General features: G+C 61.2%; 50 protein-coding genes, 11 pseudogenes and 1 other annotated feature. Of the genes and pseudogenes, 36 read left to right on the top strand and 25 right to left on the bottom strand.

Annotation, left to right across the window (positions count from 1 at the left end; all coding sequences use genetic code 11):
* The first annotated feature begins 678 nt into the window (after positions 1 to 678).
* Complete coding sequence (locus AC0L23_RS21085) at positions 679 to 1,608, top strand: TauD/TfdA dioxygenase family protein (protein ID WP_473357397.1); 930 nt, start codon at positions 679 to 681, stop codon at positions 1,606 to 1,608.
* A 733-nt stretch (positions 1,609 to 2,341) separates the two neighbouring features.
* Here AC0L23_RS21085 and AC0L23_RS21080 read toward each other — a convergent pair.
* The 3 genes from AC0L23_RS21080 to hemN all read right to left on the bottom strand — a co-directional run bounded on the left by AC0L23_RS21080 (position 2,342) and on the right by hemN (position 6,672).
* Positions 2,342 to 3,643 (bottom strand): carbohydrate porin, encoded by a 1,302-nt coding sequence (locus AC0L23_RS21080; RefSeq protein WP_473357396.1) that lies wholly within the window; start codon positions 3,641 to 3,643, stop codon positions 2,342 to 2,344.
* 1,342 nt (positions 3,644 to 4,985) lie between these two features.
* The gene (locus AC0L23_RS21075) at positions 4,986 to 5,216 is read right to left on the bottom strand and encodes a hypothetical protein (RefSeq protein ID WP_157158633.1); all 231 of its coding nucleotides are present in this window, start codon (positions 5,214 to 5,216) and stop codon (positions 4,986 to 4,988) included.
* 91 nt (positions 5,217 to 5,307) lie between these two features.
* The gene (gene hemN / locus AC0L23_RS21070; protein WP_473357395.1) at positions 5,308 to 6,672 is read right to left on the bottom strand and encodes an oxygen-independent coproporphyrinogen III oxidase; all 1,365 of its coding nucleotides are present in this window, start codon (positions 6,670 to 6,672) and stop codon (positions 5,308 to 5,310) included.
* Between the two features lie 623 nt (positions 6,673 to 7,295).
* Here hemN and AC0L23_RS21065 point away from each other — a divergent pair.
* Entirely contained in the window at positions 7,296 to 8,642 is a 1,347-nt protein-coding gene (locus AC0L23_RS21065) for an IS5 family transposase (protein WP_473357394.1), read from the top strand.
* 1,067 nt (positions 8,643 to 9,709) lie between these two features.
* Here the strand turns inward: AC0L23_RS21065 and AC0L23_RS21060 are convergent.
* Positions 9,710 to 9,958 carry a GcrA family cell cycle regulator gene (locus tag AC0L23_RS21060; RefSeq protein ID WP_473357424.1) on the bottom strand — a complete coding sequence of 83 codons (249 nt, stop codon included), beginning with the start codon at positions 9,956 to 9,958 and terminating at the stop codon, positions 9,710 to 9,712.
* Positions 9,959 to 10,366: 408 nt separating this feature from the next.
* Here AC0L23_RS21060 and AC0L23_RS21055 point away from each other — a divergent pair, with 408 nt between their 5' ends.
* The 4 genes and pseudogenes from AC0L23_RS21055 (at position 10,367) to AC0L23_RS21040 (ending at position 13,500) form a co-directional block, all read left to right on the top strand.
* Positions 10,367 to 11,605, top strand: coding sequence for a cytochrome P450 (locus AC0L23_RS21055; protein ID WP_473357393.1), 1,239 nt, complete (start codon positions 10,367 to 10,369; stop codon positions 11,603 to 11,605).
* Positions 11,606 to 12,330: 725 nt separating this feature from the next.
* A pseudogene (locus tag AC0L23_RS21050) lies at positions 12,331 to 12,750 on the top strand (IS3 family transposase); the annotation flags it as partial.
* Positions 12,628 to 12,741, top strand: a sequence feature (AL1L pseudoknot). It overlaps the preceding pseudogene by 114 nt.
* A gap of 3 nt (positions 12,751 to 12,753) precedes the next feature.
* Positions 12,754 to 12,966: pseudogene (locus tag AC0L23_RS21045) on the top strand (helix-turn-helix domain-containing protein); the annotation flags it as partial.
* 318 nt (positions 12,967 to 13,284) lie between these two features.
* On the top strand, positions 13,285 to 13,500 hold the full coding sequence (locus AC0L23_RS21040; RefSeq protein WP_085348737.1) for a hypothetical protein: 216 nt from the start codon (positions 13,285 to 13,287) through the stop codon (positions 13,498 to 13,500).
* Between the two features lie 648 nt (positions 13,501 to 14,148).
* Here AC0L23_RS21040 and AC0L23_RS21035 read toward each other — a convergent pair.
* The 3 genes from AC0L23_RS21035 to AC0L23_RS21025 form a co-directional block, all read right to left on the bottom strand.
* Entirely contained in the window at positions 14,149 to 14,490 is a 342-nt protein-coding gene (locus AC0L23_RS21035; RefSeq protein ID WP_473254494.1) for a pyridoxal-phosphate dependent enzyme, read from the bottom strand.
* Positions 14,491 to 14,654: 164 nt separating this feature from the next.
* Complete coding sequence (locus AC0L23_RS21030; RefSeq protein ID WP_473357392.1) at positions 14,655 to 15,047, bottom strand: hypothetical protein; 393 nt, start codon at positions 15,045 to 15,047, stop codon at positions 14,655 to 14,657.
* 856 nt (positions 15,048 to 15,903) lie between these two features.
* A complete protein-coding gene (locus AC0L23_RS21025; protein ID WP_473357391.1) occupies positions 15,904 to 16,269 on the bottom strand; it encodes a LysE family translocator in 366 nt (121 codons plus the stop codon).
* Positions 16,270 to 16,365: 96 nt separating this feature from the next.
* Between AC0L23_RS21025 and AC0L23_RS21020 the strand changes: the two genes are divergently transcribed.
* From AC0L23_RS21020 to AC0L23_RS21010, 3 genes are all read left to right on the top strand, one after another.
* Positions 16,366 to 16,584 (top strand): rubredoxin, encoded by a 219-nt coding sequence (locus AC0L23_RS21020; RefSeq protein ID WP_007600162.1) that lies wholly within the window; start codon positions 16,366 to 16,368, stop codon positions 16,582 to 16,584.
* 62 nt (positions 16,585 to 16,646) lie between these two features.
* Entirely contained in the window at positions 16,647 to 17,291 is a 645-nt protein-coding gene (locus tag AC0L23_RS21015; protein ID WP_473357390.1) for an FMN-binding negative transcriptional regulator, read from the top strand.
* 217 nt (positions 17,292 to 17,508) lie between these two features.
* Positions 17,509 to 17,712: a hypothetical protein gene (locus AC0L23_RS21010; protein WP_473357389.1), complete on the top strand. Its 204-nt coding sequence runs from the start codon at positions 17,509 to 17,511 to the stop codon at positions 17,710 to 17,712.
* 152 nt (positions 17,713 to 17,864) lie between these two features.
* Here AC0L23_RS21010 and istB read toward each other — a convergent pair whose 3' ends face one another.
* The 4 genes from istB to AC0L23_RS20990 all read right to left on the bottom strand — a co-directional run bounded on the left by istB (position 17,865) and on the right by AC0L23_RS20990 (position 23,443).
* A complete protein-coding gene (istB, locus tag AC0L23_RS21005) occupies positions 17,865 to 18,626 on the bottom strand; it encodes an IS21-like element helper ATPase IstB (protein ID WP_473357388.1) in 762 nt (253 codons plus the stop codon).
* A gap of 19 nt (positions 18,627 to 18,645) precedes the next feature.
* Entirely contained in the window at positions 18,646 to 20,187 is a 1,542-nt protein-coding gene (gene istA / locus AC0L23_RS21000) for an IS21 family transposase (RefSeq protein WP_007599102.1), read from the bottom strand.
* 80 nt (positions 20,188 to 20,267) lie between these two features.
* Positions 20,268 to 21,737, bottom strand: coding sequence for a MocR-like pyridoxine biosynthesis transcription factor PdxR (gene pdxR, locus AC0L23_RS20995; protein ID WP_473357387.1), 1,470 nt, complete (start codon positions 21,735 to 21,737; stop codon positions 20,268 to 20,270).
* 809 nt (positions 21,738 to 22,546) lie between these two features.
* Positions 22,547 to 23,443, bottom strand: coding sequence for a LysR substrate-binding domain-containing protein (locus tag AC0L23_RS20990; protein WP_473357386.1), 897 nt, complete (start codon positions 23,441 to 23,443; stop codon positions 22,547 to 22,549).
* Between the two features lie 110 nt (positions 23,444 to 23,553).
* Here AC0L23_RS20990 and AC0L23_RS20985 point away from each other — a divergent pair, with 110 nt between their 5' ends.
* From AC0L23_RS20985 to AC0L23_RS20965, 5 genes and pseudogenes are all read left to right on the top strand, one after another.
* Positions 23,554 to 24,303, top strand: coding sequence for an SDR family NAD(P)-dependent oxidoreductase (locus tag AC0L23_RS20985; protein ID WP_473357385.1), 750 nt, complete (start codon positions 23,554 to 23,556; stop codon positions 24,301 to 24,303).
* A 25-nt stretch (positions 24,304 to 24,328) separates the two neighbouring features.
* Positions 24,329 to 25,180 carry a transketolase gene (locus AC0L23_RS20980; RefSeq protein ID WP_473357384.1) on the top strand — a complete coding sequence of 284 codons (852 nt, stop codon included), beginning with the start codon at positions 24,329 to 24,331 and terminating at the stop codon, positions 25,178 to 25,180.
* Positions 25,177 to 26,187, top strand: a complete 1,011-nt coding sequence (locus tag AC0L23_RS20975) for a transketolase family protein (protein WP_473357383.1) — start codon at positions 25,177 to 25,179, stop codon at positions 26,185 to 26,187. Before AC0L23_RS20980 ends, AC0L23_RS20975 begins: the two co-directional genes overlap by 4 nt.
* Positions 26,188 to 26,372: 185 nt before the next feature.
* A pseudogene (locus AC0L23_RS20970) lies at positions 26,373 to 26,774 on the top strand (TRAP transporter substrate-binding protein); the annotation flags it as partial.
* The gene (locus tag AC0L23_RS20965) at positions 26,751 to 27,038 is read left to right on the top strand and encodes a hypothetical protein (RefSeq protein WP_473357423.1); all 288 of its coding nucleotides are present in this window, start codon (positions 26,751 to 26,753) and stop codon (positions 27,036 to 27,038) included. The pseudogene AC0L23_RS20970 and the gene AC0L23_RS20965, both read left to right, overlap by 24 nt.
* Here the strand turns inward: AC0L23_RS20965 and AC0L23_RS20960 are convergent.
* Positions 27,035 to 27,430 (bottom strand): hypothetical protein, encoded by a 396-nt coding sequence (locus tag AC0L23_RS20960; RefSeq protein ID WP_473357382.1) that lies wholly within the window; start codon positions 27,428 to 27,430, stop codon positions 27,035 to 27,037. The two genes, AC0L23_RS20965 and AC0L23_RS20960, sit on opposite strands and share 4 nt — an antisense overlap.
* Positions 27,431 to 27,445: 15 nt before the next feature.
* Positions 27,446 to 27,646, bottom strand: coding sequence for a hypothetical protein (locus AC0L23_RS20955; RefSeq protein ID WP_473357381.1), 201 nt, complete (start codon positions 27,644 to 27,646; stop codon positions 27,446 to 27,448).
* Positions 27,647 to 28,263: 617 nt separating this feature from the next.
* On the opposite strand from AC0L23_RS20955, the pseudogene AC0L23_RS20950 reads away from it, so the two are divergent.
* Positions 28,264 to 28,524, top strand: a pseudogene (locus tag AC0L23_RS20950) (cytochrome P450); the annotation flags it as partial.
* 135 nt (positions 28,525 to 28,659) lie between these two features.
* Here the strand turns inward: AC0L23_RS20950 and AC0L23_RS20945 are convergent.
* Positions 28,660 to 29,001 carry a recombinase family protein gene (locus tag AC0L23_RS20945; RefSeq protein WP_446479881.1) on the bottom strand — a complete coding sequence of 114 codons (342 nt, stop codon included), beginning with the start codon at positions 28,999 to 29,001 and terminating at the stop codon, positions 28,660 to 28,662.
* A 203-nt stretch (positions 29,002 to 29,204) separates the two neighbouring features.
* Between AC0L23_RS20945 and AC0L23_RS20940 the strand changes: the two genes are divergently transcribed.
* The 9 genes and pseudogenes from AC0L23_RS20940 to AC0L23_RS20900 all read left to right on the top strand — a co-directional run.
* Positions 29,205 to 30,407 (top strand): cytochrome P450, encoded by a 1,203-nt coding sequence (locus AC0L23_RS20940; protein ID WP_219682273.1) that lies wholly within the window; start codon positions 29,205 to 29,207, stop codon positions 30,405 to 30,407.
* A gap of 94 nt (positions 30,408 to 30,501) precedes the next feature.
* Complete coding sequence (locus AC0L23_RS20935) at positions 30,502 to 31,791, top strand: cytochrome P450 (RefSeq protein ID WP_219682274.1); 1,290 nt, start codon at positions 30,502 to 30,504, stop codon at positions 31,789 to 31,791.
* A gap of 1 nt (position 31,792) precedes the next feature.
* Positions 31,793 to 32,100 (top strand): annotated as a pseudogene (locus tag AC0L23_RS20930) (ferredoxin).
* Positions 32,087 to 32,932, top strand: a complete 846-nt coding sequence (locus tag AC0L23_RS20925) for an SDR family oxidoreductase (RefSeq protein WP_310473303.1) — start codon at positions 32,087 to 32,089, stop codon at positions 32,930 to 32,932. Before AC0L23_RS20930 ends, AC0L23_RS20925 begins: the two are co-directional and overlap by 14 nt.
* Positions 32,932 to 34,275 (top strand): cytochrome P450, encoded by a 1,344-nt coding sequence (locus tag AC0L23_RS20920; RefSeq protein ID WP_219682276.1) that lies wholly within the window; start codon positions 32,932 to 32,934, stop codon positions 34,273 to 34,275. Before AC0L23_RS20925 ends, AC0L23_RS20920 begins: the two co-directional genes overlap by 1 nt.
* A 106-nt stretch (positions 34,276 to 34,381) precedes the next feature.
* Positions 34,382 to 35,380, top strand: coding sequence for a polyprenyl synthetase family protein (locus AC0L23_RS20915; RefSeq protein WP_473357422.1), 999 nt, complete (start codon positions 34,382 to 34,384; stop codon positions 35,378 to 35,380).
* A gap of 215 nt (positions 35,381 to 35,595) precedes the next feature.
* Complete coding sequence (locus AC0L23_RS20910) at positions 35,596 to 37,146, top strand: hypothetical protein (protein ID WP_473357380.1); 1,551 nt, start codon at positions 35,596 to 35,598, stop codon at positions 37,144 to 37,146.
* On the top strand, positions 37,143 to 38,045 hold the full coding sequence (locus tag AC0L23_RS20905) for a terpene synthase family protein (protein ID WP_473357379.1): 903 nt from the start codon (positions 37,143 to 37,145) through the stop codon (positions 38,043 to 38,045). Before AC0L23_RS20910 ends, AC0L23_RS20905 begins: the two co-directional genes overlap by 4 nt.
* Before the next feature lie 19 nt (positions 38,046 to 38,064).
* Positions 38,065 to 38,295 (top strand): annotated as a pseudogene (locus AC0L23_RS20900) (type 2 isopentenyl-diphosphate Delta-isomerase); the annotation flags it as partial.
* Positions 38,296 to 38,623: 328 nt separating this feature from the next.
* Here AC0L23_RS20900 and AC0L23_RS20895 read toward each other — a convergent pair.
* Positions 38,624 to 38,911 (bottom strand): annotated as a pseudogene (locus tag AC0L23_RS20895) (aldehyde dehydrogenase family protein); the annotation flags it as partial.
* 434 nt (positions 38,912 to 39,345) lie between these two features.
* On the opposite strand from AC0L23_RS20895, the gene AC0L23_RS20890 reads away from it, so the two are divergent.
* Positions 39,346 to 39,933 (top strand): GNAT family N-acetyltransferase, encoded by a 588-nt coding sequence (locus tag AC0L23_RS20890; protein WP_219682280.1) that lies wholly within the window; start codon positions 39,346 to 39,348, stop codon positions 39,931 to 39,933.
* 464 nt (positions 39,934 to 40,397) lie between these two features.
* Here AC0L23_RS20890 and sbmA read toward each other — a convergent pair whose 3' ends face one another.
* Positions 40,398 to 41,612, bottom strand: coding sequence for a peptide antibiotic transporter SbmA (gene sbmA, locus AC0L23_RS20885; RefSeq protein WP_473357378.1), 1,215 nt, complete (start codon positions 41,610 to 41,612; stop codon positions 40,398 to 40,400).
* A gap of 630 nt (positions 41,613 to 42,242) precedes the next feature.
* Here sbmA and AC0L23_RS20880 point away from each other — a divergent pair.
* A pseudogene (locus tag AC0L23_RS20880) lies at positions 42,243 to 42,976 on the top strand (outer membrane protein).
* Between the two features lie 212 nt (positions 42,977 to 43,188).
* Complete coding sequence (locus tag AC0L23_RS20875) at positions 43,189 to 43,530, top strand: transposase DNA-binding-containing protein (protein ID WP_374762392.1); 342 nt, start codon at positions 43,189 to 43,191, stop codon at positions 43,528 to 43,530.
* A gap of 206 nt (positions 43,531 to 43,736) precedes the next feature.
* Here AC0L23_RS20875 and AC0L23_RS20870 read toward each other — a convergent pair.
* Positions 43,737 to 44,329, bottom strand: a pseudogene (locus AC0L23_RS20870) (IS5 family transposase); the annotation flags it as partial.
* Positions 44,330 to 45,029: 700 nt separating this feature from the next.
* Here AC0L23_RS20870 and AC0L23_RS20865 point away from each other — a divergent pair.
* The 3 genes from AC0L23_RS20865 (at position 45,030) to panC (ending at position 47,462) form a co-directional block, all read left to right on the top strand.
* Positions 45,030 to 45,302 (top strand): phosphoribosyl-dephospho-CoA transferase MdcG domain-containing protein, encoded by a 273-nt coding sequence (locus tag AC0L23_RS20865; RefSeq protein ID WP_374762394.1) that lies wholly within the window; start codon positions 45,030 to 45,032, stop codon positions 45,300 to 45,302.
* Positions 45,303 to 45,723: 421 nt separating this feature from the next.
* On the top strand, positions 45,724 to 46,596 hold the full coding sequence (panB, locus tag AC0L23_RS20860) for a 3-methyl-2-oxobutanoate hydroxymethyltransferase (protein ID WP_259219193.1): 873 nt from the start codon (positions 45,724 to 45,726) through the stop codon (positions 46,594 to 46,596).
* Between the two features lie 14 nt (positions 46,597 to 46,610).
* The gene (panC, locus tag AC0L23_RS20855) at positions 46,611 to 47,462 is read left to right on the top strand and encodes a pantoate--beta-alanine ligase (protein WP_473266262.1); all 852 of its coding nucleotides are present in this window, start codon (positions 46,611 to 46,613) and stop codon (positions 47,460 to 47,462) included.
* 71 nt (positions 47,463 to 47,533) lie between these two features.
* On the opposite strand, the gene AC0L23_RS20850 is transcribed toward panC, so the two are convergent.
* From AC0L23_RS20850 to AC0L23_RS20835, 4 genes are read right to left on the bottom strand one after another with little or no spacing between them, the layout of a single operon-like run.
* Positions 47,534 to 48,226 (bottom strand): hypothetical protein, encoded by a 693-nt coding sequence (locus AC0L23_RS20850; protein ID WP_473357377.1) that lies wholly within the window; start codon positions 48,224 to 48,226, stop codon positions 47,534 to 47,536.
* A 29-nt stretch (positions 48,227 to 48,255) separates the two neighbouring features.
* On the bottom strand, positions 48,256 to 48,600 hold the full coding sequence (locus AC0L23_RS20845; protein ID WP_473357421.1) for a recombinase family protein: 345 nt from the start codon (positions 48,598 to 48,600) through the stop codon (positions 48,256 to 48,258).
* Positions 48,597 to 48,839 carry a hypothetical protein gene (locus tag AC0L23_RS20840; RefSeq protein WP_473357376.1) on the bottom strand — a complete coding sequence of 81 codons (243 nt, stop codon included), beginning with the start codon at positions 48,837 to 48,839 and terminating at the stop codon, positions 48,597 to 48,599. The genes AC0L23_RS20845 and AC0L23_RS20840 overlap by 4 nt, the downstream gene beginning before the upstream one ends.
* Positions 48,840 to 48,847: 8 nt before the next feature.
* Positions 48,848 to 49,192, bottom strand: a complete 345-nt coding sequence (locus tag AC0L23_RS20835) for a recombinase family protein (protein WP_473357375.1) — start codon at positions 49,190 to 49,192, stop codon at positions 48,848 to 48,850.
* A gap of 520 nt (positions 49,193 to 49,712) precedes the next feature.
* Here AC0L23_RS20835 and AC0L23_RS20830 point away from each other — a divergent pair.
* The 4 genes and pseudogenes from AC0L23_RS20830 (at position 49,713) to AC0L23_RS20815 (ending at position 52,431) form a co-directional block, all read left to right on the top strand.
* Complete coding sequence (locus AC0L23_RS20830) at positions 49,713 to 50,015, top strand: hypothetical protein (protein WP_219682286.1); 303 nt, start codon at positions 49,713 to 49,715, stop codon at positions 50,013 to 50,015.
* Positions 50,012 to 50,443: a type II toxin-antitoxin system VapC family toxin gene (locus AC0L23_RS20825; protein WP_219682287.1), complete on the top strand. Its 432-nt coding sequence runs from the start codon at positions 50,012 to 50,014 to the stop codon at positions 50,441 to 50,443. The genes AC0L23_RS20830 and AC0L23_RS20825 overlap by 4 nt, the downstream gene beginning before the upstream one ends.
* A gap of 5 nt (positions 50,444 to 50,448) precedes the next feature.
* Positions 50,449 to 51,171, top strand: a pseudogene (locus AC0L23_RS20820) (DUF7146 domain-containing protein); the annotation flags it as partial.
* 330 nt (positions 51,172 to 51,501) lie between these two features.
* On the top strand, positions 51,502 to 52,431 hold the full coding sequence (locus AC0L23_RS20815) for a DUF2493 domain-containing protein (RefSeq protein ID WP_473357374.1): 930 nt from the start codon (positions 51,502 to 51,504) through the stop codon (positions 52,429 to 52,431).
* A 126-nt stretch (positions 52,432 to 52,557) separates the two neighbouring features.
* Here the strand turns inward: AC0L23_RS20815 and AC0L23_RS20810 are convergent, their stop codons facing one another.
* Complete coding sequence (locus AC0L23_RS20810; protein WP_259219199.1) at positions 52,558 to 52,731, bottom strand: hypothetical protein; 174 nt, start codon at positions 52,729 to 52,731, stop codon at positions 52,558 to 52,560.
* Complete coding sequence (locus AC0L23_RS20805; protein WP_473357373.1) at positions 52,731 to 53,237, bottom strand: RNA polymerase sigma factor; 507 nt, start codon at positions 53,235 to 53,237, stop codon at positions 52,731 to 52,733. Before AC0L23_RS20805 ends, AC0L23_RS20810 begins: the two co-directional genes overlap by 1 nt.
* Positions 53,238 to 53,351: 114 nt before the next feature.
* Here AC0L23_RS20805 and AC0L23_RS20800 point away from each other — a divergent pair, with 114 nt between their 5' ends.
* On the top strand, positions 53,352 to 54,230 hold the full coding sequence (locus AC0L23_RS20800) for a protein-L-isoaspartate O-methyltransferase family protein (protein ID WP_473357372.1): 879 nt from the start codon (positions 53,352 to 53,354) through the stop codon (positions 54,228 to 54,230).
* A gap of 111 nt (positions 54,231 to 54,341) precedes the next feature.
* Here the strand turns inward: AC0L23_RS20800 and AC0L23_RS20795 are convergent, their stop codons facing one another.
* Entirely contained in the window at positions 54,342 to 54,680 is a 339-nt protein-coding gene (locus tag AC0L23_RS20795) for a hypothetical protein (RefSeq protein ID WP_473357371.1), read from the bottom strand.
* A gap of 408 nt (positions 54,681 to 55,088) precedes the next feature.
* Here AC0L23_RS20795 and AC0L23_RS20790 point away from each other — a divergent pair.
* Positions 55,089 to 55,526 (top strand): annotated as a pseudogene (locus AC0L23_RS20790) (transposase); the annotation flags it as partial.
* Positions 55,527 to 55,625: 99 nt separating this feature from the next.
* Here AC0L23_RS20790 and AC0L23_RS20785 read toward each other — a convergent pair.
* A partial coding sequence (locus AC0L23_RS20785) for a TCP-1/cpn60 chaperonin family protein (protein WP_473357370.1) occupies positions 55,626 to 56,126 on the bottom strand: 501 nt, incomplete at its 5' end.

The raw sequence follows: 56,126 nt of genomic DNA, 5'->3' as shown, positions 1-56,126 counted from the left end.
AGTGGACATATCTTTGCCGTCTTAGGCAAAGCCACGGGGACAATGCCGAGCATCTGCCTCACCGCCCTCGGACGTCGGTGCATCGAGAACATCGCGATCCCAGTGCCGCGGGTCAATGGCTTTCGCCTGGATGAAACCGTAGTTCAATCGTTTGGGTCTCTTCCAAGGTCATCTATTCCTCTTCCATTTCCAGCGGATGAAGCCGGTAGTGATCGCGGCCAGGGCAGGTCCCGGACACCTTCAGAGCCGGTGATGGCTCGTTCGCAGACGCGGCCCGTATTTGGCCGATTGCTGCAAACAGTTGGGCAGGTGCCATACTGGACGAGAACGGCACGCACGGCTCGCTGCTCAAAGTTGCACGAAGGCCGTATGGCGCGTTTCTGTTCGGGTACCGACCGGTACAATTCCTCTCGGTGTTGCGTGCCTTTCGCCCCGGACCGGGGCGCTAGCCTCAGAGTTTTCACCTCTGGTGTATTTGCGGGTTCGGATTGCAAGAGGATTGGAGGTGCCATCGAGCTCCTGGCAAGCTGTTCGGATCATCAACCTGACGTTCACAGCTCGTGTCCGACTGGCATGGTGCTTGCTCAAGAGTACCCGCAGCGCGAGGTTCGTCATCGAAAGCGAGTGAGATGCACCCTCGTCTGCTTGAACAATCCGCAAAACTTGGAAAAAATTGCAATGAAAGAAACGGCTTCGACCGAGCGTGTCATTCCAGCGACCGACATCGTCAAGCGCGCCGCGCGCATCGGTGTTGAAATCAGAGATATCAAACTTTCGGGTGATTTGCCGAGCCAAACCGTCGCTGCAATCAATAGCCTGCTGCTCGAACATAAAGTGATCTTCTTCCGCGATCAGCGGCATCTTGATGACGCGGAGCAGGAGCGCTTTGCCGCTTGTTTGGGAAAGCTGGTGCCGCATCCCACACTCGGTACGATCAATGGAACGACCTCGATCCTCGAGCTTGATTCCGCGCGTGGAGGTAGCCGAGCCGATGTATGGCACACCGATGGAACCTTTCTAGCGGCTTATCCCAAAGCTGCGGTGCTGCGAGCTATTGTGATCCCATCGTCCGGCGGCGATACGATTTGGTCGAATACTGTGGCGGCCTACCTCGATCTGCCGCGGCCGCTCCAACGGCTTGCCGACGAACTCTGGACCGTTCACAGCAACGCCTTCGACTACGCCGGGACCTGCCGTGTTCGCGACATCGATCAGAAGCATTTTGATGAGGTCTTTACCAAAACAATCTATGAGACGGAGCATCCGGTGGTCCGTGTACATCCCGAGACCGGCGAGCGCGCGCTGGTGCTCGGCGATCTGGTGCAAAGGTTTATTGATATCCCAAAACGCGACAGCCAGAAGCTGTTTCAACTATTCCAGTCCTATATCACGGCGCCCGAAAATACCGTGCGCTGGACCTGGAAAGAAGGCGATGTCGCGATTTGGGACAATCGCGCAACACAGCATTATGCCCTTAACGATTACGGTGACCAGCATCGCGTCGTTCATCGTGCCACACTCGATGGTGACGCGCCCGTCAGTGTCGATGGTCGATGCAGTGTGACGCGCCTCAAGATGACGAAGCACCCGTCCACGAAAGTTGCCTAGCAGTGCGCGGCAAATTCACATAATTGCACTGGCCTTGTCGCATGTTCGCGCGAATAGATGTTTGCGAAGAGAAGTTAAGCCGAGCAGAACGCCACGCGCAATTGGATGGGAGGAGCTAACCCGCGCGCAGACCCGGGAGGCGACCTACTTGCTGAAGTAAGATGCTCAAGCTCATCTCGTCCGGCCGAAAATGATTCAGCGCCGAGTGGCGCGAGTCATCCGGCCGCGTCCGGTTGACTTTCCCACGGAAGGGGGTGCGTTTCCGCCGACCTTGCGCATCGCCTTTCGGACGACGGCACGACCGTCGGACAGACAGAGCGCGATTGCCGGAGCTGGCTGAATTTTGGCATCTGTGTCGCGGTTCCACTTACCAAGTCTCGTCGCGGGAATCTCCGAGGGCACGATTTCGGCGTTGTCATGGCAGAGTAAGAGCTCGGACGCGAGTCTGACGAGCTGCAGGAGCAGCTAACGTGAAACAATGTCGCTCCGCAAGAGGATACGACTTTTGCGCGATACGGCGCCAGTCTATCGCTCGTAGACCGAGTCAGCAAAGGCTCCAAGCTACCATTCCCAACAGCAGGCTACCTTGGACATGCCTAAATTCACGCGGTACCCGGCCTCGCGCCAGGAGCACAGAGATAGCAAAACGCCGCGATGACCGGCCCAAGCCGTTGAAAGGGAACGATTGTGATTTCGACTACATGCCGGTGAATTCACGCCCAGTCCTGAGCCCTTAGAAGAATACCGACGTAGATACTAACATATTCAGGGCGTGTCCGGTTTGCGGTGTGTAGGTAATGCTTGTCGGGTGATTGATGTAGGTCAGTCCTACGGTTGTATATATCCCCGGCGCCAGATGCGCCGTGTACAGTCCTGAAATAGCAGTACTGTCACGGTGCGCCAGCTGTTCTTTTGCCAGTGCAGCGTCCACCGCGACATGGCTCCAGATGGTATTGCTGACAACAAGACTCATCTGATCTGTGGGCCGGCTGTCCAATAGGCCCTTCGCATAAAGGCGAATCTCGTAGTATTGACTAGCTCTATTTAGGTCAGCCGGAGCATACATTGCAGAGAGCCCGCCATAGACTCCGCGAGATGCCGAGCCGTGGACGGCAGACTGCCAGAATTGCCTGTCCGCACCTACATAGTAGACGCTGTTGGCCTTGGTCGTCGCTTCTGTCGGATGCTGCAGGTCCGTGTAGCGGCTGTTGTTGAAGCCCGCGCCAGCCCGCAGCCAAGTCTCCATTACACCCGGAGTAGGCTTGTTCCTGTAGGAAAGCTCATCAAGCAAAAGAATGCCTGCGTCGCGCGTGCTCCAGTTCAAGCCAGTGGGATTCTCGCTTACATGCGCATATTGTCCTGCTGGACTGACCGAGCGCTGGATTGAGAGCTTGTTATATAGGCGATCATCAAAATTGTACTTCAGATTAAGAGCCGGCGTTGGCGCCCAATTGTTGCTCATGCCAGCTTGGAACAGCATTTTCGATGAGGGTCCGAACACTTTGTCTCCAGCGCCCGCAAACTCATGTTGGTTCCTGAGGTAGCCCACTTTGAGTTCGATCCTTCTGTCGAATAACGTTTGATAGTAAGAAACTGCATTGAGGCCCAGCCGATCTGGCCCAGCGCTCTGCCATGTCCAGTGTTGATGCTCGGCTCCGACCACGATCTGACCATCGGGAATTCCAAGCCGAGCGAGGTCATAAGTAACGATCATAGAGTTGACCGTACTAAATGTCGGATTCTGGCCGACATATTGCTGATTGGCGATGGTGCTTCTGGCGGCATTGCCGAGTTCATTGTCGACAAACGTGTTTAGCGTCCAGCCAGCAAATCCAATCCCGAGATCCGAAAATTGGGATCTGAGAGAAGCTGTATCCTGATCTATCGTGTCCGCAGGACCAGGAGCAGTGAAAGCGCCACCTCTTTCGCGAAGCTTCTCGAATTTTGCGAATGGGTCGATCGGCTTTTCAATTCTGCTCTTGGCCGTCTCCATGGCAACGTCGCGCTTAATTGTGGTCGAAGCTGTTTTTGGCAAGGAGCTCCTAGAAAGGCGCGCTGCTCCCTTGGGCCGCCCGCTTCGGAATGTGATGGCCGGATCCGAAATTGTTCTGCTTGTTGCCTCATCGAGCTCATCGGGGCTGGGGCTTCTTGGGCCAGAGATCTCGCGACTCGGCGCCGCCGAACTGCTGGCGAGACTAGCTATCAGACAAAGGACAATACGACCTCCTGGCTTCGCAGTTGGTCCAGACATGAAAGCAACGACGCCAGCCAGGTATGCTTGCGTGGATAGCGGCGTTATAACGCAACGATGCATGGTGAGTTTCGCGCTCATCGATTTGAATAAAGTGCACTTCCACCTGACGGCCTTAGAGCGGATGTCAAATCTTGTCCCTCAATGTGGTGGGAGACGCTTGACACCGGGCGGCCTCTCTATGTCAGCGAGACCCACCTTGCGCGCTATCACCGCAGCGGCGCCGCTTGGCCTACGTGTGGGTACACAGCGCAAAACAACCCAGTCGCTCGATCGCTAATCAAGGCGAGCTTCTGCTGGAGGGTGTCGAGACATTAACGGGCTGCTCCGTGTGCGCGTTCGCTAGCAAGAGATTGGTGGCCGATACACGGAGCCCAGGAACCTTGCGACAAACCCGCTGCCAAAACGAAGGAGAATAGTTTTCAACAGAGAGCAGCGGCAATAGCGGGGCTCGCAGAACAACACGCCCGATCCAAGAAACGCCGCTCGCTGCTCGGTCGATGGGATGAAGCACGGGCAGGCAGAAGGGGCTAACATCCTTGGCGGCCCGTAAGCTCGCCGCCACAAACCCTCGAGTGGCTCTTAGAGGAAAATGGAGGGCACGATTGGAGACAGTTTGATACCTGGGGACGACGAGGCAAGACATTCATCAGCTCCATTGATCGATGAAACCGCGCGGCGACTTCTTATGTGGCCCGAGCGAATTTCACCGCCACTGACTGGCATGTGTCCGTCGTCTCCATCAATTGCTAGGTTTGGTAGTTGACTGAGCGGGAGGTCGGCTGTCGCTGCGTGAATCGTAGCTAATGTGTCGCTCGACTCCACAGCCCCGGCGTTCCCGGCCGATCGGTATCGCAGCGTCGGCGGGTGAATTCTAGGCGTTTGCTTCGATCCACGTCGCGCGAAGCTCTTACAGGGAACGATCTTTTCGAAGACCGTGATCCCGCCGGATCTGGTTGTAGTTGTGGCGCTCGAATATCCTTTGCGCCGTATCACGCATGATTTCGGCTGCCACCGCCGGAGCCAAGGGTCAGATGTCCTTGTCCATCCGGACGAGCTCGATCAGGGTTTTCGATCCGGAAGTCCCTAAACGTCGAGATGTCATCATCTCGACGACATAAGATGATCAGTTCTCGATCTCCAGTTGGTTGGCGGCGTCGCGCAACCAGTCGTCGTCCCCATCGAGATCCTTGGCTACACGGCTAATGGCGGTGATGGGATGAAACTTGTCGAGATGTAGGGTCACGCTGCTTGAGCGAGGAGCGTTGTTGTCGGGGCGTCCAATTCCCGGCAGCAGTGCGTCCAGCTTGTCTTCGCGGCGCGGGTCAGGGCGACTCTCCGCCGCACAGCTTCGCACGGCGTCGTTGATCGATTTGGAGCTGGTTGTGAGTGTGCCAGATGAGCGAACGCATTCCTCAGGCTTCCTGCCGCGTGCAGCAAAACGTGATTCATTTCATCCAATCATTGCGTTGGCTGGTCTGAACAGAGGGGGCGCGAAAGTAACAATCGAATGCGGCTGCCACAGCCCGGGTGAGAAAACGATGCTCCGGCCTCACGCGAAGGAATCCCTTTTCCATTTCGACGATCCCATCCTCAGCGAGCATTGCCAAGCGTTCGCCTGAACCGAGCAAGCCGATCGGGTCAAATCCATGAGCAGCGCAAATTGCCGGCACGTCCACCTCGAAATCGCACATTAGCCGCTCAATGATCGCGGCCCGGACGCGGTCTTCAAGGCTGAGACAGTAGCCCTTTGACGTCGCCAGACGGCCGGCGTTGATTTGGCCGCTGTAGGAACCCGCTGTAACTTCGTTCTGGACGTAACCCTCGCCAAGCCGGCCGATCGCCGACGGTCCGAAGCCGATCACTTTATTGCAGGTGTCGGCGGAGTAACCGAGTGAATTCCGCCGCAGGCGACCGGCTTTCTGCGCCAGCGCGAGCTCATCGTGCGGCAAGGCGAAATGGTCGAGTCCGATCTGGCGGTAGCCCGCTGCAGTCAGTGTATTGGCCATCGCGGCTGCTTGTTCTGCACGGGCATGGCTGTCTGGCAGCGCTGCCTCGTCGATCAGGCGCTGATTCTTCTTGAAGGAAGGAACGTGCGCGTAGCCGAATACCGCAAGCCGGTCTGGTCGCATGGCCAGCGCCGTTGTCGCGGTCTGAACGCAGGACTGCACCGTCTGACTTGGCAGCCCGTAGATGAGGTCGAAGTTGACGCGCATGATTCCATGCTGCCGCAGCGCCTGGACAACGCGCTCTGTTTGTGCCTCACTCTGGACCCGGTTGATGGCTTTTTGGACAATTGGATCGAAGCTCTGGACGCCGAGGCTCGCGCGGTTCACGCCGGCAGCCGCCAATCCTTCGCATGTGGCGAGCGTGAACGTGCGCGGGTCGATCTCAACAGCAATGGCGGCCGTGTTCGAAATCGCAAAGCGTCGGCGCAGAAGCCCCATCAACCGGCAGAATTCCGTTGGCTCGATGAGGGTCGGCGTTCCACCGCCGAAGTGGACGTCGCTCACAGGCAGCGGTTGCGCAACCTGCGCCGCGACCAAATCGATCTCCTTACGAAGAACCCCCAAAAAGTCGAGGATAGGAGAATGCCGGCGAGTGATGCTTCGAGCGAAGCCACAATACCAGCAAATCGATCGACAGAACGGAATGTGGAAATAGAGCGACACCGATTGGTCAAGCGGCAGCTGCTGCAGCCATCTCTCACAGGCGTCGCCGCCGACTGCTTTGGAGAACTGGGCTACAGTTGGATAGATGGTGTACCAAGGAAGGCGAGCATCGTAATACGTGCTTAAGATCGAGGTCTGCAAGGATTGTTATCCCATGTTTACGAAGTTTTACGTCGCAAGCGAATTGTCCTGCATCCCTTTGCTTGCCAAGGGCGATCGGGACTGTCGCTAGGCAATTGGGAGCTTGCGTGACGGCCGATCTGCGGAAGAAGCGCGCTGTCGGATGACGATCCGCTCCCCTCGGACACAGAGAACAAGTTCTGCAAGCGAGATACTCGAATCAACACAGCCACGGCGGGGTCCCCAGTTCGTCCGCCTTGATAATCTTTGATCTTCGGCAACGAGACACCCACCAGGGCCGTTTAAGCTGCTAGACCTCGAACTGCTCCACGATTTGACTCGTGCGAGGTTCAATGACCAACATTGATGCGGTCCCGTATTCTCCGTCAACTGACAAGGTTGGTAGTTGATTCTGCGTGGCGTATTCCCCATCGGTCCAGGAATAATGGGTCCGCTTGGCTCCGTCCCGGTATGTAGTCGTCCGTGAACAAGGCTCTAAGCGATTGAGCAGGAGTCAGTTTTCCGGTTGCGGCGGCATTTGAGATTGCAGGGATTGGGGGCTTGAGGCCCCCAAACCTTGCAATTGTCGTTTGTGGATTCCCTTTCGCTGCGGACCATGATTCTGTGGTGCATCGGAGGGGCCGATGCGACCGAAGAAGCACAGGACGACGGGATCGAACGATCTGTTCCGGGCGCGGCTGGACCAGATCATCAACATGAAGCACGAGCTGGTTCAGCTCGCCGGCAAGATCGATTGGGACTGGATCGACGGCGAGGTCGCGCCGCTCTACAGCGAGAATGGCCGGCCCGGGATCGAGACCCGGTTCATGATCGGGCTGCTGTTGCTCAAGCACACTTACGGGCTGTCCGATGAGGGCGTTTGCGAGCGCTGGGTTCACGACCCGTATTTCCAGTTCTTCACCGGGCAAGAGTTCTTTCAGCATGCCTTCCCGCACGAGCGCTCGGACCTGAGCCATTGGCGCAAGCGGCTCGGCGACAAGTTGGAGCTGCTGCTGGCGGAGAGCCTGCGGGTGGCGCACGAGGCCGGCGCGTTACGCGGCCAGGACCTCAAGCGCGTCACCGTCGACACCACGGTGCAGCCGAAGGCCATCACCTTTCCGACCGATGCCAAGCTGCTCCATGCGGCTATCAAGGGGCTCAACCGCCTGGCGAGAAGGCACGCCGTCAGGCTGCGGCAATCCTATTCTCGTGTGGCCAAGGCCGCCGCGATGATGGCGGGCCGCTACGCCCATGCCAAACAGTTCAGCCGGCATCAGCGGCAGTTGCGCATTCTGCGCAGCCGGCTCGGCCGCATCATCCGCGACATCCGCCGCAAGATCGAGGGCCAGCCGGCACTGGAGGAGGCATTCGCCCTCCCGCTTGGCCGGGCCGTGCAAATCCGCTCGCAGCAGCAGCGCCAGCGCGGCTGGAAGCTTTATTCCTTCCATGCCCCGGAGGTGGAATGCATCGGCAAAGGCAAGGCCGCCGCGCCTTACGAGTTCGGCGTGAAGGCCTCCATCGTCACCAACAACCGCCGGGCGCCCGGTGGCCTGTTCGTACTGCACGCCAGGTCGCTGCCCGATAATCCCTACGACGGTCATACCCTGCGGGACGTCATCGACCGCACCGAGGCGCTCACTGGCTGTCCGATCGAGCGGGCCTATGTCGACAAGGGATATCGCGGCCACGACACGCAAAATCCCCGTCGCGTCTTCATTTCGGGCCAGAAGCGCGGCGTGTTCGGCGCCATCAAGCGCGAGCTCCGGCGCCGCTCCGCCATCGAGCCCATCATCGGACATCTGAAGACCGAAGGTCACCTTGGCCGCTGCTATCTCAAAGGCCGCGCCGGCGACGCCGCCAACGTCGTGCTCTCAGCAGTCGGCCACAACTTCCGCCGTATCCTCGCCTGGCTCAGAGAACTCTTGTGCCTCTTCCTGATCCAGCTATCGCATACGCTTGCCTGTCCGCTCCCGCTCAATTCGGCTTCTTAACGGACGACTATGTAGTGAAATTCGCCAATGAAGGGATTGTCGGTGGGCGTCTTCATGGATCCCTCGCAGAAGAAGTCCTTTCATGCGTCCGTTACTCGGCGGCAATATCGCTACGAGCGAAACTCTCCTATCGGCGGCTCTCGCGCAGCTGGCGTGACGAAATGAGCCGGGTAGGTGAGCGAGAACGGATGGGTGCAATTGAACAGCCGGCCGCCTCAGAGGCGCCGCCGGTTTTGCGCAGACGTCAAGGCACCTACGTTGGTGGTAGCCGTTTTCGTGTGTCTGCGCACCGCAGGAGCCGACCTTTTAAACGACGTCAGGCAATATCCCGCGAGGGCAGCTCGTCAAGCCGCTCCAACGCTAAGCATAGCGCCGCCCGACGACAGGCGATTCTATCGGAGGTTCTTTCGGGAGAACAGGCGAAGATCGAATAGTGGAGCTATCTGGTACTCACCGCTTCACCTTCTTCCGTTTCATCTCCGCCGTCAGCTCAAACCTATCGAAGCCGGCGAGGAAACTCGCGCCTTCGTCTAAACCCAGAAGGTCCGATCACAGTCGGAGGGCCACCGGGCTCACCCCCGGAAACGTCGTACCTCGATGATTTGCCGAGTGTTCAGTCCCAGTCCAGCTCTCCACACGCCTGTCGCAGATATCGAAAGTGGTTGAGGATCAAGCGGCTTCACCCGGTCTCGTGTAGTTCGTTGGGCGCGGTGTGCCGAAAGTTCCGAACACCGCGCAAACTAGGACGGCGGGCGCTTCCCCAAAACGCATACCCGGAAAACTCAATAAGCAGAACGCTCTCTTCTCTCCAATTCAGCGCATCCGGCCTCTTGAGATTGGATGACTTGATGTACGATCGAGCCCTCCTGCCGCGAACGTTCTACTGGACGCCACTGTTCGTCGGATAGGCACAAATCGCGAAACCAAATAGCCCGAATGAACCGACTACGGCGGCCTAGACCCGGGAGATCGCGGCGCCGATAGCTCTAGACGGTATTCCTGACCGCCTCAGCTAGGATTCCGTAAAGCTGCCGCTTGCTCATTTCCTGAGGCCGCGTTTTTAGCGCCTATTGCAGCAGCTTCTTTCGGACGCGATCGCGGCGGGCAGCCATCAACGTCGGCCCTCCGCTTGGGCACCGATCTAATCTTGGCTTTTGTGCTGTTGGTGGCTTGTGACCTCGAGTGAGACCCAACAGAGTCGGCCTGCCGCAAACGGCGTTGCGACTGCACTCGAGATGACCCGCGATCTGCGCGGCACTCTGTCCCTCAGACCAGAGCTGTTTCAGCTGTGCCAATTCTCTTCTATTCCAGCGCATGGAAGATACTTTGTTGCCAGTTCGGACGTCCGTCGCCTCGGCAATGTAAGTGGTCGAGTGGCAAAGGGCCTGCCTGCCCGAGAAAATGACGATAACCGGCTGGGTGCCACAGCTGCGAGTGCTTGCGGCTTGATGTTGACTACCACAAAGGGCGCGTTCGCGCGCCTCCCAATCCTGATAGGGGAGCTTCGCTCGCCTTTCCATTATTCTTCGTTGACGGGGACCAAACCAAAGTCCGTAACATGATTTCAGATTTCGGACCTCGCGCGAAGTCCAGCCATGATCATGCGTGACACATCGTTAGTGCACCGCCCAAGCTCGTCGTGTTTCGAGCGCGCTTCCCCCGAACTCTAGACAGCGCACTCAGCTGATCCAGCAAAAGTGCAAGCCAATGTCAGCGAGACAATCATGACAGCGTTATCGACAGAAAGCGCCTGCGAGAGCACTGATATCCCGCTGAGCCGCCTTGATGTAAGCGAACCCAAGCGCTTCGAGGATGATACCGTTTGGCCTTATTTCGAGCGGCTGCGAAGGGAAGATCCCGTTCATTATTGCGAAAACAGCCCATACGGACCATATTGGTCGATAACAAAATACCGCGACATCATAGCCGTGGACTCAAATCACACAACATTCTCATCAGAGCGAAGCGTCACAATAGTCGACCCGCCGGAGGAGTATTGGACCCCCAGTTTTATCAAAATGAATCCTCCTCTCCATGCTCCGCAACGTAAGACTATCAGTCCGATAGCGGCATCGGAGAACTTGGCAAATCTTGAAGGCTTGATCCGCTCGCGGGTTCAGAAGATTTTGGACGGTTTGCCGCGCAACGATACCTTCAACTGGGTCGACAGGGTCTCGATCGAGTTGACGACTCAAATGCTGGCCACGCTGTTCGATTTTCCATTTCAGGATCGGTGGTTGCTGACCTACTGGTCGGACGTAGCTGCCTTGACTCCACAAATGGGCGACCAGATCGACAGCTGGGAAAAGCGAAAGGTGGTGCTGTCGGAGTGCCTGGACTATTTTACGCGGCTTTGGAGCGAACGGGTCAATTGCGAGCCGCGCGGTGACCTGATCTCGATGATGGCGCATTCACCGGCGACCCGAAACATGGAGCCCCGCGAGTTCCTGGGCAACCTCATTCTGCTGATTGTTGGAGGTAACGATACTACGCGCAACTCAATTACCGGGGGCGTCTTGTTCATGAGTCAAAATCCATCCGAAATGCGAAAACTCCGGGATGATGCTTCGCTGGTGTCCGGCGCGGTATCCGAGATTATACGATACCAAACCCCCATTGCACACATGCGCCGGACCGCTGTGGACGATTTCATGATAGGCCACAAGCGAATCAGGCGAGGCGACAAAGTTGTGATGTGGTACATCTCTGGCAACCGAGATGACGAGGTCATTGCGAGAGCCAACAGCTTCATCATCGATCGGGAAAATGTACGGCAACATCTCTCTTTCGGATTTGGGATTCATCGCTGCGTGGGTAGGCGCCTTGCCGAGCTGCAGCTGAAAATCCTGTGGGAGGAGATGCTGAATCGATGTTTGGAGGTAAATGTGGTCGGCGAACCGGAGCGAGTTCAATCGAATTTTGTGCACGGTTATTCCGCACTGCCGGTGCAGATCCCAGGTTAGTCTCGGCTGCGGCCGACCTTCAACACTGTCATGCCGTTCAGAGCCGGCGGTTAGGACAATGACTTTCTGGAGACCAGTTTTCTGGGTAAGTTCACCGGCGTTGCGTGACGGGCTTACGGTTGTTTCGAAGGTTGCGGGCAGGGGCCGCTATCGCGTCGAGGATTTTGGCCGGGCGGCTACGATACTCATCACGGCCTGCTGGAGCCGTGCCAGCGTTCAAAGTCTAGGGAAGCAGTCCGTCCAGTCGATGAACTGAATGACCAGAGACTGGCCATACGAGGGGGCTTACTTCATGTGAAGACGAGGACAAGCAGGCTCGAGCAGAGTAGCGCAAATCCGGCTGCGGTCAGCCCGAGGAAACTGCTGGAGACAAGATCATGACTGCCCATGAACGACCTCTGCGGCGAGGAATAGAGATCGGCAATCGCCGCTCCGCTTCCCTTTCTGGCCAATCTCGGCATTGCTATTCAAATGAGCCGCGTAATTCCTGCCGGTCTCGTGGCAGAGCGCACTTTTCCAGCAAGATCGAGCGACAGTTCGCCGCGTTCCGGCGGGCATCCTCGTTAGTGCTCTCGTGGTTGCAAACGGATCGCTCCGCCAGAAGCTGAGTAGACCAGAGCATCTTGACAGCAAAACTCACTCAATCGTGCCGTCCGCGTTTGAGCGCTTGCAGGATTGAGCGCCCATCTGAACCGCCGCCGCGGATTTGGCGGAGGCTCCAAGTCTTGAGAAGGTGGAGCCATGACAAGCAAGACGACGAGAAATGTTCACCCGAGGCCCGAGCCCGAGGGGGTCGTATAGCTCTGTATCAGGCCAACGAGCACAGGTCGCGCTGGACGACGGTGACTTCCATTGCGGCCAAGATTGGCTGCACGCGCAGACCTTGCATGACTGAGTCAAGTAGGTCGAGATCGACAGTGGGCAGCGGGCCGGCGTTCCGACCGAGCTGGCCGAGAAGCCCAAGGCTCTGGAACGGAAGAACCGCGAGCTTCGCCAGCCAACGAGATCCTGCGCAAGGCAAGCGCTTATTTTGCGACGGCGGAAGCTCGACCGCCGGTCCAAGCCATGATCGCATCGACGATGATCGTGCGGCGCGTGGGGTTGAGCCGATCTGCAAGATGTTGCCGATCGCCCCCTCGACCTACCGCGGAAGCAGATTATTCCCAAAGGCGGGCGACATGCCACCAGCGATGTTCAGATCTTCGGCAAAGGCGATCTCGGGGCAATAGCTCTCATTGGTAGAGCACGAAGAGATCGCGCCTCTCAAGGTGCAGGGCCAATCGATCCAACAGATTGGACGTCGCCTGGGGCGGGCTGATTCGACAGTCTCGCGTGAACTGCGGCGCAACGGCCGCCCGCGCCGAACCAGAGGGCCATGGCCGCCCATGTGAGGACCATAGCGCCCGCATGAGGCCGGCCCGGCGCTCAGGGAAATGCGAGAGCCCGGAAATCCGAGCCGTACGGGACGATTCCGTCCTCCTCGCAACGAGACGTTTCGAACGCGGCGCGATCGTTTCAAACGCAAGCGCCGCGCGAATTGCGAGGATACCAAGCCGCGTCAAACCATGAATTCACTTCTGCACGCGAGAGGCTTTTAACCGCTCGGCAAATGTGCGCTATACCGAGTGCAAAGAGGGCACTAGCCTTATCGCATTATCCCTCGAAAGGAGAGATGGAGCGTGAGCGAATTTACGGGAGAGGTTCAAGCGAACATGGGCCTGGTCTTGGATCAGGTCTGTGCGGGGCTGCCGAATGGCGGTGACCACGAGAGCCGCCGGTATGTCGCTGAGCAACTGATCCAAGCGGTACGGGCGGGAAAAACGACTCTGGGGGAGCTGACCTCTGCGGGACGTCGCGCTGTCGTCTATCTGAAGAATGCGCCGAAATCAGCCTAGCAGTCCCTTGTTGCCGGCCCGATCTGCCCTGCGTTCGCTCGCAGGCAACCGCGTACCCGACAGACCTCGTGGTGTTAGGGCACATTGACGGGTGGCATGGGCTCCGTCGGGCGCGGCATGAACGCGCTTTGGTGGTGGCCGCGTGCCGCCAATATGATCGCGAAAGCCGTGAGAACGATCAGGAGTCCACGCATATCGACAGATTACTCGGAGAGCTGTATCGCAATTATGAAACGGCTCATAGCCGGTGTGCCGAATCAACAAGAAAACGAAGCTGTTGTATCATTCGATGAGGCGAACGCGGTTGGACTGCAAAGCGCCAAAGTCATAACGCTTGGTCTTGCGGCAAGACGGCAAAGTCATGCCTTTTGTGCCGAAAACGTGCGTACGGGCCTCGTTGGAAGCAGAAATCTGCGGCGGATTTCAATCGTAGGATCAATCGCTGGATGCCTTCGTTCTTGGCCTTCTCTTGGGCTTTCGTCCCCGTCACGAGTTCACCGAACGGGCCGCGGATCATGAGCGTCTAGGCCTCCAAGCTTCTCCTGACCACTTGCGACAGAGACTGACCCACGAGCTGTTCGTAAGCGCCAGGATCCGTCGCGCCCTCGGTATTGATGAGGAAGACCCGTGCGTCAGGTTCAAGACCAGTCAAGCGCGCGAGGTCGAATCGGCCGCAACTTTCAGCAACCCTGCCAGACCAACCCCGCCACTTTCGCCTGCAACGATAGCCGGATCACCGTCCCGGGGATTGGCCAAACGGTTCATAACCCCGACGGCCTCCTCGTCATCGACAATCATAAAAGCGTCGGCTGCGCGCGAAAGGATGCGCCAAGCGACGAGCGAAGGTTCGTAGCACTCTAGCATCGCCATCACTGTCGGCTGCCCATGAGCTACCTTGACGCAATGCCCGGTTCGAGCGCTTTCAAACAGGCACGCTGCGCGCGATGGATCGACAACCGTGAAGGACGGGCGACTATCACCTAACGACACCGAAAAATGTCCAAGACCGCTGCGGCAAGTCCACCGACTCCTGACTGGACGAAGACGTGGGTCGGAGGTTCGGGCAACTGTCGTAGTGCTTCAGTCAGGAGCGCGGAGATCCCTGCATTACCAGACCAGGGATAGCCCGGCCAGGACCTGTCAGACACCGTGATTCAGCCGTTCTCTGCGGCAACTCGGGATGCTTCGGCAACGGAGTCATCGTAGTTGCCGCTGACGCGGATCATCTGCGCGCCATGTGGGACGATTGCTGCGCTACGCTGATCGCTGACGCCCGAGTGAATGGATATAGCGCAGTTCGCCCCCACGAGCTGAGCGCGTGCGCTACGGACCTGCCATGATTGCCGTCCGTTGGCGCAGGATACCGTCATCCCCCGTGCTACGGCCTTCACCTCAGGTGCGTGAAGCTCCGAGATGTCAACAGCCCTGCCGAGGCGCGGAGTTGCTGCTTCTAAGACGAGCCGGATGACGGCATAGGAGCCGCCCAAAGCCTTGAAACTGCCAAGCCCGAGCCGGTGACCCTCGTCGTTGACTTGGACCGAGCCCACGCCAATCTCGTGGGCGAGGCCCGGCAAGGAAATCAGCGCTGTTTCCTTGTGGCCATTGCGATATCAAGAAACCGTTCCACCTCGCACGCAGCTTCGCGACTCAGCATGTTGGCATCCGCACTATCCAAAGGCGCCCGGTGGTCAGTGCGATGGTTAGGAAGCAACATGGTTCGAGTTGGCGCCGATCTAAGCATCGCGGCGATGCGCTTGCCGAAACACTAGCGGCAATCCCAGCGATGTCACGCCTTCTCGCTAATCCGCAAGAAATGGGAGGCCGCTCTCGATGACGACCCCGACGGTGCTCAGGCTCGGGCGGGTGATGCTGATGTTTGAAGATCCGGCAGGAGGGCGTTGCGGCCATCGCTCACCCGTTCCCGGCTGCACTCCTCGTTTTGAGCACGAGGAAGGATGACGATTTCTGGGCCGTGGACACGAACTCGGTCCTCATCACGTACCCAGATCCAGCAGCACGAGAGCAAAAGGCAGCAGAGGCAAGCGCGTTGGATTGCAGTGGCGGGCCTTGCTCCCAGCCGGTTGATGCGCGCCTTCATGTTCTGCCGGCCCGGACGGCCAAAGCGCGGCCGAAGTCGAACCAGCATCGACGCTGGTCGTGATCCCGTTGCACGGTGAAGCAAGGACCTCCGATGGCAAGGCGTTCTTCGTAGCCGAATGGAGACTCTGCGCGCTATTCGAGCGCGGAAATTCGGCAGCGTGAACTCGTGCGCCGTGCGAAGAGTAGCGTTGGCCCCAGCCCGCAGATGATGGCGCCTGATGCCTGTCGCGCCTGAACGAAGAATGAGGGCCTTTTTTGCAAAGCCATCCCTCGTCTTCTGTCCCCAATAGGTCACAATCAGGTCTACGCTCGTGTTGAGTGCGAGCGAAATGAGCCCAGGACGATGAACTGCATGCTGACACTCCCAGATGGGTCGACGAGTTGCGGGATGAACACGAGAAAGCATGCGGCTGTCTTGGGGTTGAGCGCCTCTATGACGATGCCCTGGCGAAAAGCAGAATGCGCATCTGTTGTCTGCAATTCTATCGGATCGACGCTTGTCTCGCGCCACGCCTTAATCCCGAGCCAGATGAGATATAGGCCTCTGGCGATCTTTAGGAAGGTGAACGCTTCTGCGCTTGCGACAACACGGGCAGACAGAACGTGGACACTCTGAGAGATATTCCTACTGCCGGGTTGACGGCCTTGACCAGAACCAGAGGACGTCAATCTGGTACAGCAAGAATGCCGCAGACTGGCTCTATGGAAGGAACCAGTTCTAGCCTACATCGGTGTCATGAATGCTCCACAGCATAGGCCACCGAGATGAGCAATGAAAGCGCTCACCTGCACTCTGACACAGCGATCGGCGCACCGGTTTACAAGACCTGGATGTGCGCGCTCTGCGGGGTTGTTTACAGCGAGCGGGAGGGATGGCCGGACGAGGGCATTCCGCCGGGCACTCGCTGGGAAGACGTCCCCGACGAGTGGATCTGCCCCGATTGCGGCGCAGACAAGAGTGAATTCCAGATGACCGAGGTCTGAACGAAATCCCGTTGATGCTGCGAGCAGCGTGCGCGGCATTCATCAATTGCCAGGGAGCTAGCATGTACGTCCCCCCACATTTCGCCGAGTCGCGCCCTGAGGCGCTTCACGATCTCATCAACAAAAATCCTCTCGGCATCCTCTTTACTAACGGGAAGAGCGGGCTCGACGCAAATCACCTGCCTTTCGAGTTGCATGCGAAGGAAGGGCAGCAGGGCGTGCTTCATTCACATGTGGCTCGCGCAAATCCCATTTGGCAGGATATCGCGACGGGAAACGAGGTGCTGATCGTATTCCGCGCCGGGGATGCCTACATCGCGCCGAACTGGTATCCGAGCAAGGTCGAGTTCAAGAAGCAGGTCCCGTCCTGGAACTATATGGTGGCTCATGTGTACGGACGCGTGACAATCCGCGACGATGAGCGTTACGTTCGTGGCATGGTCGCGCGGCTGACGCGCATCCATGAGGCGAAGCAGGCCGATCCTTGGAAGATGACTGACAGCCCCAAGGACTACATCGATATGATGCTCAAGATGATCGTCGGAATCGAGATCGAGATCACACGAATCGTTGGCAAGTCGAAGCTTAGTCAGAATAAAGAGGTCCGGGACATTCTCGGTGCAGGGAACGCGCTCAAGGCCCAGGGAAAGGATGTGATCGGCGATGCAATGCTGGCCGCCGCTGTGGCCAAAGCGGAGCAGGCCTGACTCATATCCGACGGAGCGACATGCTCGGAGAAATCGTGGCGCAACGACCTACTTGTGATCCTCGGGTATGACGGGGCCAAACCCATCGGCGGCCCTGCGCAAGCATGGATAATCTCATTCGCCCTACGATCGTCTGCCGCTGGCGAAAGCTGTAGTTGGACTCAAAAACTGGAGATCAGTGCGCGTCTTCCCGGCGCGCTGCGGAGCACCCAACCCAATGTTCAAGTTCGCGGCGAGCGCCGATTGCCGCGAAAGAGACCTGAGCGCGGCCATCCAGATATTATCTGGCAGTTTCCATCCGTGGGCGCTTGGACAGTTTGGCCTTTCTGTTCGCGCGGACCGATGCCTCAAGGACACCTTTCAGGCGGACTGCGGCCGCCTGCAATTCCGCGACGGAAAAGCCGCCGAAGCCGAGCATTAGACCGAACCGAGCAGGCGCATCTTGGTACATGTGCGGATTCCGGGGATTGCGGCCAGGGATTCCGATTGAACGCGACCATGCATTCCGATCGAAGGCGGCCACCTGTTCCGACGAAGGCGGCCGGAGTGTCGTTGCCGGCATGAGGAGTTGGGTCAGGTTTTCCTGGCTGCGTCAAGATTGGCGCGCTGCGCAGTGATCTTTCGCATGCTGTCTCCCTTGAGTGTGAGGCGGTGAGCATTGTGGACGAGCCGATCCAGGACGGCGTCGGCGATGGTCGGGTCGGCGATGACCTCATGCCAATTTTCGATCGGCACCTGGCTGGTGATGATGGTCGATCCGCGCTGGTGTCGATCGTCGACGACTTCGAGGAGATCGCGACGCTGCTCGCCGGTAAGCGGTGCGAGGCCCCAATCATCGAGGATGAGCAAATCGACCCTCGATAGTGTCTTGAGGAGCCGCGCATAGCGTCCGTCCCCGCGGGCGAGCGCAAGAGCTTCGAACAGCCTTGGCAGGCGATGATATAAGACGGATCGATTATCGCGGCATGCCTTGTGGCCGAGTGCGCAGGCGATCCAGCTCTTGCCGACGCCGGTCGGCCCGGTGATGAGCAAATTTTGCTTGCGGCTGATCCAATCGCCATCGACGAGCTTGGCAAAGAAGGCGCGGTCGATGCCGCGCGGAGCGCGCAGATCGACATCTTCGACGATTGCGGCCTGCCGTAGCGAGGCGAACTTCAGGCGCACGATGAGCCTTTTGTTCTCTCGCTCGGTTGCTTCGCGATCGATCATCAGGCCGAGGTGCTGCTCGAAGGTCAGCGCGGTAACGTCCGGTTGGCGTTGCTGATCGTCGAAGGCCTTGGCCATGCCGGCGAGCCCGAGAGCAGCGAGACGTTCGTGGGTGTGGTTGCTGAGCATAAGGTCTCCTTGTTGGTGGTCAGTGGTAGTAGCCGCGGCCACGGATGTTGCCGTGCTGGATGGGATCGGCCTCGGGGGCGGTGTCGGGAAGGAAGGCTTTGTCCAGGCCGGTCTTGAGGATCGAGGCGATCGACCGATAGCTCGCTGAGCCGATGCTGATCCCACGGCGGCACGCGGCTTCCAGACGTTGCGTCCCATAGGTCTTTTCCAACCGCAGGATGCCGAGACAGGATCGGAAGCCCTGCTCGGGATGGGGCTTTGTCCGCATGATCGCCTGGCACAGCGCGATCGTGGACGGACCGATCTTCTCGGCGGCGGCCAGCAGACGTGCCGGCGTCCAGAAGGCGTATCGGCGATGTGCGCTCGGCATGTGCTCGGGGATCGTGGTGTGGCGGCGCCTGACGCCTGAGCGTGCGTGGCTGGCGATCCGGGTGCCGCGATGGAACACCTCGATGGTTGCCTCGGTGGCCCGCACCTCGACGACCTGGCGGATCAGGCGGGATGGCACCGAGTAGAAGTGCCCCTGAACCTCGACATGGTAATCCGGCGCTACACGGGCACGACGCCATTCGGCGTACTGATAGGGTTCGGCCGGCAGCGGCATCAGGGCCGGACGATCGATGGTGTCGAAGAACTCGCGGCGGCTGGCACCGAGCTTGCGCATCAGGCGGGCGTTGAGTTCGTCGACCAGGATGCGGATCGCAACGTTCAACTCGGCGAGCGAGAAGAAGCGCCGGTTGCGCAGCCGCGCCAAAATCCATCGCTGGACGATAAGAACCGCCGCCTCCACCTTGGCTTTGTCGCGCGGCTTGCGGGGCCGCGCCGGCATAATGGTGGTGCCGTAATGGGTGGCAAGATCCTGGTAAGTCCGGTTGACGCCTGGCTCGTAGCGGCTCACCACCGTCACCCCGGCCTTCAGATTGTCGCAGACGAGCGCCTTCGGCACTCCGCCCAGGAAGGTGAGCGCATCCACATGGGCGCCGATCCAGTCGGGCAGCGCCTCGCTGAACCGGGCTTGGACGAATGTGTAGTTCGACGCTCCCATGACCGCGACGAAGATCTTGGCGGCGCGCACCTCCCCGGTAAGCCCGTCGAACACCGGCACGGTATCGCCGGCGAAGTCCACGAACAGCTTTTCGCCGGCCGCGTGGGTCTGCCGCATGGTCGCCGTGATGCCGTGGCGCCATTCGACGTAGAGGTCGCAGAACCGGCTGTAGCCGTAGCCGTCGGGATGATGGCCGCGGTATTCCTCCCACAGCAGCGCCAGCGTTACGCTGCGGCGGCGCAACTCGGCATGGACATGCCCCCAATCCGGAAGCGGCTTCGATCGCGGCGGGTTGTAGCCGGCTGGCGCAAACAGCTTGCGCTCCAGTGCTGTGTCGTCGAGCTCCTCCGGTATCGGCCAGGTGATGCCGATCACCGCGGCGCGGCGGACATACTCCGCGATCGCCGTGCGACCGATCCCGACCGATCGGGAGATCACCCGATCGCTCACCCCACAGGCATACTTCAGGCGTAGAACTTCTCGAATCTTCCGCATCGGCAATCTCTCGGCGGGCATCGGACCTCCCATTGCGTGAACCGCAAAAGGAGGGACCTTGCCCCGTTCAGATTGCCGACAACGCCCCCCGTCTCACCCTATCAACAGGGTGGCCGCCTTCGTTCGGATTGGGTGGCCGCTTTCGATCGGAATCGCTGGCCGCCTTCCGTCGGAATCGGTGGCCGCTTTGCCTCGGATTCCGCATACATGGGCGAGATCGGTCGCACAACCAGCCCGGCCTTCTGTGCTTGCTCGGCTAGCTTGACGTCGTCGAGGCCGGCAGGAAGCCAAAGCACCAGGTGCATACCTTGGTCGCTTGGTTGGAGCGCTGTCCAGGACGGCAGCTCTGCCTTAATGGCGGAGATCAGGGCCGCGCGCCGTTCTGCGTAAGCGCCCCGGATGCGCCGTATGTGAGCTTCGAAATAGCCCTCGCGCATATATTGCGCGAGCACATATTGATCGGCTGTCGGAGAATGGCGGTCAATAAGAGCACGGGCGCCTGCGAACGCCTCCACCAGCGGAAGGGGAACGATGGCGTATCCGATCCGCATGGAGGAAAAGAGCACTTTGCTCATCGTCCCGAGATAGACGACACGTGTAGGATCGAATCCCTGCAGGGACGGAAATGGATGTCCCGCGTAGCGAAGTTCGCTGTCGTAATCGTCCTCGACAATCCAGGCATTGTTTTGACGGGCCCAGGACAGCAGAGCCGTGCGTCTCGCCATGCTCATCGGCATGCCGAGCGGATATTGATGCGATGGCGTAACGAACGCGACCCGAGCCTTCGAGCATCGGACGAGGCCTTCGTGGACGTCGATGCCCTGCGCGTCGACGGGAATCCGAGAGGTCTGGACGTTGAAGTTTCCGAGAACCGCGACAATACCGGGATAGGCGGGGTCTTCCGCCCATACTGCGTCTCCGTCCGCAAGAAGAACGGTTGCAGCCAGAAAAAGACCCTGCTGCGTACCCGCCGTGATCACGACCTGGCCGGCCTCGCATTTCACTCCACGGGCTTTACGAACGTAATCAGTAATCGCGAGCCGCAAATCAGGCAATCCTTTCGGATCGATGTATCCCGACGGGGCAGCCACGCGCAGCGCTCGGACGCGATTACCGAGACGGCGCCACTTGTCATCCGGGGCGACCGCGCCTGCCGGATGAGCGATTGCAAATGGCATCGTCCCTTGGGGCCGAAGAGTTTGCACGACCTCTGCAAGACGGGCGACGTTCTCCCGCAACACAAGGCCGATCCGCGGCGGCTCGATGAATGCCTGCGGTGGGCTCACGAGTTCGCTGTCGCCATTGACGTTCGCCACGATCGTGCCGCCTCTGGCGCGCGCTTCGAGGTAGCCTTCCGCATGTAGCTGACCAAACGCCTCGATGACCGTACCCCTCGCGAGTTGGAGCGATGCAGCGAGGGTGCGGGTGGACGGCAGCCGTTCGCCCGGCTTCAAGATCCCGTTTGATATCGCCTCGCGAAGTGCCTGCGTGAGTTGTTGTCCGACCCGGCCTGCGGTCTTGTCGAGAGAACCCAGCGAGGGAATTGCGATGATGTTTCGGCGCCTTGCCATTGCCGTTCTGGTCTACCTATCCGCTCGTACTTTGAAGTCCAGAATAGACCAACTCTGTGAGTCATTGAAAGAAATCGTCACATACCGCTCTACCGCTCGGCTTTGACATCCCAACCCCCGACCAGTGATGGCCTTGCGGGTCAGCTACCATCTCCCCATGACGTAGGTAGGCCGGCCCGAGGGCCGTGGAAGATCGCCTCGTTGAATCAAGGGGCTGAGCATCTTCGTTGTTGAGAGGCTATCCAGTTTCGAAGCCCATCGAAAGTGTGAAATCCATCGGCCGCGTAGCAACGGACGTCCGGAAGGAAGGCCTGCGTCAATTCGGCGAGCGCATGTCCCGGATCGAGGTCCAGCACCCCTGCTGACCCCCAGCTCTGCCAGGGCCTCCAGGGTCGCCGACCAGTCGATGAGGCGCGCGACCTGGCAAGCGAGCTTCACTGTTGCATCGCTTGGGTAGAGATGCGCTCGCCGTCGCCTCCTGCGAGCAGAATCCGCTGGCTTGCGATCGGCTCGCGCCTGCTGGCGTCGAGCGCCTCTTGGAACGGTTTGCAGGCGCGCGCGAGCCGTGACGTGTGGGAAGTGATCTCAATGCTGTCTATATGTTGAACGCGGCTGCGGCGCTCAGGCGCTACATCGATGATCGCCTTGTAGAGATGGATCGGCGAGCATCAACGATAGCTCGCTGCCAGACCAATGAAGAATGCATGATTTGAGGTTCTCCGCAGGCGCGGGACGCCCCGGCGGCGAAGGTTGCTGTTCGGCGCCAAGCAGAGGTTTGCCCTGAACCAAGCTCCAGCCAGACCTGCAGTTCATCGCGAGGAGCGGGCGTGTTCGCCGTCGAGTTGCGCGAGCAGCCAGTCTGCAAACGCGCGTACGGCCGATCTTTGTCGGCTGGCGCGCGGATAGATGAGACGGTGACCGACGTAACTGATATCGTTCGCGCGTCCCGCCAATGGGGCAACCAATCGCCCATTGGCCAGTTCACGCTCGGCCAGGAGGGTTGATTCCAACGCCACTCCCAATCCCTCCGCAGCGGTCGCAATTGCAAGAAAGCTCCGATCGAACCTCATGCCGTGGAGGGCGGGGGCTTCTAATCCGTTCGCGGCGAACCATTGATGCCACTGCACCTGCTTCACGTCTGAGCGGATGAGCGTCTGATCGAGCAGATCAGCGGCCTTCCCTATCGATTTTGCGAGCGAGGGAGAGCAGAGCGGGGTAACCGTCTCTTCCGGTAGAGGAACAATCTCGACGCCTTCTGCGCGCGGCGGACCGTAGACGATATCGATATCGAAATCATCGTTGCTGAAGCGCGCATAATCCGTGCTTGCGGCCAATCGAACCTCGAGCTTCGGGTAAGCAGCGAGAAACTGCGCAAGCCGTGGCGCCAGCCATTGCGCAGCAAAGCTTGGGGCGGAGTGGACGCGCACCAGTTGCGGTCCGCGCGCAGCGACTTCCTCAAGGCCGCGGCGGAGCTGATCGAACGCCGCCCCGGTGTGACGCATCAGATTTTCGCCGGCAGGCGTGAGCCGCACAGACCGCGCGCTGCGCTCGAACAGAACGGTCCGAAGCGTGGCCTCCAGCTTGCGGATCGCGTGACTGACGGCGCTCGGCGTCAGGTGAAGCTCATTCGCCGCATCGCGAAACGATCCGGTCCGGGCTGCGGCTTCAAAGGCACGAATTGAGGATATCGGGATCTTCGAGAGCATCCGATAAGTGAACCAGATTCATCGATCCATGACAACTGTGCGTTAGTACAGCCGGCCTCCGCGCGTCATTCCTAAATCCAGCAAGGAAGAACAATTTGCGGGAGGAATTGATGCTGCTCAGCGGTAAGACGGCAATCATTTCGGGCGCGGCCTCGCCGCGCGGGATCGGGCTTGCCACCGCCCGGCGATTCGCCGCCGAGGGCGCTCGGGTGGCCATTCTGGATATCGACGCGGGCGCCGCGGCGGACGCTGCGGCATCGCTTGGAAAGTCCCACATTGGACTGGCGTGCAACGTCGCCGACAAATCGTTCTGCGAACAGGGAGTCGCCCGCGTGATCGAAACCTTCGCACGCATCGATATCCTGATCAACAATGCCGGGATCACCCAGCCGGTCAAGTTCCTGGACATTTCGCCGGCCGATTGGGATCGAATTCAGGACGTCAACCTCAAGGGTATCCTGTTTCTGTCGCAGGCGGTGATCCCGCATATGCGCGCACGAAAGTCCGGGTCGATCGCGTGCATGTCGTCCGTCTCGGCCCAGCGCGGTGGTGGCATTTTCGGCGGCCCACACTACTCGGCTGCGAAAGCGGGGGTCCTTGGCCTCGCCAAGGCGATGGCGCGGGAGTTCGGCCCTGACGGGATTCGCGTCAACTGCGTCACGCCCGGCCTGATCGGCACGGATATTACGGCAGGCAAGCTGAACGATGAAATGAGAGCGAAAATTCTGGAAGGCATTCCGCTCAATCGCCTCGGCACGGCAGAAGACGTTGCCAGTATCTACACTTTCCTAGCCTCCGATCTATCTGCCTACGTCACGGGTGCCGTGATCGACGTCAACGGCGGCATGCTTATCCACTGAGCCCAGCGAGATAAGGTCCAGATCGATGGAAACGCCCACCAATACGCTTATCAACGCGCCCAAGCTAGCGGACCGCGCCTACAATATCCGCCGCAATGCGCTGCGCATGGGCGAAGTCCAGGGGCAGGGTTATATCGCGCAGGCGCTGGACATATCCGATGTTCTCGCCGTGGCCTACTTCCACGCCATGCGTTACCGGCCTGAAGATCCGTCATGGGACCGCCGGGACCGCTTTCTGCTCTCCAACGGACATTATGCCATCGCACTTTACGCAGCTTTGATCGAAGCGGGAATTGTCCCGGAGGAAGAACTCGAAACCCATGGCAGCGACGAGAGCCGCCTGCCGATGTCGGGCATGGCCTCCTACACGCCCGGAATGGAAATGTCGGGCGGATCGCTTGGCCTCGGGCTGAGCATTGCCGTTGGCATGGGCCTAGGACTTAAGCGCAAGAGATCCGAGGCGCGGGTATACACGTTGTTTTCCGATGGCGAACTCGACGAAGGCTCCGTCTGGGAAGCGATCCAGTCGGCAGGCCACTACAAGCTCGACAATCTGATCGGCATCGTCGACGTCAACAATCAGCAGGCGGATGGTCCTTCCACGCAGGTCATGGCCTTCGAGCCGCTGGTCGACAAGCTTCAGGCCTTCGGCTGGTTCGTGCAGCGGATCGACGGCAACGATCTCGATGCCGTGGTTGCAGCGTTCGACGCCGCCAAATCCCATCCCGAGCCCAAGCCGAGGATGATCGTCGCCGACACTCTGATGGGGAAGGGCGTTCCTTTCCTGGAACAGCGCGAGAAGAGCCATTTCATCCGCGTCGAGCAGTACGAATGGCAGCTCGCGCTTGCCGCGCTCGAAGCCGGGAGGCAGGCATGAAAACCGTCAGATCAGCACCTCAGCCTGGCAAGCCGCGCCTGACCACCTCCGCCATGATCGCGTCGATCGCGTCCGAGGGACAGAAGACGAAGCCTGCGCCCTTTGGACACGCGCTCGTCGAGCTCGCACGCCACCGCCCTGAGGTGGTCGGCATGACGGCCGATCTCGGCAAGTACACCGACCTGCACATCTTTGCGAAGGAATTTCCGGACCGTTATTATCAGATGGGCATGGCCGAGCAGCTTCTGTTCGGCGCAGCGTCGGGCCTTGCCGCCGAAGGCTTCATGCCGTTCGCGACCACTTACGCCGTGTTCGCATCGCGACGGGCTTACGACTTCATACACCAGACGATCGCGGAGGAAGATCGCAACGTGAAGATCGTCTGCGCGCTGCCGGGGCTGACCTCGGGCTATGGCCCGAGCCATCAGGCCACAGAAGATGTCGCCCTGTTTCGCGCGATGCCAAACATGACCGTCATCGATCCCTGCGATGCCCATGAGATCGAGCAAATGGTGCCCGCCATCGCCGCGCACCGCGGGCCGGTCTACATGCGCTTGCTGCGCGGCCAAGTACCGGTCGTGCTCGACGAATATGACTACAAATTCGAACTCGGCAAGGCCAAACTGATCCGTGACGGGAAGGACGCCCTGGTCATCTCATCCGGCATCATGACAATGCGTGCACTCGAGGCCACGCAAACTTTGATGCGCGACAACGTCGATACCGCGGTGCTGCATGTTCCGACGATTAAGCCGCTCGACACTGAGACGATCTTGCGTGAAGCCGGCAAGCCGGGCCGCCTTGTCGTTGTTGCCGAAAACCACACCACAGTTGGCGGACTTGGCGAGGCGGTTGCTGCACTTCTGATGCGTTCAGGCGTTCATCGGCGTTTCCGCCAGATCGCATTGCCGGACGAATTCCTTGACGCTGGCGCACTTCCGACACTGCACGACCGCTACGGGATTTCCACCGCAGAGGTCGCAAGCCAGATCAAGCAGTGGCTTTAGTGCACCGGCGCTAAGCGCCAATCAAGGGAAGCCCCTTGAGGAGCTACGCCCGCCGTATATTGCGGCGGCGAGCGATGGCTCTTGCCCAAATGCCGGCGATCGAAAGCCGGTGAAGAGCCCGGAAGGCTGCACGCCAGCGCAGCTTGCAGTCGGCAGCAACGTCAATGCAGGATCAGGAGTAAAACATGATTGTCTCGAAGCCCGGAATCATCAGCCGCCGTTCGCTGTTGAGGGCGGCTACGGCCGTACCTCTCTGCAGGATTCTGACCCGTCCGGCGTCTGCCGCCGAGTTCGTCTAGAAGTTCGCGACCGGACAGGATCCGACCCATCCGGTGAATATCGGCGCAAGAGGCGATCGACCGATCCGCGAAGCGACGAGCGGCCGGCTGGAGATCAGGCTGTTTCCGGCCAATCAGCTCGGCTCCGACACCGAAGGCCCCAGGTACGCAGCGGCGGCGTGAGTTCTTCAACCAATCGTCATCGATCCTTGCCACCTGGTGCCGAGCGCGGGCATCGTGAACACCGGCTTCGCATTCGCCGATTACGATAGCGTATGGAAGGCGATGCACGGCAAACTGGGCACCTATGGAATTGCGGTCATTGCCCGTCAGGACGACTGTCAGACCTGCTTCCTTTGCGAGCTTTATTGTCCCGAGGATGCGCTCTGGGTCTCCCCCTTCGCCGATGAGAACAAGCCCGTCGACGTCAGGGCACTCAAGCGAACGGCGCGATGGGCAGCTATCGCCGAGCTGTCGGCTGGACCGGCGAGACGCGGGATCGCCGCGGCATCGACCGGAGCTATCTACTCTTTGGTCAATGAGTTGGGCTGCCGCCGCGCCCTGTCCACTTAAGATGCATGCGCTCGCGCGGGTTCGCGGGCTTCGCGGCGACGCTGGCGCCGTCGCTTCGCTCGCTCTGCCGGGAGCGGCAAGGATGGCACTGGTGGCCCGGCCGTTTCCACTAGCACCTTCTCGACCGGTTCGTGTTCGGTCCGGCGCGCCTCCATGGATTCGAGCACGGCTCGTCCCTTCACAGTAATCCTCCAGCCGCCGTTTTGACGCTCAACGAGACCGTCCGAAAAAATGTCGAGCCCGGGCACGCGCGCGGCCAGCCGCTTGGTGCGTTCGGCCCATTCCGGGCCGCTGGTGGCGAGGATTGCCATGTCGCGCTTGAGGTCCGCCATCACGGCGAATCCTTCCGGATAACTCACCAGGATTTTCAAGACTGTGACCTGGAAATTCACCCCGGACCCGCCCGATCAACGCCACATCGTCGGCGCTTCTGTCAGCGCTATCCGGCCGATCTGCTGCAGCTCGTCCGGGGTCGTTTCGCCGGTCTTTGCGGCTTCCAGGATCTTGCAGGCCACGTGGGTGCGAGCGCCGGACTCGTCGCGTGGTAGCTTTTCGCAGACCTCGTCGAGCACCGCTCGCAATAGAGCGGTAGTCGCTTGTTCAAACATGGGTGCGGCCCTCGGAAAAACCTGATCCTACCGCAAGTCTTTCGATTTGGGGATTCACGAATGTTAACCAATGAGCTCTGCCGCGCTGCACACGACCCGCGCCTGCGCCCCTTCCTGAAATCCTGCTCGAAACTGCGCCTCTCAAATCGGCAGGCCGAGTTGCGGCTCAGCCTGCCCCTCACCATGGCGCGAGGACAACGATACTCCCAAGAAGCCGAACGGCTTTGAAGCGGGCATCTCGCTTTCAAGCAGCGATCGAGAAGTGTTCGAGCTCGCTGTGGTTCGAAATCGCGATCGGCATGGACCTGCTGCGCGTGATGATGTCCAAATCGTTGACTTGAGCGTTCAGCGTGACGGTCCGGGCCCGCGCAGTCCTTGTCCTCCCAGTGCCGCCAGACCTTCTCGATCAGCGGGCCCAACTCGGTGGCCATTGCGTCGAAAGCGCTAAAGATCGGTTGAGAACGTGTTCTCCGCACCAACCGACTTCCGGATCCGGTTCGCGCGGACCTCGGGTGATCAATGCCCTCGATATCCAGTAGTATTACGCGCCGGCCTTGCCGAAATTGGCTTGCAGAAGTCGAGCGACTGATTGCGGACCTCGAGGCAGTGTACAGGCCGGTTCGGCGAATCGCGACGAAACGCGGTGGGAACGGCCCGACCAGTTCGACATCGCCCGGCGCGTTTCGGGACATATCGGCTTCAGCACCGGGATCCACGGCTGCGTGGGGCAGATGGTCGCGCGGCTCGAAGGCGAAGCCGTGCTGGCCGCCTTGGCGGCGAGCGTCGCATCAATCGAGATAACGGGCGAGCCGGTATACCGCGACAGCAGTGGATTGCGGGCCCTCAGCTCACCGCCGGTACGCGTTACGACGAAATAGCGCCAGCCCGGGCTCTTTGCAGCGGCTGTCATTGCCCTCCAGGACGGCTGACGGACCTGCTTCCTTTGCGAGCTTATTGTCCCGAAAGGTGTTGTCGTGCAAGCCCCGCTGCTTCCTCGACGTAGTTGCTATAGTTCAGCACGCCTTTCGCATGGAAGTTCGTTGAGCCGAGAAGGGATCTTGTTCTTGAAAATGAGCTTCCCAAGGGCCCGAAGGATCAACGATCGCGTTGATAACGTTTGCATCGAAAATCAACGCGGGCCCTCTATCAGCCTTGCGAAATACCATCGTCGTCGTCGTGGCGAACCCCAGGCCGGTCACCAGATCAACGCCGGCGGCGAGCAGCGCATCGCGCTGCGAGTCCGTGCTCTGGCGGTCGGAGTCCGACGACACGCGCATGTAGCCAACCAACATAGGCGGATACGCATCGGAAATAGGTTTCCGTATTGCAGCGCGTGGCGACAGAGTTTTCCGCATGTTTTTTGCGCCGCCAGGCGTTTAGTTTAGGACGCCACTACAAGATTCGGTAGTTGGCTAAAGCCACTTTGAGGCCCTAGGGTCCGGCCGCCTTCCCCGCCGATTATCATCGACGAACTGAAGTGAACGCAAGCGCACGTGAAGCCCGCAGCGCCTGCCGGTCACCTTCCGCCCTTCCATCGCGTAAAGACTGAAGTGTAACCATGTCCGAACAATCCTTGCCGACGCTGCCGATGTGGCGCGTCGATCATATCGAGCCCTCGCCCAAGATGTTGGCGCTGCGCGCCAACGGTCCGATCCACCGCGTGCGCTTCCCGTCCGGGCACGAAGGCTGGTGGGTGACAGGCTACGACGAGGCCAAGGCGGTGCTGTCCGACGCGGCGTTCCGGCCCGCGGGAATGCCGCCGGCGGCATTCACCCCGGATTCGGTAATTCTCGGTTCGCCGGGGTGGCTGGTCTCGCACGAGGGGGGCGAGCATGCACGGTTACGCACGATCGTGGCGCCGGCCTTCAGCGACCGCAGGGTGAAGCTGCTCGCGCAGCAGGTCGAGGCGATCGCCGCGCAGTTGTTCGAGACACTCGCGGCCCAGCCCCAGCCCGCCGACCTGCGGCGCCACCTCTCCTTTCCGCTTCCGGCCATGGTCATCAGCGCGCTGATGGGCGTGCTCTACGAGGATCACGCGTTTTTCGCCGGGCTGTCCGACGAGGTAATGACGCACCAGCACGAAAGCGGCCCGCGCAGCGCGTCGCGCCTGGCCTGGGAAGAACTGCGCGCCTACATTCGCGGAAAGATGCGGGACAAGCGCCAGGATCCGGGCGACAACCTGCTGACAGATCTGCTCGCGGCGGTCGACCAGGGCAAGGCGACCGAGGAGGAGGCGATCGGCCTGGCCGCGGGCATGCTGGTGGCCGGGCACGAGAGCACCGTCGCGCAGATCGAATTCGGCCTGCTGGCCATGTTCCGCCATCCGCAACAGCGCGAACGCCTGGTCGGCGATCCATCCCTGGTGGACACGGCGGTGGAGGAAATCCTGCGCATGTACCCGGCGGGCGTGGGCTGGGACGGCATCATGCGCTATCCGAGGACCGACGTGACCATCGCCGGCGTGCATATTCCCGCGGAGAGCAAGGTGCTGGTCGGACTGCCGGCGACGTCGTTCGATCCGCGCCATTTCGACGACCCGGAAATCTTCGATATCGGGCGCGACGAAAATCCGCACCTAGCGTTCTCCTACGGTCCGCACTACTGCCTCGGCATGGCGCTGGCCAGGCTGGAACTCAAAGTGGTGTTCGGTTCGGTCTTCCAGCGCTTTCCCGCGCTGCGCCTGGCCGTGGCGCCCGAAGAACTGAAGTTGCGCAAGGAGATCATCACTGGCGGGTTCGAAGAGTTGCCGGTGCTCTGGTGATGCGCGGACGCCCCTGGGAGTCGCGATCTTCTCCGCAATTTGCCGGCGCGCCTGGCGCGCGCCGTTCAGATCAGCCAGCCAACAACTAAGCAAGATGGACGTGCAAGAAACCACAGCAGCATGCCGGGACGCCTTCGCCGAACTGGCTTCGCCAGCGTGCATCGACGACCCGTATCCGTTCCTGCGATGGTTGCGCGAGCACGATCCGGTGCATCGCGCGGCGTCGGGCCTCTTTCTGTTGAGCCGCCACGCCGACATCTACTGGGCGCTCAAGGCCACGGGGGATGCGTTTCGGGGGCCGGCGCCCGGCGAACTCGCGCGCTATTTCCCGCGTGCGGCGACCAGCCTGTCGCTCAATCTGCTGGCGTCCACGCTGGCGATGAAGGACCCACCGACGCATACGCGTCTGCGCCGGCTGATCTCGCGCGATTTCACCATGCGCCAGATCGACGACCTGCGGCCGAGCATCGCGCGCATCGTCGCAGCGCGCCTGGACGGCATGGCGCCCGCGCTGGAGCGCGGGGAGGCGGTGGACCTGCATCGGGAATTCGCGCTGGCCTTGCCCATGCTAATCTTCGCCGAACTGTTCGGCATGCCCCAAGACGACATGTTCGGGCTCGCCGCCGGCATCGGCGCCATTCTGGAAGGCCTAAGCCCGCACGCCAGCGATCCCCAGCTCGCCGCGGCGGACGCGGCCAGCGCCAGCGTGCAGGCCTACTTCGGCGACCTCATAGAGCGCAAGCGCACCGATCCCCGCCACGACATCGTGTCGATACTGGTCGGCGCACACGAGGACGATGCCGACACGCTGTCGGATGCGGAGTTGATCAGCATGCTGTGGGGCATGCTGCTGGGCGGCTTCGCCACCACTGCCGCGACCATCGACCATGCGGTCCTGGCGATGCTGGCGTATCCCGAACAGCGGCACTGGCTGCAGGGAGACGCCGCGCGGGTGAAGGCATTCGTCGAAGAAGTCCTGCGCTGCGACGCGCCCGCCATGTTCAGCTCCATTCCGCGTATCGCCCAGCGCGACATCGCACTAGGCGGCGTGGTGATCCCGAAGAACGCGGACGTGCGCGTGCTGATCGCGGCCGGCAATCGCGACCCGGACGCCTTCGCCGACCCCGACCGCTTCGATCCCGCGCGGTTCTACGGCACCAGTCCTGGCATGTCGACCGACGGGAAGATCATGCTGAGCTTCGGCCACGGCATCCACTTCTGCCTCGGTGCGCAACTGGCCCGGGTGCAGTTGGCCGAGAGCCTGCCGCGGATCCAGGCGCGCTTCCCCACGCTGGCATTGGCCGAGCAGCCCACCCGGGAGCCCTCCGCGTTCCTTAGGACATTCCGCGCGCTGCCGGTGCGGCTGCATGAGCACGGGGGCTGAGATGCGCGTCGTGGTCGACCAGGATCTGTGCGGAACCACCGGGCAGTGCGTGCTGACGCTGCCGGGCACCTTTCGCCAGCGCGAACCGGACGGCGTGGCGGAAGTGTGCGTGGCGACGGTCCCGCAGGTGCTGCACGCCGCCGTGCGGCTCGCGGCCAGCCAGTGCCCGGTCGCCGCCATTCGGGTCATCGAAAGCGACGCTGGCGATGACGAGCGCGCCAGCGCCGACCCCGCGCCTTCTCCGGTGAGGCCGAGCGGCATGCCGCGAAAGACCAACGCAATCCACGAGGACACGATCGGACGGTTTGAAGGCAAGGTGGCCGTGGTGACCGGCGCCGGCGCCGGCATCGGCAAGGCATGCGCCCTAGCCATCGCGCGCGAAGGCGGCAGAGTGGTGGTGGCCGACATTGATGGCTCGGCGGCCATCGCCTGCACCGCGCAGATCGCGGCCGAAGCGGGCCTGGCGCTGGCGCTGGCGATGGACATCGCCGATGCGCAGGCGGTGGCAGCGCTGTTCGAGACGGCGGAGCGGCACTTCGGTGGGGTCGACCTGCTGGTGAACAACGCGAGCGCCATGCATCTGACCCCGCGCGACCGAGCGATCCTCGACCTGGACCTGGCGGTCTGGGATCAGACCATGGCGACCAATCTGCGCGGTAGCCTGCTCTGCTGCCGGCAGGCCATCCCACGGATGATCGCCCGCGGCGGCGGCGCCATCGTCAACATGTCGTCGTGCCAGGGGCTCAGCGGTGACACCGCGCAGACGTCCTACGCCGCGTCGAAGGCGGCGATGAACATGCTATCGGCCTCGCTCGCCACCCAGTACGGTCATGCGCAGATCCGCTGCAACGCGGTTGCGCCGGGTCTCATCATGACCGAGCGTCTCCTCGCCAAGCTGGACGAGCGCATGCAGCGGCATCTGCGCCGGCACCAGCTCCTGCCGCGCGTCGGCCGTCCCGAGGACGTGGCCGCGCTGGTGGCGTTCCTGCTTTCCGAGGATGCTGCGTTCATCACCGGCCAGGTGGTGTGCATTGACGGCGGCATGCTGGCGCATGTGCCGACGTACGCCGACGGTGGCAACAGCCGCGCCGCGCGGCCTGCCGGCAACACCGCCGAAGCGCCTGCGGCGCCGCGCTGCTGATGGACATGCTGCTCAACCCCCTGGCTCGTCGGCACCGGCGGCGGTACGACATCCCGGTCGTGCCCGGCGCTTTCCCCCTGGTCGGGCATCTTCCCGCCATCGTCTGCGACCTGCCGCGCCTGCTGGGGCGCGCGGAACGGATGCTGGGCAGCCACTTCTGGCTGGATTTCGGCCCTGCCGGACACCTGATGACGTGCGTGGATCCGGATGCGTTCGCACTGCTCCGGCACAAGGACGTGTCCTCGGCGCTGATCGAAGAGATCGCGCCCGAATTACTTGGCGGAACGTTGGTCGCCCAGGACGGCGGCGCGCACCGGCAGGCGCGCGATGCGATCAAGGCGGCGTTCCTGCCCAAAGGGCTGACTCAGGCCGGGATCGGCGACCTGTTCGCGCCCGTCATCTGGGCGCGGGTGCAGGCGTGGCGTGACCGCGGCGACGTAACCATCCTGCGCGAAACCGGCGACCTGATGCTCAAGCTCATCTTCAGCCTCATGGGTATCCCCGCGCAGGACTTGCCGGGATGGCATCGCAAGTACCGGCAACTGCTGCAGTTGATCGTCGCGCCCCCGGTCGACCTGCCCGGACTGCCCTTGCGGCGCGGCCGCGCCGCCCGCGACTGGATCGACGCGCAGTTGCGCCAGTTCGTCCGCGACGCGCGCGCGCATGCCGCGCGCACCGGGTTGATCAACGACATGGTGAGCGCCTTCGATCGCAGCGACGATGCGCTCTCCGATGACGTCCTGGTCGCCAATATCCGCTTGCTGCTGCTTGCCGGTCACGACACCACCGCCTCGACGATGGCCTGGATGGTGATCGAGCTGGCGCGGCAGCCTGTGCTGTGGGACGCCCTGGTCGAGGAGGCGCAACGCGTGGGCGCGGTGCCGACCCGGCACGCGGACCTGGCGCAGTGTCCGGTCGCCGAGGCCCTGTTCCGCGAGACGCTGCGCGTGCATCCGACGACCACGCTCCTGCCGCGTCGGGCGCTGCAGGAATTGCAACTCGGCCAACGGCGCATTCCCGCGGGCACCCATCTGTGCATCCCGCTGCTGCATTTCTCGACCTCGGCGCTGCTGCACGAGACGCCTGATCAGTTCCGCCTGGCGCGGTGGCTGCAACGCACGGAGCCGATCCGGCCGGTGGATATGCTGCAGTTCGGTACCGGCCCACACGTCTGCATCGGTTACCACCTGGTATGGCTCGAACTGGTGCAGTTCTGCATCGCCTTGGCGCTGACCATGCACAAGGCCGGGGTGCGGCCGCGGTTGTTGGGCAGCGCCGAAAAAGGCCGGCGCTATTACCCGACCGCACATCCCTCCATGAAAATCCGCATCGGATTCTCATGAGCTGGCATCGCTTGCGCCCGTATGGCGAGGCAGCGACGCCGGCAACACCGCGGCGGCCCGCCGCTCGCCGTGGCCGTCTCCTGCCAGGTACAAGGACATGAACAGCATGCAGACCGGTCCCACGCTACACGACGACCGAACTGGCGTTTCCGCGCTCGGCGGATTGGGCCCGCAAGCGCGCGGCGCTTCCGGCAGGCTGCGGCCGGACATCTGGATGCACGACGGCGTAAAGCGGGTCGAACAAGCGCTCGCGCGCCTTCTCTGCGCCGAAGACAAGGGTGAGACCGAGCTGATGGCGGCGATGCGCTACGCCACCTTGCATGGCGGGAAGCGCACCCGCGCCTTGCTCTGTTTGGCCGCCGGCGCACTGGCCGACACGCCGGCGCACATGCTCGACGACGTCGGCGCCGCCATCGAGATGATGCACGCCTGTACCCTGGTCCACGACGACCTGCCCGCGATGGACAATGACGTGCTTCGCCGCGGCCTTCCGACCGTGCACGTCAAGTTCGGCGAAGCCACCGCGATCCTGGTCGGCGACGCGCTGCAGGCGCACGCCTTCCTGACCCTGGCGAGCCTGGATGCGCCGGGCGACAATCCTATCACGCTCGTGCGCGAACTGGCGCGGGCGGTGTCCGCCGAGGGTGCCGCTGGCGGGCAGGCCATCGATCTGTCGCTGGTCGGAAAGCACGTCGAGCTGGACAGGATCGTCGCGATGCACCGGATGAAGAGCGGAGCGCTAGTGCGTGCGTCCGTTCGCATGGGCGCGCTATGCGCCATCGCGGAGGATGCCGCGCACGCTGCGCTGTACTGTGCGCTCGATCGCTACAGCGCCTGTTTCGGCCTGGCGTTGCAGGTGGTCGATGACATTCTCGATGCGACAGCGGATACCACAGCGCTGGGCAAGACCCCCGGCAAGGACGCGGCGGCGCAGAAGCCGACCTGCGCGTCGATCATGGGGCTGCAGGCTGCGCGCCAGTTCGCGCTCGATCTGTTGCGCGACGCCGGAGAGGCCATCGTCCCGCTGGGGCCGCGTGCGGAACGGTTGGAGCAGATGCTGCAGCGAGCCAACGCGCACCTGTTCAAGCACGCGCCATGCGCATGAGCGCGCCCGTGCGCATGGAGTCGCCCCTGTGCCGCTGCGATCGGCCGGCGGTAGCGGTGCATGCTGCACCGTGTCCGAGTCCGCGGCGCCGATGGCAGCGGTTGCCCTGCACGGCCGCGGCGCGCTGCGGCCAAGCCTATGCGGCGGACCTGCGACGACGTGCGCGGCGTCTGCCCGATCCTGGTTCTCGTCAACCGTCTGAAGAAAGATCCCGCGTGAACGCGCAGTCCGAACAGATCCTTTCCGAATTGCGCCACCTGCTGGGCGAGATGAGCGATGGCGGCAGCGTCGGTCCGTCCGTCTACGACACGGCGCGAGCTCTGCAATTCCACGGCAACGTCACCGGTCGGCAGGACGCCTACGCGTGGCTCATCTCGCAGCAACAGGCCGATGGCGGATGGGGAAGCGCGGACTTCCCGCTGTTCCGCCATGCGCCCACGTGGGCGGCGTTGCTGGCATTGCAGCGTGCCGATCCTCTTCCCGGCGCTGCCGACGCAGTCCAGGCTGCAACCCGGTTCCTCGAACGCCAGCCCGATCCCTACGCGCATGCGGTGCCGGAAGACGCGCCGATCGGCGCGGAGCTGATCCTGCCGCAATTTTGCTGCGAGGCCGCATCCTTGCTGGGCGGCGTGGCGTTCCCGCGCCACCCGGCGCTGTTGCCGTTGCGGCAAGCGTGCCTGGCCAAGCTGGCGGCGGTAGCGACGTTGCCGAGCGGCCATCCGTTGCTGCACTCCTGGGAAGCCTGGGGGACCTCGCTGACTACCGCATGCCCGGACGACGACGGCAGCATCGGCATCAGTCCGGCGGCCACCGCCGCCTGGCGTGCGCACGCCGTGACACAGGGGAGCACGACGCAGGTCGGGCGCGCCGACGCGTATCTGCAGGCAGCATCGCGGGCGACGCGCAGCGGCATCGAAGGCGTCGTTCCCAACGTCTGGCCGATCAATGTGTTCGAGCCATGCTGGTCGCTGTACACCCTGCATTTGGCCGGGCTGTTCGCGCATCCCGCGCTCGCCCAGGCGGTGCGCGTGATCGTCTTGCAGCTCGACGCCCGCCTGGGCGTGCGCGGTCTCGGCCCGGCGTTGCATTTCGCGGCCGATGCGGACGACACCGCCATCGCGTTGTGCGTCCTGCGCCTGGCAGACCGCGAGCCGGCGGTCGATGCCTTGCGCCATTTCGAAACCGGCGAGCTGTTCGTCACCTTTCCCGGCGAGCGCAATGCCTCGGTGTCGACCAACATTCATGCCCTGCATGCATTGCGATTGTTGGGAAAGCCCGCCGCCGGCGCCAGCGCCTATGTCGAGGCCAATCGCAACCCGCACGGTGTATGGGACAACGAAAAATGGCACGTTTCGTGGCTGTATCCCACCGCGCACGCGGTCGCTGCGCTGGCGCAAGGCAACACCGAATGGCGCGACGAGCGCGCGCTGGCGGCGCTACTGCAGGCGCAGCGCGACGACGGCGGCTGGGGCGCTGGTCGCGCGTCCACATTCGAGGAAACCGCCTATGCGCTGTTCGCGTTGCATGTGATGGACGGGAGCGAAGAGCCGACAGGGCGCCGGCGCATCGCGCAGGCGGTGGCGCATGCGCTGGAGTGGATGCTCGCCCGCCATGCGGCGCATGCATTGCCGCAGACGCCGCTGTGGATCGGGAAGGAACTGTATTGCCCCACGCGGGTCGTGCGTGTGGCCGAACTTGCCGGGTTGTGGCTGGCGCTTCATTGGGGGCGGCGCGCCCTGGCCGAGAGAGCAGGAGCGGCGCCATGATCCTGACCGAACGCGCGCTGCAGCAGGTGCTGGAGTGGGGGCATTCCCTGAACGGGTTCGCCGACGAGCATGCCATGGAAGCGGTCAGGGGCGGCCACTACATCCTGCAGCGCATCCATCCGAGCCTGCTCGACACCAGCGCCCGCACCGGCCGCGATCCGCAAGACGAAACGCTGATCGTGGCGTTCTATCGCGAACTGGCGCTGCTGTTCTGGCTCGACGATTGCAACGACGTTGGCCTGATCGCGCCGGAGCAGCTCGCCGCTGTGGAGCAGGCGCTGGGGCAGGGCGTGCCGTGCGTGCTCCCCGGATTCGACGGCTGCGCTGTGCTGCGCACCTCGCTGGCCGCACTCGCCTACGATCGTCGCGACTATGCTCAGCTTCTCGACCATACCCGGCGCTACTGCGCGGCGCTGCGCGCCGGACACGTGCGGGCGGCAGGGGCGGAACGCTGGTCCTACGCCGAGTACCTGCACAACGGCATCGATTCGATCGCCTACGCGAATGTGTTCTGTTGCCTGTCTTTGCTGTGGGGGCTGGACATGGAGACCTTGCGCGCGCGTCCGGCGTTTCGCCGGGTCCTGCGGCTCATCTCCGCGATAGGGCGTCTGCAGAACGATCTGCATGGACGCGACAAGGACAGCTCGGCCGGCGAGGCCGACAACGCGGCGATCCTGCTGCTGCAGCGCTACCCGGCTATGCCTGTGGTGGAGTTCCTCAAGGACGAGCTGGCCGGCCATACGCGCATGTTGCACCACCTGATGGCGGAAGAATGCTTTCCCGCGCCGTGGGGAGCGTTGATCGAGGCCATGGCGGCCATCCGCGCGCAGTACTACCAGACCTCGACCAGCCGCTACCGCAGCGACGCCGCGGGGGCAGGCCAGCGTGCGCCGGGCTGAACTTGCGGGACGCGGCGGCGTGCGCCCGCTGCTGTCGCTCCGATCCGACGCAACGCCGTCGCCCGACGGAGCGAGCGTGAGCGACACCGCCCTGAGCCGGTGCAAGGACGACTATCTGGACATCGTGCTGGATCGGCGAACGGCGCCGGCCACGCTCGCCGGCGGTTGGAAGTATATCGGTTTCGAACACTGCGCATTGCCCGACTTTGACCTGGCGCACATCGAGCGCTGCGCCTGGCTGCTGGCAAGATTATGCGCGACGCGGACTCTATAGCGGTCACCGAGAAAGCCGGTACCAAACCTTCCAGCGTCATGCCGACGAAGGTCGCGGAGATGAAGACCGCATTCTGGGCTAGGGTCGAAAAGCTCGTCTTCAGCATCAGGCTCAGCACGGTATTGGCAATGTAGATGTCGAAACCGTCGAAAAGCGTTCCTATGCCGATCAGCAGTATGATGCGGCGATAGAACGGCCCGACCGGCAGTCGAGCAAGACGAGTGCCTGCGTTCACGGGTGTCGACATTGACGCTCTCCATTGATGCGGCCCGCCTTCTTCGAACGTCTGCCGCTTGTCGTTCTGTTAGTTCAGCCGCTTCTGGTTGGCCGTGTCGCGATACCAGTCGAACGGCTGCTCGTGCGTGGCGATCATCACGCTCTTGGTCTCGAGGTGGTCGTCGAAGGTCTGGGTGCCACATTCGCGGCCGGTGGCGGCGAGGCCGCCCCAGGGCGAGGCGGGGTCGAGCCGGTGATGATCGTTGACCCAGACGACGCCGGCCGACGGAGGCGGCAACTCGATCCGCGCGGGCGACGTCACGGGTGCGATCGCTGCGGCAAGGCTGAAGGGGAACTCGTTGGCAATCCTTGGGGCAGACAATCCCAAGCACCTACCTCGGTTGGCAGGTTCCAAATTAGACTGCGGTGCTTAGACTCGTCGAGCGAATGCAACTCGCAACGTTTGGCGAAACAAGATCACCTTGTAACACTAATCGTCCTTCTCGCTTCCTTCGGAAGGCCGCCAGGCTTGTCGACGCCGATAAAATGAGCCCTTCCTTTCGGAAAGGGCAGGAGCCAGATGACGCTCTCATGGCGAAAAGCACAAGTCCTCGGCAGGCCCAAGGGTCAGGGGCTCGCAGCGAGAACCTTCGTCCGAAGCCGCCGTCGAAGGCGGCCTTCTGAGGCGGGATGAGAGCCGGAGGCGGAAACTAAAGGGGATGAATGTTCGGGGCACATCCATTCCGCTCACGTCCAAGGTATCGGTCCTGTGCTCCAACCTTCAACCCTGCGATCGAAAAGCGGTGCATCATGACAAGAGAGCCGGGCGTCACCTCGGCGAACGCAAGTATTCGGGCAAGAATCGTCTGGACGATTGTCCTTGGCTTTGCCGCCGATCCTTTGATGCGTTGGAGTTGGCCGGACCCTGGGCAATATCTTGGCAGCATGACTCAGTTCATCAAGGCCTGTGGCGGACGAGCATTCGAGCATGGCACAGCATACGTCACGGGAGAGACTCGCGCGGCGGCCCTGTGGCTGCCTCCGGGCGTGCAGCAGGATGAGGATGCGCTGGACGCAATCATGGCGCTGTCCCTGCGCCCTGAAATCACCGAACATATGGCACACCTGCGCCAGGGAATGGCCGAACATCATCCCTCCGAGCCACATTGGTATTTGCCCCTGATCGCTGTCGATCCGAACTGGGCCGGACAAGGGCTTGGCACATTGCTGATGAAGTACGCTCTTCAACGCTGTGATGAGCAGGGCCTCGCTGCCTACCTCGAAAGTTCGAATCCTGAAAACATTCCGTTTTACCAACGCCACGGGTTCAAGATTATTGGAGAGATACAGCACGGTTGCTCACCGCCACTTACGCCCATGTTGCGAAAGACGCGGTGAACGGAATTCGGAGACGCTTCGCATGCTGCGGCTCCCGAAGCGTCCTTGGAGACGAACTGAGGCGCATTGCCTCATCCGGATTGTTACTGGACAACTTCTCGCCGGTGATTGGGTGGCTGCCATCGAATTTGTCCGGTGGCGTCTATGGTGGGAAAGATCAGCATGGGCGCGCGGCGGCAGGTGGTGTCGGCCGAGAGGGATCGTTGCCGGTCGGCCACCCGGGCGGAAAAGAGGCGCATCTCGATGCGGCATGCGCGACGACCGGCTGGCATCGCAAGTATGCGGTGCGTGCAATTCGGGCACGCGCAACAGTTGGACCGAGGCCGGTCGAGGCACCGCGAGAGCACAAGCGTGGATGTGGCGCTACGATCAAGGACGCGATGACCGCAGTGTGGGGGCGTCGGATCGGGTGTGCGGCAAGCGGCTCAAGGGCCGGGTTTCGTCAACTCCTGCAGCTACGCCAATCATGAGGCTGGCTCCCTTTGTGTCTCGATCGAGGGCAGTGGCCCACCGTGGATCTTTGCCTCAAAACTCCGCAGCCGCTGATAGATCGAGATCAGTTCGACAATCGTGCTCCAGGAGTTGACGAGATACTGAAACGAGGTTCGTACTTGCGTGAACGCGTTGAGGATCTGGTTCATCGCGCCGAGGGTGATCCTGCCCGCGATGATTGTGGGCGCAAGCAGCAGATAAGGAAAGATGACGTCAGTCTGCAGATAGACGATCCGGCCGATATTGAAGTACATGAAGTTCAGATAGAGCCGGAAGTAATTCCTGCGAATGTCGCTAAACAGCACGCTCAATGTCGGCGCATTGGCACGCGCCGCATCCTCCTCGCCGAGCACGAGCTCCTTGCGATAGGCCGCTTCGACCCGCTGGTTGAAAAATTCAATTCCGGGCAGGCGGATGCCGATAAGCGCGAGAACGCCGGTGCCCAGGATCGACCAGATCACCGCGGCGAACACCAGCGGATAGGCAATCGAGCCGAACAGAGGCAGCTCCGTGACGTTGCTGGACAGCCTCACCAGAACCGGCAGGAAGGCCAACAGTGTCAGCACCGCGCTGATGAGATTGACGCCTAGACCTTCCATGGTGCTGGCGAAGCGCATGGTGTCTTCCTGGATGCGCTGGGAGGCGCCTTCGATCGTGCGCAGCCGTGGCCAGTTGGCGACATAAAAATCGTTCATCGCTGTGCGCCAGCGGAAGATGTAGTGGCTGACGAAGAATCGCGTCATCACGCCGACCACGACGGCCACGAGCGCGATACCGGCAAAGGTCGACAATTCGTTGTAGAACTGCTCAACCGTGACCGGCGCCGATTTCGAAAGCGCAGCCTGGACCAGGTCGTAGAACGGTCCATACCAGCTGTTGATCGCGACTGAGACCTGGACCTGAAAGTAAGAGGTGAACAGGATCAGCGCCGAACCAAGAATGGACCACGTCGCCCAGGGATGCGGGGCAAATAACATCCATGCCGCCGCGAACACCGTAACGGCCAGCGCAAAATAGAGATCAAACCACAGCGCCGAGGCCGACCAGAACGTCGCAAGCCCGACCGGCTTCTCCGGGGCTTGAAAGAGATTGCCGGCAAATACATACCAAAACGCCATCGCCAACGCCGTCCAAAGAATTGACGACGCAAAGAACAACTTTGGTCGAGGGAAGAATGAAACGAACATGCTCGCTGTCCTTTATCGACTCAGAACTTCAGCTCAGAAGATGAACACACCGCGGCCGCTGGCCACCACCGGTCGGCAAGCGTTATCGGCGATCTCGGCATTGGCGGTGTGGTAGGAAGCCTCGGGTGGAGAACGGCTCGCTCAACCAATAAGGGGCCGCATCCTTCATCCGCCGAGGGCGGAGGTTGTGTTTCGCATGCTCGGTCGACCGCGGGACACAACGGCATCTGCGACGAACGGGTCAGCACCTGCAGGACATTGATTCAATCGAATAGTCATCTGATCTCTCGGAGCCGGTGGGTGCAACGCGAGCATGGTCGTAACGGGGTCTTTAGTGGCGGCACGGGACAAGAGCAAGAGTTTTGCAAACCGCTTCACTCTTCTCACTTGCGGTGTGGCTTGCGACGATCTGACTTGCGTGCGCTTACTCCGCTGAAATCAGCGGCCGCTATCTATGCTCGCACGCGAAGGTGGATTGCGACGCTGTTGGAGATGATCTGCACCGCAACCTGACGCAGCGTTCGGTTCACGCATTTCTTTCAGCGCAAATGTTGCGATGCAGTTACAGCAATTCGCGCGGACGTTGTTGAGACGCATGAGGCTCGGGGCACTGAAGAGATGAGAGTAGAAATGAAGTACTTGTTGCTTGCGACTGTGAGCATTGTGGGGCTTGGCGCGTTGGTGCCCGCATTCGGCTCGGATCTGGCTGCGCAGCCCGCCAAGCCTCTCTACACCAATGCTCCGCGGCCTGTCGCGGCTGCAATCTACGACTGGAGCGGCTACAACGTCGGTATGAACGGCGGCTTTGGTTCAAGCTCGAATCGCTGGGATTCCGATGGTGGCAAGCCTGAGGGCTGCCATGATGCCACCAGCGGAAGCGTGGGCGGGCAGATCGGCTATCGATGGCAGACGGGCCCGATCGTGCTTCGTGTTGAAGGCCAGGGGAACTGGGCTCATTGACTGGTTGGAATCCCAGCGTTGCTTTTTTGGATATCAACCAGACCAAGATTGATGCGTTCGGCCTGGTAACGGGGCAGATCGGTTATGCCTTCGACAACGTACTGCTTTACGCCAAAGGCGGCGCCGCGGTGACGAGCAATACGTTTCGGGTCATCTGGACGACGGGCGAGTTAGGTGGAGAAAGCAAGCACGTTCTTTGGGGCGGCGCGTTGGCAGCCGGTTTCGAGTACGGCTTCGCACCCAATTGGTCGATTGGATTCGAGTACGCACACCTGTTCATGCGGCCAACCATGGTGGGCTTCACCGAGCCCGCTGGTGGGGTCGACCGCATCCGCCAGGATCTCGATCTTATGACGGCAGGGCTCAACTATAAGTTTGGCGGCCCGATTCTTCTCAAATACTGATCTATCGTTCAAAAGGTGGATCGAAGGCCTTGGCCTATGGGCCGGGGCCTATTTTGGTGCGCCAGGCAGGCGCGGAGCGCCGCGACTGGCGCGGTTGACCGGCTTTCAATTACCCATAACTTTCTCCGCTTGAGCTGATCCGCTGATCAGCAAAACCTTGAAGAATCAATTGTGATTCCTTGCTGAGCACCTGATGCGCGAGGGGGGGCTCTATGGGGCTCACATTGAGGGATCGATCGGCAAAAGGCCGTTTGCGATTTTTAGGCGGTGAATGTTGGATTGATCGCGAGACTAGTGGATGCCAGTTTAGGGACGCGCGGCTCGGCGACAGATTCCGCTGCTCACGCAGATTGGAAGCGCCATCGGAGAAAGTATTCCGCTCGTCTGCCAATTGGGCGAATACCAAGGCAGCTTATCACTTCTTCTCTAATGACCGGGTCAGCGAAGCGGACATTCTGGCGGGCCACTTTCAATCGGCGCGTGAGCGCACGATTGCCGCCGGCGGTCCGGTTCTAGTGCTCCATGATACGACCGAGTTCAGCTATCAAAGATAGAACTCCGACCGATCGGAATCACGAAGAGCATAAACAGCGGCCGGGGACAAGGCGGGCTGCCTGAGGTCGCACGCGGTTTGCGGCATCCTGATGCACTCGAGCCTGGCGGTGACGACTGAAGGGCTCCGCTTGGGCTGGCCGCCGTCAAATTCCGGACCCAGAAGAAATTCAAGGGCCGCCGCGCTCAAGAAGACTAGGATCCAGGTTCAATTGAGCCAATATCCGACGAGAGCGGCAAGATGCGCAGCGGCCAAGAAATTCCGGCCGAGCTTGTCGCACCGCGGGGCGATGCGCCGCAAGTCCTTGAGCCTGCAAAAGCAGTGTTCGAGACGTTTCGGCCTTTGTAGGCGCATTTGTTGAAGCGCTGGATGGCAACACGGTCAGATTTTTTAGGGATTACGGGTTTTCGCGCCGCGATGAATGATTTCGCCGCGAAGCTTGTCGCCGTCATACACTTTGTCGGCGAAAAGCGCACTGATAGGTGGCGCGAGCGCCAGGACTTCGGGAGCCGCTGCGATATCGGCACCCTGGCCTGCCGTCAGATGCAGGACGACCGGCTGGCAAAGGGATCGCTCAGCGTATGGAGTTTCGTCGTGCGGCCTGCGCGCGAGCGGCCGGTTGCTTGATTGTGCTCAACCCCCTTTTCCGCCGGAGGCACACCGGTGAGCTTTAATCGAGGTCGAATCGAGCGACAGCACAACCCCATCTTTGCCAGGCTTGGCCAGCGCTTCGAAGATTGCGCAACATCGTCCTCGCTTGGCCCAGCGATGAAGCGATTGTAGATCGTCGTGTAAGGGCCATTGCTGTGGAAGGAAAATTGAAAACAGCAAGTGTGAATATGGTTGGCTGCGGTCAACCGATCGGCGGAGCGGTGAGGAGGCGGTTTGATCGGCCGCCGGTTGATCGGGCCGTTGCTTTTTGCTGCAACATGGTTAGGGTTGGTGGGGCATAGTATGTTGCAAGCTCCAGTCCGCACTGAAGGAAATTCAGCATCCATCGAACGTTCGAATACGCCAAGCACGACACTGCACGGCCCTGTGAAATATCCGCAACGTGCCGCTAAGTCCCGATCTATCTCAGTATAGGCAAGAGCCTCAAAATGTTCGACGACTGACCTTGACCGGCCATGCGAACAGCGCCGGCCACGCAGCTGTGTCGGTTCTTGCACAATCGATGTCATCGCTTGCGCGCCGCAGCCGACCTGCAGCACCAGACCATGATCCAGGCGGCGACAAATGCAAAAAATCACAAGCCAGAAGACGTCTCCGCGTGCATTAGTCGCGGGTGCCATGCAGATCGCACGTCTACTACAACATCCGGTAGATGCCAGCGCTGACGAAAGGGTGGCGTTTTTGTGCGGTAACCCACGCGCGCTCGTGGTGCGCCATGACGCAGTGAGCCGGTCGGTTCAATTTAACGACAAGCTCATTGCGTTCGCGAAGCATTGGGGCTTCCGTCCTCGCGCCCGCGCTGCGTATCGGGCGCGCACGTAAAGCAAGATGGAGAATGGCCTCGGCTACGTGAAGAAGAACGCGATCGCGGGTCATTCATTTGCGGGTTGGTCGGACCTCGACCTGCTTTGCAGGGTGGCGGCAACCAAGCAGGCCAGCACCCTGCGCTCTGACATCGCCGTCATCGCTCGCGAAGCGCTGATGCGGCTCGACCAAGAGATCATCTGTGGCGCGGGCAGCGTGCAATGGCGTGAGCCAACAACCGCGGAAACGGACGAACTCCTGGAGAAGCGTCAAGGCGGTGTCGACAGCATGACGTGAGTCCGCGGGACCACTGACCCGGACCCCGACTGACCACAGCTTCACCTTTCCGCCACTGGAAGAGCATGAGCTAATCGCAGCGCTTCGGCACGACTACATCAGGGCACCCTGCGTCGTCCGGTGCGCTCTCATCTGGAATGGCTCCGACCGCCCCAGCGCGCCCTGAGGCGCGGCGTGACTCGAGCTGCTTCCACATGACAATTTGAATTTTGGAAGTTCTTGCTTGGTGGTTGCGCGACCATTGGAATGTTTGTGCACTCGGTCGCGACCTTGGAGACATATGTTTCTTTCTTCCTTTCACGGTTGACAGTTTTCTCTTGTCCTCCATACGAAAGCATGGTCCCCAGGATGCGCGTAATACTCAGCCGCGTCGCTCGCAACATCGGATTACCGTTCGCCTAGTTGATGGAACGTATCAAAAATGAGCCACGCTTCGGAAGTGTCAGTTGAGCGGGTCACAATTCCAATCTTGCAGCGGTGGAAGCAGGAGCGGCGGCGTGTCACCATGACCACCGCCTATGATGCGGTTACGGCAGGCATCGCCGACCCAATCGTCGACATCATTCTTGTGGGCGACAGTGTTGGCAATGTCTGTCTCGGATTCGACAACACGTTGCCGGTCAGCATGGCAATGATGAACCATCATCTGGAGGCTGTTGCACGCACAAGGCCCCGTGCCCTGCTCGTGGCCGATCTGCCGTTTCTTAGCTTTCACCTTGGTCCGGAGGAGACGATACGCAACGCTGGAGGGTTCCTGCAGCGAGGCGCAGATGCCGTGAAACTCGAGGGCGGGGCCAAACGCGTGGAAATGGTGCGTGCCTTGGTCGATTGCGAAATTCCTGTCATGGGCCATCTCGGCCTCACCCCGCAAAGCGTCAATGTCATGGGCGGATTCAAGGTGCAGGGCCGGAACGCCGATGACGCTTTACGGCTGCTCGATGACGCTCACCGTCTGCAGGAGGCCGGATGCTTCGCGTTGGTGCTTGAAGGCATTCCGGCCGAGCTAGCCCAGCGAGCGACCGCATCGCTATCGATACCAACCATCGGAATCGGCGCGGGTCCCGACTGCTCGGGCCAAGTGCTCGTATTCCATGACGTGCTGGGGCTAACCATAGGTCATCGGCCCAAATTCGTTCGCGCCTATGCAGATGGTTTTCAGATGTTACAAGAGGCGCTCTCGCGCTGGGCTGCCGATGTCCGCACCGGTGCGTTCCCGGCGCCGCAGGAGTGCTATCGGCTTCCTGAAAGCCTGAGTCACATTATCGCAACCTGGGCTCCTCCCAACCCAACCTGATGTAAGGTGCAACGATGCAGACGATTACCACGGTCGCTGAGCTTCGTCGTGAGCTCGGGGCGGCTTGCAGCGCGGGCAAACGCGTCGGGTTAGTGCCTACAATGGGGTATTTGCACGATGGCCATCTGGCCCTGGTCGAGGCGAGCCGAGCGCAATGCGATGTCACCGTCGTTAGCATTTTCGTCAATCCGACTCAGTTCGGACCAAACGAGGATCTCAGCAGCTATCCTCGCGATTTCGTGCGCGATGAAAAATTGTGCCGCGATGCCGGTGTTGCGATTGTGTTCGCGCCGGGTGCACAGGAGGTCTATCCGGCTCAATTCGAGACCTTCGTCGAGCCGGGCGAACTGGCGAAACCACTCTGCGGGGCTTTCAGGCCTGGGCATTTTCGGGGCGTGGCGACCGTCGTGTGCAAGCTGTTCAACATGGTGCATCCGGCCGTCGTGTTTTTCGGGCAAAAGGATTTTCAGCAATGCGCGGTCGTGCGTCGCATGGCGACAGATCTCAATCTTCCCATCAAGATCGTCACAGTGCCAACCGTTCGGGAACCGGACGGGCTCGCGATGAGCAGCCGCAATCGGTATCTCAGCAAGGAAGAACGTGGGCGAGCCGTTGCCATCAGTCGTGGACTGTTCGCCGCGGCGGAAGAATTCCGCGCAGGAGTGCGCGAGGTGGAGAAGCTGATTGCGATCGCCGAGCGGCAACTTGAGACAGTTGATCGGCTGCAATATCTTGAACTTGTCGACGGTGATACGCTCAAGCGCGCCGAGAGTCCCCTGCGGTTTCCGGCGGCGCTCTGTGTCGCAGCCTACGTTGGTTCGACCCGACTGATTGACAACGTCCTACTGGGACCACCAACTCCGTAGCGCAATTCAGAACCAAATCGATAAACTATCTTCTCGTTATAATCCACGGATCGGCCGACCGATTCACCTTTTCAGGCCGTGGGCCCAACCCAGCGATTTGAGACGGTGCAGGTCCCCGCAACCACTGATGCTTGCGATAGCAAGCCATCCAGAGCCCCGGCCTCCGAAAAGAAGTCGGGGTTTTTCTTGCCCGCCGCAAAGCGCAGGATCGCGGCCAGATCTCCGCGCAATATGATCGCCAGCTCTTCGCCATTGGGGACGAGCGTCACCTGATCGACCAACGTGCGGCAAACCTCCGCTGCTTCGGCTCTCTCGCCTTCACTTTGCAGGCTCTCGTACAGGGCGGCCACGCGTTGATGGTAGATCTCCGCCATATTCGGATGGAGGAGGGGCGGCGGCTCCTCCGCGTTCGCAAGGAGGTCGACCAACTCGGCCTTGCGCGCTTCCAGAGCACCAATCTTGTCCTTCAACTTTGCCCCCGGTACACCCTCAAGGATAGCTTGTACCCCCTTATCCAACTCGCGGTCAGTCCGCTCGAGCTCGCGCCTTTGCGCCTCGATATCGGCTCCGCGCTCGATCCTCAGCCGATTAACCTCCCGGGTAATCTCTTGGCAGAATTCCTTAAACAATTCGGGTTCCATGAGATGCGTGCGGAGGCCGCTCAATACGGACGCCTCCAGCGCGTCGCGCCGGATGTTCAAGCGGTTATTGCACGTTCCCTTGTTGCGCGCCGTTGCGCAGCCGAGCAGGTCCTTCGAAATCATCGTGTACCCGCCGGCGCAGCATCCGCACTTCACGAGGCCGGCGAAGAGGTATTGGGCCGGCGGCGATCATTGAGCCTGTTCTCGCCGGGTGCTGACTGCTCGTAGGCGAGCGTCTGCTGACGCGCCTTGACCGCATTTTCCCGATCGACAATGCGCAGCTCGGGGACTTCTTGGATCACCCATTCGGATTCGGGGTTCAGCCGAGAAACGCGCCTTGCGGTATCCGGGTCTTTGAGATAGCGAAGCCGATTCCACACGAGGCGGCCGACATAGAGCTCGTTGTTGAGGATGCCAACGCCGCGCTTTGGGTTGCCGTGAATGGTCGATGGTCCCCATTCAGCGCCCTGTGGTCCGGGCACACCGTCGCGGTTCAGCTCGAAAGCGATTGTTCGCGAGGACTTGCCGGCCGGTAGTCTGCGAAGATACGCCGAACGACAGCCGCTTCGGCTCCGTTGATTGAGCGGTCACCTCGGAGCAGCTCTCCATTTGCGGCGAACTGTTTGACGACATCATAACCGAAGCAGAGTCCGCCGCCGGACTTTCCGCCCTCGACGCGACCGCGCAAGCCTCGTCGCGTCTTGTCGGCCAAGTCCTTCAAGAACAGGGCGTTCATCGTGCCCTTCAGTCCGACGTGGAGATGCGTGACGTCTCCTTCCGAGAGGGTGACAATCCGTACCCCGGCGAAGGCCATGCGCTTAAGAGCCCAGCAATATCTTGCTGATCGCGGCTGAGGCGGTCCATCGCCTCTGCAAGCACAACCGCAAACTTTCCGCGCATAGCGTCACTGATCAGTTCCTGGATACCAGGGCGAAGCAGCGATGCGCCGGAGATCGCTCGATCCGTGTAGCTGTCGGCCACTGTCCAACCTTGCTTCTCAGCGTGGAGGCGGCAGAGCCGCAACTGATCTTCAATCGATTCGTCGCGCTGATTGTCGGACGAGTAGCGGGCGTAAAGTGCGATCTTCATGACGCCTCCTTAGTACGGGAGACGGTCATGCTTCCGGCTGTTGGTTTCGGCTCGAACGAAATCCCGCGCGGCTTGCCGGGCGAGCAATCGCACCAGATTGAGAAGGCGAGGATCAGGGTTGGACGCGACGGATGCAACCGTGGTTCCGGGCGCCGCATCGACGACCACGCGAAGCTTTTCGGCTGTCGTTCCTCTCGCTCGCGCCACCGCCGCGTCCTCGCCATTGCCCGGAGATCGCGAGTTACACTTCCAAGACAAGGAAAAACTTCTCGTAATATCAGTGTGTTGCATCGTAGTCGCGCGCTGATCCGAGATGAGAAGCGTAGCAAATCGGGCTGGCGCAAAGCCGAGCGTACAGCAAACATTTCCGTGATGGCGTGTCCAAACCGCCCATTTCCTTGATCGCGACGTGACGCACATCTCCGCCCTCTTTTTATCTGTGCCGCGCTCGGGATTACCAGAGCCGCGGCCTTGCAGCGAGCCGAAGATTCGGCTATATATCCAGATATGGAGGTGATCAGTGAGCAAGAGCGCACAGAAAAGGGCGATCGAAAATTACCGATCCCGGCTGACGAAGCGTGGCATTGTGCGGTTCGAACTCCAAGCCCTCGAGACCGATCGCGACCTCATCAGAGTGCTTGCGCGTAAGCTGAGCGAGGAAGGGCCAGAAGCTGGTAATCTCCGACGCACGGTTCAACAGGCCGTTTCTGGCGAGCCCCCCAAGCCCGGAGGCATCTTGAACGCATTGCGTCGCTCACCACTTGTCGGCGCCGATCTCGACCTGACGCGCCCGCGCCAAGAAGGGCGCCAGGTCGATCTGTGACTCGCTATCTTCTCGACACCAACATCATCAGTAACGCCGTCAAGCCGCAGCCGTCAGAGCCGCTAATGGCTTGGATGGCAGCACAGCGAGATGAGGATCTGTTCATCGCATCACTTACGATCGCGGAAGTCCGGCGCGGCATCCTGGAGAAGCCGAGCGGTAAAAAGCGCGCAGCGCTTGATGCCTGGTTCTCTGGTCCGGAGGGGCCTCGAGCTTTGTTCGCGGATCGCATCCTGCCGTTCGACGAGAATGCGGCCCTCATCTGGGCGGAATTGATGGCGGAAGGAAGAGCCGTCGGCCGGCCACGCAGCGGGCTCGATATGATCGTCGCTGCCGTCGCCAGCGCGAACGATTGCAGCGTGGTGACAGACAACGAGAAAGACTTTGCCGGCGTCCAGATCATCAATCCGATGCGTGGACCGGCGTGATGCAACGAAAGACTACGGCTTCCGCTTACGGCGCTTTCTCGATCGCCGCGATAATGCGATGTGCCGGACCGCCCAACACGAATGATGCGGGGGAAGCGTATCTCCGCAATCGCGGCATTACGTCTTTGGACGAAACCGGAAGTCTGCGTTTTCACCCGCGGTGCTACTACAGGCCCGACGACCACAGTCCGACCGAGACCTGGCCGGCGATGATCGCCGCCGTCACCGATCTCTCCGGCCACCTGACCGGCGCGCACCGCACCTGGCTTGACCCCGACGGCTTCAGAGAGAAAACGCTCGGCAAGGCGCGGATCGACACCCCGAAACGGGCGATGGGCGACCTGCTTGGTCACGCCGTTCGATTTGGCGTAGCTGATGAAGTCATAGCAGCCGGCGAGGGCATCGAGACGATGCTGTCGCTCCGCAGCATCCTGCCGACGATGCCGATGGTCGCAGCCCTCTCGGCGGCGCATCTCTCCGCCATCCTTCTCCCGGACACGCTCCACCGGCTCTACATCGCCCGCGACGACGATCCTGCTGGTGACGGCGCCATGGCGACCTTGATCGACCGGGCGCAGGGGGCCGGGATCGAGGCGATCGTGATCTCGCCACGGCTTGGCGACTTCAACGAGGATCTTCGCCTGCTCGGATTTGACGCCCTTCGGGCCACGAGCCGCGTGCAGATCGCGGCGCAGGACGTCGCACGCTTTATGGAGCTGGCGGCATAGCCGGAACGAGGGACGAGGGGCGATGCGCCGCTTCGTTATACCACGAGGCCGTTGGTCCTGCTTCCCCTCGGCCGCGGAGAGGACCGCACCCACGGACTTCTGAGAGGGCGATCGGGCGGCAAGCGGTCCGGACCGGCAACCTCGTGGGCCGACTATTTTCCGTCGGCGGCAGAGCCGCCTTTACATCGCGAGGCAAAATAGTCGGCTCCCTTCGGTCCTCCGCCAAGGCTGCGGCCCTCCGCTGCGCTGCGGGTGCAAGTCCGTTCCGCCTGCTGCTTTCGTCGCCATGAAGGCCGCGAGGGGCGGTCGATCCGACGAGGGAAAGCCGCGATGACTACCGACCACGACAACGATTTCGAGCCGCACCAAAGCTCATCCCCGACCGATCAGGTCCTCCAGGAACTCCAGCTCTATGGCTACGGTCCCTTCCACGATGAGCCCGATCCCCGGAAGCTCCCTGAAGGGCGAGTCTTCGCCGGCAGCATCGCCGATATCTTCGATGCCCTGGTGGTGACGCTGTCCGATACCCGTCTTGAGCCGGACCTCGAAGACCTGCTCTGGTCGACGGCGAACGTCTTCCATCGTGCCGTCGACAGGATCGAGCGCGAGCTCGACGACAACGAGCTGGCGCAGCAGCGCTCGCAGCGGGAGCAGGACGGCAGCGAGATCAAATCCGTCGAGCTGGAGCGATTGACGGCGGAAGGGCAGACGCTGATCGAGCGACGCAACGCCTTCGAACTGATGCGCGACCAGGCCGCCGACGAGTTCGAACGCCACACCCATTCCGCCTGGCGGCCGCGCAACGGGTCGAAGGTCAACCACCGCAATCTGACCTCGGCGATGATCGACAGCCGCGATTTCCTCGCCGCGAAGAAGCGCGCCGACAACCAGGTGCTTCTGCCTGCAGGACCGAAGGTGGCGCTGACCGGTGGACTTGACTTCAATGATCACCGGTTGATCTGGGCTAAACTAGACCAGGTGCATGCCAAGCATGCGGACATGGTGCTGCTGCACGGCGGATCGCCCAAGGGCGCCGAGCTGATCACCGCCAAGTGGGCCGACAATCGCAAGGTTTCGCAGATCGCCTTCAGGCCCGACTGGACGAAGCATGCCAAGGGCGCTCCGTTCAAACGCAACGATGCGATGCTGGAGACCCTACCCATCGGCGTGTTGCACTTCCCCGGCACTGGTATTCAAGACAATCTCGCCGATAAGGCCAAGAAGCTCGGAATCCCGGTCTGGAAATTCGGCGGCGCGTGAGCGATGCCGCATCTTCCCTCCGGCTCGCTCAATGCCGCTGATTGTGCAACGAGCCGCGGCCCGCGCGCATCGGCCGTCGCTTGGCATCAGTCTCGCTCAGATCACAATTTCGATTAAGGCTCCCACTCACGTCCCGTGCGCGGCCTTGATCACTTCTCTGACCACGCGGGCGGTGTTGGCGATTGTCCATCCTTGCAGAGCGGAGGTCTGCCGTACCTCCTCATCGGTCGCTGCGAGGACTTCCTTGCTCAATGAGTCGAGCAGGCGGGCCAAATCGAGAGCAGGGTGCCAGCGTGTCATCACTTGCTCCAGTTCTGTTGATGGCGCAGCAAGGGGCGTCGCATCCGCCGTCGCGTCGTGTCGTAGTCGAGCTCGGACATATCGTAGACCCTGCAAATCTCCCTGACCGCCAGGCCGTCAGCCATGCCCGCGATGATCTTCAGCGCTAGCGGATCGGCTTCGAACAGCCGATAGACGTTGGCCAGCGTCTGTGCGGCGGCAAGGACCCGCTCAGGATCGGGCACCTCATCGGCTTCCTCACAGGACCAGCTTCGCTGGTCCGGATCATCGCGGCTCACAAGTAGCCTTTGCTCGAGCCGCGCACGCCGCCAATGGTCGTTGCAGATGCTGCGCATGACGCCCGACAGGAACGCCAGGATGGGGACGTCGGGCGGCCAGGGGCGCGAGCCGTCGAGGGCGCGTGCAATCGCTTCGTGGAGGATGTCGCTCCAGCCGAGTCCTCCCGGCAAGTCGCGGCTCCACAGCCGCGCCAGAGCTTCTAGTCGCACGAGGTCGACGTCGGACATTGCATCGATGGCGGACGCGACATCAGCCGCGTGGGCACCCCGGTCATCAGCTTTGGGAGCTATCGTCAATGTTTCCATGGTCACACGATATATGCGCTTCACCGAGCCCAGTGCATGGACGACACGTTGGCAGCGGCGCGCCGCTGGTATGCAGAAGACCTGCGATACAAAGTCCCGGTCCAGCGCAACCCCCATGTGATCGAGGCATTTGCGTCTGTTCCTCGCGAGCAATTCGTGGGCCTTGGGCCGTGGCGCATCATCTCGGACCCGTACAGCGACGCATTCCTGACCCCCGATACCGACCCGCGCTGGGTCTATCATGACGTTCTCGTGACGATCGACGCGAGCCGCAATCTCAACAATGGGATGCCCAGCTTCTGGGCGCGCAACTTGGAGCATCTCGACATCGCGCGGGGCGAACGCGTGCTCCAGGTCGGCGCCGGGACCGGGTACTATTCCGCGGTACTGGCCGAGATTGTCGGCTCCACTGGTCGCGTGACGGCGGTTGAAACCGACCCAATGCTGCCCTCGCAGGCCCGGGCGAACCTCGCGACCTGGCCGCACGTCGATGTCATCTCGGGCGATGGCCGGACGGTGGACGTCGGCGAACTCGATGTGGTCATCGCATTCGCCGGATCCACCCACCCATCCCGGCGCTGGCTCGATCGCCTTGCCGAAGGCGGCCGGCTTATGATGCCGCTGACCGATGAATCCTGGAGGGGCTTTCTTCTCCATGTGGTCCGGCGTCGAAACCAGTTCGAGGCCTCTTCGATTGGTGCCGTGTCTGTTTATCCTTGCATGGGTGGACGCGACGAGAATGCTGGAAAACGTCTGCATGCCGCGCTCGAAGGCCTGCCGCCTGGCAAGGTTCCGATTCGCGCGCTGCACGTCGGTGATCCCGGCTCCGACGATGCAGAAAAGGTCTGGTTTCAAGGAGCCGGATTTTGGCTGGAACGCGAGCCCGTCGATGCGAATGCCGGCGCTCCGAATTGATCGGAAAGGGTTTTGATAGTGTGAGACACTCTCACGCTGGAGCGCATCAGTTGTTTGCCACCCGATCCAACTCTCTGAAACAGGTCGTCCGTTCAGACAAGCCGCCGGTGTCTATTTGTGATTCGTCCCATCGAAACGGATGTATCCTAATTGCCGTTCTAGGGCGGCCAACGCTAGGCGGGCGAACTCTAATTTCGCAGTCGCCTCCACCAGGGCGTTTCGCGCTTCGTCAGACCGCGCAACGACTGTCGCGCCGGTCTCGAATAGGCTGTCCTTGAGATTCGGCGCCGCTTCGCCTCGCATGGCATGACGCAAATCGACGAGCGTGCGCGTCAGTGCTCGATGCGCGTCGGAATCCTCTCGTTCCAGATGTTCCACCCGTGTGAGGGCCCCGCGATATTGTCGCATCGCAGCGACGACTTTGCTTTCGAGATCGGTGTTACCGCTCATCCGCCCTTCTCCTCGCGAATGTTTGATAAATTTGTGCAAGCCTGAAACGAGCAAAAATTAGGCGGCTCGTAGGCCGTGAGAGGGACAAGATGAAGTCAATTGGCTTGAAAATTAGGCCACGTACTCATCTGTGGACGCCCCGCGAGATGCAAGCGATTTTTGAAGAAGATCGGCACGTAGTCGGATGCTGCCATCTGTCCGGCCTCTGATGGTGCAGCGATGAAGCTGCGGGCCCGTATGGGAGTTCGCGGACCGAAACCAAATCATAAACGCGTGCTCTGGGCACGATGAGTACACCTGGTTCTTCCGGCCCCGTCTCGCCGACTGTTGCGCCATACCCTCCTTCGACCGACTACATCTCTGACGACCTCAGGCCCCCCAAGATCAAGCCTTGGCTGAGACCGGAGCCGAGCTCATTTTGCTGAATTCGGTATCGGGCAAGGCCGGCAAAGAGTGGATGGTCTGGTGGACTTGCTGAACGATGAGGAGCTGACGCTACCGACCCATGCCCGCATCGCAGTGACTGTTCTTGTGAACCAACTGAAGGAATTGGACCGGCAGGCCGAGGCCATCGAGCGTGAGCTGGCTGACATTCAGAGAGTAAATCCGATGGCGAAGTTGCTGTCCTCGATTCCCGGCATCGGTCCCATAACGGCCACGGCCCTCGCCGCGACCGTGCCGGACCCGACCATGTTCCGCTCCGGGCGAGAGTTCGCGGCTTGGCTGGGCCTGGCGCCTAACTTGACCTCCACCGGCGGGAAAGACCGGCTCGGCCGCATAACGAAGCAAGGCGATTCCTATCTCCGGCACTTGCTTGTCATCGGGGCACGCAACGTCGTTCGGTATGGTCTGTTTATACTGGCAGAGTAACGAACTTGAAAAAGCGCAAGCAAAAAAAGACCCCGGCATTTTTCTGCCGGGGATTTCACTTCAGACAAAGTTGGATCAGAAGTCCATGCCGCCCATGCCGCCGCCCGGAGGCATTGGGGGCGCGCCGGTGTTCTTCTTCGGCAGCTCGGCGACCATGGCCTCGGTAGTGATCAGCAGCGCCGCCACGGAGGCAGCGTTCTGGATCGCGGTGCGCACGACCTTGGTCGGGTCGATAATGCCCTTGGTGACCAGGTTGCCATACTCGCCCGTCTGCGAGTCGAAGCCATAGGCGTACTGCTCCTTCTCCAGGATCTTGCCAACGATGACGGAACCGTCTTCACCGGCGTTGATCGCGATCTGGCGGGCGGGAGCCGACAGTGCCTTGCGCACGATCTCGACGCCGGTCTTTTGATCGTCGTTCTTGGTGCGCAGCCCCCTGAGCTGCTCGGAAGCACGGAGCAGGGCGACGCCGCCGCCCGGGACGATACCCTCTTCCACAGCCGCGCGGGTCGCATGCATCGCGTCATCAACGCGATCCTTGCGCTCCTTCACCTCGACCTCGGTCGCGCCGCCGAC

The sequence above is a fragment of the Bradyrhizobium sp. MI1.4 genome (genome assembly GCF_055811315.1).
The sequence above is the reverse complement of the archived record's forward strand: the minus strand, read 5'-3'. Positions and strand labels throughout refer to the sequence as shown.

Excerpts from the sequence above, each read along its gene's own strand:
- AC0L23_RS20955 (WP_473357381.1), bottom strand. The coding sequence starts at position 27,646 with ATGTTTGAACAAGCGACTACCGCTCTATTGCGAGCGGTGCTCGACGAG.
- AC0L23_RS20840 (WP_473357376.1), bottom strand. The coding sequence starts at position 48,839 with ATGAACGCCCTGTTCTTGAAGGACTTGGCCGACAAGACGCGACGAGGC.
- sbmA (WP_473357378.1), bottom strand. The coding sequence starts at position 41,612 with ATGTTCGTTTCATTCTTCCCTCGACCAAAGTTGTTCTTTGCGTCGTCA.
- AC0L23_RS20940 (WP_219682273.1), top strand. The coding sequence starts at position 29,205 with ATGTCCGAACAATCCTTGCCGACGCTGCCGATGTGGCGCGTCGATCAT.
- AC0L23_RS20795 (WP_473357371.1), bottom strand. The coding sequence starts at position 54,680 with ATGAGCGGTAACACCGATCTCGAAAGCAAAGTCGTCGCTGCGATGCGA.
- panC (WP_473266262.1), top strand. The coding sequence starts at position 46,611 with ATGCAGACGATTACCACGGTCGCTGAGCTTCGTCGTGAGCTCGGGGCG.
- AC0L23_RS20905 (WP_473357379.1), top strand. The coding sequence starts at position 37,143 with ATGATCCTGACCGAACGCGCGCTGCAGCAGGTGCTGGAGTGGGGGCAT.
- AC0L23_RS21020 (WP_007600162.1), top strand. The coding sequence starts at position 16,366 with ATGAGCAATGAAAGCGCTCACCTGCACTCTGACACAGCGATCGGCGCA.
- AC0L23_RS20850 (WP_473357377.1), bottom strand. The coding sequence starts at position 48,226 with ATGATTTCGAAGGACCTGCTCGGCTGCGCAACGGCGCGCAACAAGGGA.
- AC0L23_RS20920 (WP_219682276.1), top strand. The coding sequence starts at position 32,932 with ATGGACATGCTGCTCAACCCCCTGGCTCGTCGGCACCGGCGGCGGTAC.
- AC0L23_RS21055 (WP_473357393.1), top strand. The coding sequence starts at position 10,367 with ATGACAGCGTTATCGACAGAAAGCGCCTGCGAGAGCACTGATATCCCG.
- AC0L23_RS20935 (WP_219682274.1), top strand. The coding sequence starts at position 30,502 with ATGGACGTGCAAGAAACCACAGCAGCATGCCGGGACGCCTTCGCCGAA.
- AC0L23_RS20875 (WP_374762392.1), top strand. The coding sequence starts at position 43,189 with ATGGGGCTCACATTGAGGGATCGATCGGCAAAAGGCCGTTTGCGATTT.
- AC0L23_RS20965 (WP_473357423.1), top strand. The coding sequence starts at position 26,751 with ATGCACGGCAAACTGGGCACCTATGGAATTGCGGTCATTGCCCGTCAG.
- AC0L23_RS20810 (WP_259219199.1), bottom strand. The coding sequence starts at position 52,731 with ATGACACGCTGGCACCCTGCTCTCGATTTGGCCCGCCTGCTCGACTCA.
- AC0L23_RS20915 (WP_473357422.1), top strand. The coding sequence starts at position 34,382 with ATGCAGACCGGTCCCACGCTACACGACGACCGAACTGGCGTTTCCGCG.
- AC0L23_RS20815 (WP_473357374.1), top strand. The coding sequence starts at position 51,502 with ATGACTACCGACCACGACAACGATTTCGAGCCGCACCAAAGCTCATCC.
- AC0L23_RS20990 (WP_473357386.1), bottom strand. The coding sequence starts at position 23,443 with ATGCTCTCGAAGATCCCGATATCCTCAATTCGTGCCTTTGAAGCCGCA.
- AC0L23_RS20890 (WP_219682280.1), top strand. The coding sequence starts at position 39,346 with ATGACAAGAGAGCCGGGCGTCACCTCGGCGAACGCAAGTATTCGGGCA.
- AC0L23_RS21085 (WP_473357397.1), top strand. The coding sequence starts at position 679 with ATGAAAGAAACGGCTTCGACCGAGCGTGTCATTCCAGCGACCGACATC.
- AC0L23_RS20980 (WP_473357384.1), top strand. The coding sequence starts at position 24,329 with ATGGAAACGCCCACCAATACGCTTATCAACGCGCCCAAGCTAGCGGAC.
- pdxR (WP_473357387.1), bottom strand. The coding sequence starts at position 21,737 with ATGGCAAGGCGCCGAAACATCATCGCAATTCCCTCGCTGGGTTCTCTC.
- AC0L23_RS20805 (WP_473357373.1), bottom strand. The coding sequence starts at position 53,237 with ATGTCCGACGTCGACCTCGTGCGACTAGAAGCTCTGGCGCGGCTGTGG.
- AC0L23_RS20800 (WP_473357372.1), top strand. The coding sequence starts at position 53,352 with ATGGACGACACGTTGGCAGCGGCGCGCCGCTGGTATGCAGAAGACCTG.
- AC0L23_RS21060 (WP_473357424.1), bottom strand. The coding sequence starts at position 9,958 with ATGCGCTGGAATAGAAGAGAATTGGCACAGCTGAAACAGCTCTGGTCT.
- AC0L23_RS20865 (WP_374762394.1), top strand. The coding sequence starts at position 45,030 with ATGGAGAATGGCCTCGGCTACGTGAAGAAGAACGCGATCGCGGGTCAT.
- AC0L23_RS20985 (WP_473357385.1), top strand. The coding sequence starts at position 23,554 with ATGCTGCTCAGCGGTAAGACGGCAATCATTTCGGGCGCGGCCTCGCCG.
- istA (WP_007599102.1), bottom strand. The coding sequence starts at position 20,187 with ATGCCCGCCGAGAGATTGCCGATGCGGAAGATTCGAGAAGTTCTACGC.
- AC0L23_RS21065 (WP_473357394.1), top strand. The coding sequence starts at position 7,296 with ATGCGACCGAAGAAGCACAGGACGACGGGATCGAACGATCTGTTCCGG.
- panB (WP_259219193.1), top strand. The coding sequence starts at position 45,724 with ATGAGCCACGCTTCGGAAGTGTCAGTTGAGCGGGTCACAATTCCAATC.
- AC0L23_RS20975 (WP_473357383.1), top strand. The coding sequence starts at position 25,177 with ATGAAAACCGTCAGATCAGCACCTCAGCCTGGCAAGCCGCGCCTGACC.
- AC0L23_RS21015 (WP_473357390.1), top strand. The coding sequence starts at position 16,647 with ATGTACGTCCCCCCACATTTCGCCGAGTCGCGCCCTGAGGCGCTTCAC.
- AC0L23_RS20835 (WP_473357375.1), bottom strand. The coding sequence starts at position 49,192 with ATGAAGATCGCACTTTACGCCCGCTACTCGTCCGACAATCAGCGCGAC.
- istB (WP_473357388.1), bottom strand. The coding sequence starts at position 18,626 with ATGCTCAGCAACCACACCCACGAACGTCTCGCTGCTCTCGGGCTCGCC.
- AC0L23_RS21010 (WP_473357389.1), top strand. The coding sequence starts at position 17,509 with ATGTTCAAGTTCGCGGCGAGCGCCGATTGCCGCGAAAGAGACCTGAGC.
- AC0L23_RS20945 (WP_446479881.1), bottom strand. The coding sequence starts at position 29,001 with ATGCGGAAAACTCTGTCGCCACGCGCTGCAATACGGAAACCTATTTCC.